At 72.7% G+C, this 49,442-nt stretch carries 39 protein-coding genes; 22 read left to right on the forward strand and 17 right to left on the reverse strand.

Annotated elements, in window-relative coordinates; translation table 11 throughout:
• Positions 1-47: 47 nt before the first annotated feature.
• Complete coding sequence (locus AB0M39_RS15160; RefSeq protein ID WP_365364214.1) at positions 48-3,143, forward strand: SAV_2336 N-terminal domain-related protein; 3,096 nt, start codon at positions 48-50, stop codon at positions 3,141-3,143.
• Between the two features lie 21 nt (positions 3,144-3,164).
• Here the strand turns inward: AB0M39_RS15160 and AB0M39_RS15165 are convergent, their stop codons facing one another.
• A complete protein-coding gene (locus tag AB0M39_RS15165; protein ID WP_365364216.1) occupies positions 3,165-4,394 on the reverse strand; it encodes a YihY/virulence factor BrkB family protein in 1,230 nt (409 codons plus the stop codon).
• A gap of 17 nt (positions 4,395-4,411) precedes the next feature.
• Here AB0M39_RS15165 and AB0M39_RS15170 point away from each other — a divergent pair, with 17 nt between their 5' ends.
• The 14 genes from AB0M39_RS15170 (at position 4,412) to AB0M39_RS15235 (ending at position 18,562) form a co-directional block, all read left to right on the forward strand.
• A complete protein-coding gene (locus tag AB0M39_RS15170; protein ID WP_365364218.1) occupies positions 4,412-6,046 on the forward strand; it encodes an acyl-CoA dehydrogenase family protein in 1,635 nt (544 codons plus the stop codon).
• A gap of 312 nt (positions 6,047-6,358) precedes the next feature.
• Positions 6,359-7,687, forward strand: coding sequence for a GAF domain-containing protein (locus AB0M39_RS15175; RefSeq protein ID WP_365364355.1), 1,329 nt, complete (start codon positions 6,359-6,361; stop codon positions 7,685-7,687).
• A gap of 694 nt (positions 7,688-8,381) precedes the next feature.
• The gene (locus tag AB0M39_RS15180) at positions 8,382-8,954 is read left to right on the forward strand and encodes a GNAT family N-acetyltransferase (protein WP_365364220.1); all 573 of its coding nucleotides are present in this window, start codon (positions 8,382-8,384) and stop codon (positions 8,952-8,954) included.
• A 106-nt stretch (positions 8,955-9,060) separates the two neighbouring features.
• Positions 9,061-9,144, forward strand: coding sequence for a putative leader peptide (locus tag AB0M39_RS15185; protein ID WP_365364357.1), 84 nt, complete (start codon positions 9,061-9,063; stop codon positions 9,142-9,144).
• A 114-nt stretch (positions 9,145-9,258) separates the two neighbouring features.
• The gene (locus AB0M39_RS15190; protein WP_365364222.1) at positions 9,259-10,956 is read left to right on the forward strand and encodes a nitrite/sulfite reductase; all 1,698 of its coding nucleotides are present in this window, start codon (positions 9,259-9,261) and stop codon (positions 10,954-10,956) included.
• Entirely contained in the window at positions 10,953-11,132 is a 180-nt protein-coding gene (locus AB0M39_RS15195; protein ID WP_313943447.1) for a hypothetical protein, read from the forward strand. The genes AB0M39_RS15190 and AB0M39_RS15195 overlap by 4 nt, the downstream gene beginning before the upstream one ends.
• Complete coding sequence (locus AB0M39_RS15200) at positions 11,129-11,866, forward strand: phosphoadenylyl-sulfate reductase (protein ID WP_365364224.1); 738 nt, start codon at positions 11,129-11,131, stop codon at positions 11,864-11,866. The genes AB0M39_RS15195 and AB0M39_RS15200 overlap by 4 nt, the downstream gene beginning before the upstream one ends.
• Entirely contained in the window at positions 11,848-12,432 is a 585-nt protein-coding gene (gene cysC / locus AB0M39_RS15205; protein ID WP_365364226.1) for an adenylyl-sulfate kinase, read from the forward strand. Before AB0M39_RS15200 ends, cysC begins: the two co-directional genes overlap by 19 nt.
• Positions 12,429-13,367 (forward strand): sulfate adenylyltransferase subunit CysD, encoded by a 939-nt coding sequence (gene cysD, locus AB0M39_RS15210; protein ID WP_365364228.1) that lies wholly within the window; start codon positions 12,429-12,431, stop codon positions 13,365-13,367. The genes cysC and cysD overlap by 4 nt, the downstream gene beginning before the upstream one ends.
• Positions 13,368-13,369: 2 nt before the next feature.
• The gene (locus AB0M39_RS15215) at positions 13,370-14,716 is read left to right on the forward strand and encodes a GTP-binding protein (protein WP_365364230.1); all 1,347 of its coding nucleotides are present in this window, start codon (positions 13,370-13,372) and stop codon (positions 14,714-14,716) included.
• Between the two features lie 243 nt (positions 14,717-14,959).
• On the forward strand, positions 14,960-16,072 hold the full coding sequence (locus AB0M39_RS15220; RefSeq protein WP_365364232.1) for an aliphatic sulfonate ABC transporter substrate-binding protein: 1,113 nt from the start codon (positions 14,960-14,962) through the stop codon (positions 16,070-16,072).
• Between the two features lie 33 nt (positions 16,073-16,105).
• Positions 16,106-16,906 carry an ABC transporter ATP-binding protein gene (locus AB0M39_RS15225; RefSeq protein ID WP_365364234.1) on the forward strand — a complete coding sequence of 267 codons (801 nt, stop codon included), beginning with the start codon at positions 16,106-16,108 and terminating at the stop codon, positions 16,904-16,906.
• The gene (locus AB0M39_RS15230; RefSeq protein ID WP_365364236.1) at positions 16,893-17,807 is read left to right on the forward strand and encodes an ABC transporter permease; all 915 of its coding nucleotides are present in this window, start codon (positions 16,893-16,895) and stop codon (positions 17,805-17,807) included. The genes AB0M39_RS15225 and AB0M39_RS15230 overlap by 14 nt, the downstream gene beginning before the upstream one ends.
• A gap of 8 nt (positions 17,808-17,815) precedes the next feature.
• Positions 17,816-18,562 (forward strand): sirohydrochlorin chelatase, encoded by a 747-nt coding sequence (locus tag AB0M39_RS15235; protein ID WP_365364238.1) that lies wholly within the window; start codon positions 17,816-17,818, stop codon positions 18,560-18,562.
• Here AB0M39_RS15235 and AB0M39_RS15240 read toward each other — a convergent pair.
• The 6 genes from AB0M39_RS15240 to AB0M39_RS15265 form a co-directional block, all read right to left on the reverse strand.
• Positions 18,552-20,075 carry a PQQ-binding-like beta-propeller repeat protein gene (locus AB0M39_RS15240; protein WP_365364240.1) on the reverse strand — a complete coding sequence of 508 codons (1,524 nt, stop codon included), beginning with the start codon at positions 20,073-20,075 and terminating at the stop codon, positions 18,552-18,554. The two genes, AB0M39_RS15235 and AB0M39_RS15240, sit on opposite strands and share 11 nt — an antisense overlap.
• Before the next feature lie 92 nt (positions 20,076-20,167).
• Positions 20,168-20,752, reverse strand: a complete 585-nt coding sequence (locus AB0M39_RS15245; protein ID WP_365364242.1) for a TIGR03086 family metal-binding protein — start codon at positions 20,750-20,752, stop codon at positions 20,168-20,170.
• 79 nt (positions 20,753-20,831) lie between these two features.
• Positions 20,832-21,563, reverse strand: a complete 732-nt coding sequence (locus AB0M39_RS15250; protein ID WP_365364244.1) for a DsbA family protein — start codon at positions 21,561-21,563, stop codon at positions 20,832-20,834.
• Positions 21,564-21,694: 131 nt separating this feature from the next.
• On the reverse strand, positions 21,695-22,084 hold the full coding sequence (locus tag AB0M39_RS15255) for a nuclear transport factor 2 family protein (protein ID WP_365364246.1): 390 nt from the start codon (positions 22,082-22,084) through the stop codon (positions 21,695-21,697).
• A complete protein-coding gene (locus AB0M39_RS15260; RefSeq protein WP_365364248.1) occupies positions 22,077-22,625 on the reverse strand; it encodes a DUF1697 domain-containing protein in 549 nt (182 codons plus the stop codon). The genes AB0M39_RS15255 and AB0M39_RS15260 overlap by 8 nt, the downstream gene beginning before the upstream one ends.
• A 77-nt stretch (positions 22,626-22,702) precedes the next feature.
• Entirely contained in the window at positions 22,703-23,902 is a 1,200-nt protein-coding gene (locus AB0M39_RS15265; RefSeq protein ID WP_365364250.1) for a S8 family peptidase, read from the reverse strand.
• 379 nt (positions 23,903-24,281) lie between these two features.
• Between AB0M39_RS15265 and AB0M39_RS15270 the strand changes: the two genes are divergently transcribed.
• Positions 24,282-26,549, forward strand: coding sequence for an MMPL family transporter (locus tag AB0M39_RS15270; protein WP_365364252.1), 2,268 nt, complete (start codon positions 24,282-24,284; stop codon positions 26,547-26,549).
• A 201-nt stretch (positions 26,550-26,750) separates the two neighbouring features.
• Here the strand turns inward: AB0M39_RS15270 and mgt are convergent, their stop codons facing one another.
• The 4 genes from mgt to AB0M39_RS15290 form a co-directional block, all read right to left on the reverse strand.
• Positions 26,751-27,974, reverse strand: a complete 1,224-nt coding sequence (gene mgt, locus AB0M39_RS15275) for a macrolide-inactivating glycosyltransferase (RefSeq protein WP_365364254.1) — start codon at positions 27,972-27,974, stop codon at positions 26,751-26,753.
• A gap of 66 nt (positions 27,975-28,040) precedes the next feature.
• A complete protein-coding gene (locus tag AB0M39_RS15280; RefSeq protein WP_365364256.1) occupies positions 28,041-29,330 on the reverse strand; it encodes an extracellular solute-binding protein in 1,290 nt (429 codons plus the stop codon).
• A complete protein-coding gene (locus AB0M39_RS15285) occupies positions 29,330-30,217 on the reverse strand; it encodes a carbohydrate ABC transporter permease (RefSeq protein ID WP_365364258.1) in 888 nt (295 codons plus the stop codon). The genes AB0M39_RS15280 and AB0M39_RS15285 overlap by 1 nt, the downstream gene beginning before the upstream one ends.
• Positions 30,218-30,222: 5 nt before the next feature.
• Complete coding sequence (locus AB0M39_RS15290; RefSeq protein WP_365364260.1) at positions 30,223-31,158, reverse strand: sugar ABC transporter permease; 936 nt, start codon at positions 31,156-31,158, stop codon at positions 30,223-30,225.
• Positions 31,159-31,274: 116 nt separating this feature from the next.
• Between AB0M39_RS15290 and AB0M39_RS15295 the strand changes: the two genes are divergently transcribed.
• On the forward strand, positions 31,275-32,126 hold the full coding sequence (locus AB0M39_RS15295) for an aminoglycoside phosphotransferase family protein (RefSeq protein WP_365364262.1): 852 nt from the start codon (positions 31,275-31,277) through the stop codon (positions 32,124-32,126).
• A 239-nt stretch (positions 32,127-32,365) separates the two neighbouring features.
• On the opposite strand, the gene AB0M39_RS15300 is transcribed toward AB0M39_RS15295, so the two are convergent.
• A complete protein-coding gene (locus tag AB0M39_RS15300) occupies positions 32,366-33,088 on the reverse strand; it encodes a 3'-5' exonuclease (protein ID WP_365364264.1) in 723 nt (240 codons plus the stop codon).
• 97 nt (positions 33,089-33,185) lie between these two features.
• The gene (locus AB0M39_RS15305) at positions 33,186-34,418 is read right to left on the reverse strand and encodes an SAV2148 family HEPN domain-containing protein (protein ID WP_365364266.1); all 1,233 of its coding nucleotides are present in this window, start codon (positions 34,416-34,418) and stop codon (positions 33,186-33,188) included.
• Positions 34,419-34,718: 300 nt separating this feature from the next.
• Here AB0M39_RS15305 and glgX point away from each other — a divergent pair, with 300 nt between their 5' ends.
• Positions 34,719-36,845, forward strand: coding sequence for a glycogen debranching protein GlgX (gene glgX, locus AB0M39_RS15310; protein WP_365364268.1), 2,127 nt, complete (start codon positions 34,719-34,721; stop codon positions 36,843-36,845).
• A gap of 544 nt (positions 36,846-37,389) precedes the next feature.
• Positions 37,390-39,747 carry a malto-oligosyltrehalose synthase gene (gene treY, locus AB0M39_RS15315; RefSeq protein ID WP_365364270.1) on the forward strand — a complete coding sequence of 786 codons (2,358 nt, stop codon included), beginning with the start codon at positions 37,390-37,392 and terminating at the stop codon, positions 39,745-39,747.
• Here the strand turns inward: treY and AB0M39_RS15320 are convergent.
• From AB0M39_RS15320 to AB0M39_RS15330, 3 genes are all read right to left on the reverse strand, one after another.
• On the reverse strand, positions 39,704-40,366 hold the full coding sequence (locus tag AB0M39_RS15320; RefSeq protein WP_365364272.1) for a cytochrome P450: 663 nt from the start codon (positions 40,364-40,366) through the stop codon (positions 39,704-39,706). The two genes, treY and AB0M39_RS15320, sit on opposite strands and share 44 nt — an antisense overlap.
• Positions 40,367-40,472: 106 nt before the next feature.
• Positions 40,473-42,689, reverse strand: coding sequence for an MMPL family transporter (locus AB0M39_RS15325; protein ID WP_365364274.1), 2,217 nt, complete (start codon positions 42,687-42,689; stop codon positions 40,473-40,475).
• Positions 42,690-42,905: 216 nt separating this feature from the next.
• A complete protein-coding gene (locus tag AB0M39_RS15330) occupies positions 42,906-43,457 on the reverse strand; it encodes a DUF1707 and FHA domain-containing protein (protein WP_365364276.1) in 552 nt (183 codons plus the stop codon).
• A 312-nt stretch (positions 43,458-43,769) separates the two neighbouring features.
• Here AB0M39_RS15330 and AB0M39_RS15335 point away from each other — a divergent pair, with 312 nt between their 5' ends.
• Together AB0M39_RS15335 and AB0M39_RS15340 are read left to right on the forward strand one after the other, a co-directional pair.
• Positions 43,770-44,678, forward strand: a complete 909-nt coding sequence (locus AB0M39_RS15335; RefSeq protein WP_365364278.1) for a GNAT family N-acetyltransferase — start codon at positions 43,770-43,772, stop codon at positions 44,676-44,678.
• Positions 44,679-44,754: 76 nt separating this feature from the next.
• On the forward strand, positions 44,755-45,990 hold the full coding sequence (locus AB0M39_RS15340) for an MFS transporter (protein ID WP_365364280.1): 1,236 nt from the start codon (positions 44,755-44,757) through the stop codon (positions 45,988-45,990).
• Here the strand turns inward: AB0M39_RS15340 and AB0M39_RS15345 are convergent.
• Positions 45,979-47,367, reverse strand: coding sequence for a GH1 family beta-glucosidase (locus AB0M39_RS15345; protein ID WP_365364282.1), 1,389 nt, complete (start codon positions 47,365-47,367; stop codon positions 45,979-45,981). The genes AB0M39_RS15340 and AB0M39_RS15345 overlap by 12 nt on opposite strands.
• 267 nt (positions 47,368-47,634) lie before the next feature.
• On the opposite strand from AB0M39_RS15345, the gene treZ reads away from it, so the two are divergent.
• Positions 47,635-49,311: a malto-oligosyltrehalose trehalohydrolase gene (gene treZ, locus AB0M39_RS15350; RefSeq protein WP_365364284.1), complete on the forward strand. Its 1,677-nt coding sequence runs from the start codon at positions 47,635-47,637 to the stop codon at positions 49,309-49,311.
• Positions 49,312-49,442 lie beyond the last annotated feature (131 nt).

Here is a 49,442-nt window from a genome sequence, read left to right on the forward strand (position 1 = left end):
CGCCCTGGCCGTCGCCGGAGCACTCGCTCTGACGGCCTGCTCAGGCAATGGACGCCAGACCGCTGGCGGTCCAGCGCGCGATGCGGCCGCTGCGCCGCACGGTCGCCGGCGCGCGGGGCTGGGAGCTGGACGAGGCCGAGACCGCGCACCGGATCGCCGCGCTGGGCGCACGGCGCGAGCTGTGGCTGCCGGTGCTCCGGCCGCGCCGGGAGCGCTGGCTGCATCTGCGCTTCGTCCTCGACGCGGGCCCCACCATGACGATGTGGCGGCCCCTGCTGCGCGATCTGCGGACCGCTCTCGCTCAGACGGGCGCGTTCCGCACGGTCGACACCGTGGCCCTCGGCCCGGACGGCGCGGTGCCGCACGGGCACTGGGAGCGGGGGCGTACCGCCGTGCTGGTGGTCAGCGACTGCATGGGCCCGCAGTGGCGCGCCGGTCCGGCAGGACGGCGCTGGTACGGCACGCTGCGCGCCTGGACGGACGAGCTGCCGGTCGCCGTCGTCCAGCCGCTGCCCGAACGGCTGTGGCAGCACACGGCGTTCCCGCCGAGGGCGGGCATGCTGGCCGCTCCGGGGCCCGGCGCGGCGAACGCGGCGCTCGACTTCGTCCCGTACGAGTGGAGCGAGGGCGAGCGCGGCGCCCCGGTCCCGGTGCTGGAGCCCTCGCCGTCCTGGCTCGGCAACTGGGCCTCGCTGCTGGCCTCCTCCGGCGGCACGCGGTACCCGGGCTCGGCGGCCCGCGCGCTCCCGCGCCCGCCGGAGGCGCCCGGCGAGGACGCGCTCGACCCGGACCGGGTCGAGCCGGAGGAACTGGTGCTGCGGTTCCGCTCGCTGGCCTCGCCCCAGGCGTTCCGGCTGGCGGCCCATCTGGCGGTCGGCACGGCGCACCTGCCGGTGATGCGGCTGGTGCAGGCGGCCATCGAGGAGCACCCGGAGCCACGGCATCTGGCGGAGGTGGTGCTGAGCGGCATGCTCCGTACGCTGCCGGACGCGCCGGCGGGGTCGTACGACTTCCGCCCGGGCGTGCGCGAGGTGCTGCTGGGCACCCTGCCGCGTACGTCGCTGGCGGCCACGACCCGGCTGCTGGGCCGGGTCAGCGCCCAGATCGAGTCCCGCGCGGGCGCGGTCCCGGGCGAGTTCCGCGCGCTCGTGGCGGGCCGGGGCGGCGGGTCGGCCGGGGCGCCGATGGGGGATCCGTTCGCACTGGTGAGCCCGGAGAGCGTACGGCTGCTGCGGGGGCCGGAGACCGTGCGCGGACAGCAGGCGGCGCCGACCGTGCTCGCCGACCGGTTCGAGCTGCGGCGGCGGATCAGCACCGGCGCCGTCGGCGAGGTCTGGGCCGGATACGACACCCATCGCGGGCACATGGTCTGCGTCAAGAGCTACCGCTTCCACGGGGACGTCTCGAACGAGACCCGGCGCACGACCGGGGCGGCGTTCGTGGCGCGGGCGTACCAGCTGGCGGACTCCCCGCTGCTGCGCTCCCCCCATCTGGCCGCCGTGTACGACGGGTTCATGGAGGGCGACTCCTGCTATCTGGTCATGGAGCTGGTGGAGGGCGACACGCTGCAGGACCTGCTGGCCCGCAGTCCCTCGGGCCTGCGCGCGGACCGCGTCACCGCGTGGGGCCGCGACCTGCTCGCCGGGCTCGACGCGCTGCACGCGGCGGGGTACGTGCACGGCGACGTCAAGCCCGCCAACATCCTGCTCTCTGCCGAGCGCGGCCCCGTCCTGTGCGACTACGGCGTCGAGTGGTCCGCCTGGTCGACGACCCAGAACCCCGACGCGACCGTCACCGACGTGGTGTGGGACCCGCAGCGCACCAGACTCGTCCTCGGCATGCCCGGCACTCCCCGCTATCTCGCTCCCGAGCGCATCAGGTCCGCCAGCACCGTCCCGGAGATCGACCTGTACTCGCTGGGGTGCGTGCTGTACGAGATGCTGACGGGGACGTACGCGTTCGCCGGCCAGGATGCTCCGAGGGTCTTCCTGGCCCATCTGGCCGCCGGGTACAAGGGCCTCAGCCCTCAGGAGGCCGGCCTGCCCGAGGTCCCCGGCCGGGCGGTCCTCGAACTGCTCGCCGGCAGCGGCGTCCAACGGCGTCTGGGGGCGGACCGACTGCGCGCGTCGACGGACCGCGCCGAGCCGCCGCGCGCGGTGGTCCGTCGCCGGCACTACCGCGTGCTGGGCTCGCCCCTGGTGGAGGCCGAGAAGAGCTATGGGACCGATACCGTCCGGCCCGAGCACCGCTCGGTGCTGGCCCGGCTGCTGCTGGCGCGCGGCGCCCCGGTCCCCGAGGCCGAGCTGCGCACCCTCGCGGAGGAGGCCAGGGTCGTGCTGGAGGACGCCGTCGGCGACCTCCAGGCGCAGGGGCATCTCGTCTACGCCCGGGACGACGGCTTCGCCCTGGACCTCGAGCGCGCCGAGCTGGACATCGTCGAGGCCGAGCAGTGCGTGCAGGCCGCCGAGGCGGCGCAGAAGCGCGCCGATCCCGCGCTCGCGGTGCTCTGGCTGGAGCGGGCGTTCGCGCTGTGGAACGACGTGCCGCTCGCGGAGGTCCCGGGCGACTGGGCGTGGGAGCGGCGGCAGGCGATGCTGGACTGGCGCGCGTCCCTGACGGCGCCCCGGGACGAGCTGCTGCGCACGCCCGCGTCGTATCCGGGCTCCGTCTGGATCGTCATGGAGCTCGCCCCGCCGCCCGGCGAGCTGCGGGTCCAGCGGTATGCGACGTCCCTCGAAGCCTCGGCGAGCCTGTTCTTCAAGGCGCGTCTGCTGGCACACCAGGGCAGGCTCGGCGACCGCGCGTCCTTCGTGATCCGGCTGGAGGTCCCGCGTACCCGCTCCGTGCCCGACGTGCTCGACTGGGCGCTTCAGACGCTGCCGCAGGAGGTGCCCCGGGGCGCGGGCTCGACGCTGCTGCGCGTCCTGGTCGCGGAGTGGAACAGCGAGATCGCCCAGTATCTGCCGCTCGTGCAGGAGTCTCCGTACGCGGCCCTGTGCGCGGCCGTCAACGTGTCCGAGGCCGTCGCCGCACAGCATCCGCCGGGGCGCGGCTTCCTGGCGGTGCGGGGGCGCATGCCGGGTCAGTCCTCGGGCCGCCAGAAGTCCTTCACCCTGGCCGCCGGCGGCCCCCCGCGCCCCTGACGCCCCTGCTCCGCTACTCCTCTACTCCTTGGTCTCCCGCTCCCGGCCGTTGTCCTTGCCGTTCTCGCGGGCGTCGTCCTTGCCCTGGTCCTTGCCGGTGTCCCTGCCGTTGTCGCGGCCGTTGTCGCGGCCCGTGTGCAGCCTCGACTTCACGTCGTCCGGCGGCAGGAAGCGCGACCACCGCTCCGGGAACTCCGAGGGCATGTCCCCGCCGCCGTCCTCGTCGTCATCGTCGTCGTCCTCGTCGCCGAAGACGTGCGCCGCCCTCGCCCGGGCCAGGATCTCCGCCGCCTGGGCGGCGCGCACCCGCTCGTTGGCCGCTCGGGCCGCGGCCGTGGCGACCGAGGGCCAGACGTGGTCGATCGCGGCGTTGACCGCCGCGCCCACCAGGACGGCGAAGGCGGTGAGTCCGATCCACAGCAGGACGGCGATGGGGGCCGCGAGCGAGCCGTAGATCGTCGGGCCCTCCACCGTGCTGGTGAGGTAGACCCGGAGCAGGAGGCTGCCGAGCACCCACATCGCCAGCGCCACCAGCGCGCCCGGGACGTCCTCGATCCAGGGCGAGCGCACCGGCACGGACACGTGGTACAGCGTGGTCAGGAAGGCGATGGAGAGCACGATGACCACGGGCCAGTACAGGACGCTGACGACTTCCGTGCCCCACGGCATCAGCTCCACCACCCGGTCGGGCCCGACCACCGCCAGCGGCAGCACCACCGCGCCGATCAGCAGCGCCACGATGTAGAGCAGGAAGGCCAGCAGCCGGGTGGCGACGATGCCGCGCTGGCCGTCGAGGCCGTACATCACGGTGATGGTGTCGATGAAGACGTTCACCGCCCGCGAGCCCGACCACAGGGCGAGGGCGAAGCCGATGGAGATGATGTCGGGCCGGCCGCCGTGGGTGACGTCCTCCAGCAGCGGCTTGGCGATCTCGTTGACGCCCCGGTCGGACAGGACCGTGCCGACCGCGGTCAGGATGTTCTGCTCGATGGAGGCGACGGTGGTGGTGTTGGTCCAGTCGTCGATGTAGCCGAGGAGGCCGATCAAGCCGAGGAGGAGCGGCGGCAGGGACAGCAGCGTGAAGAAGGCCGCCTCGGCCGCGAGGCCGAGGATGCGGTACTCGATGCACGAATTGACGGTGTCCTTCAGCAGCAGCCACGCCATCTTCCGCTTGGAGACGTTGCGGTAGAGGACTCGGGCCCGGTGGAGTCGGCCCCGCGGCCGCTCGGGTGTTTCGTTTGCTGCCTGCACCTCCTTACCGTATCGGCATGGCAGCCACCACCCACACAGTGACCAACCAGGCTCCGCCCCTGGTCGGGTACGACGTCTACGCCTGTGACCGTGCCCTGACCGAGGGCGTGGAACGGCATGTCGCGCCGGAACTCCTCGACGGCGTACAGGAAGAGCTCTCCACGCTCGGCGCCGCGGCGGGCTCCGCCCAGGCCCAGGAGTGGGGGGCGCTGGCCAACGAGAATCCGCCGAGACTGCGGACGCACGACCGGTACGGGCACCGGATCGACGAGGTGGAGTTCCACCCCGCCTGGCACCGGCTGCTCGGCAAGGCGGTCAGCTCGGGCCTCACCGGCGCCTGGGGACGGCCGGCCGGGCATGTGCGGCGGGCGGCCGGCTTCCTGGTCTGGTCGCAGGTCGAGGCCGGGCACGGCTGCCCGGTGTCGATGACGCACGCGGCCGTGCCCGCGCTGCGCACGGATCCTCGGCTCGCGGCGGAGTGGGAGCCGCGGCTGACCTCGCCGGTGTACGAGAGGGACCTGCGGCCCCCTCAGGAGATGTCCGGGGCGCTGTTCGGGATGGCGATGACGGAGAAGCAGGGCGGCAGCGACGTCCGGGCGAACACGACGCGCGCGGAGCCGGTGGGCGGCGACGGGGAGTATCTCCTCACCGGCCACAAGTGGTTCTGCTCCGCGCCGATGTCCGACGGCTTCCTGGTCCTCGCCCAGGCGCCCGGGGGCCTGACCTGCTTCCTGGTCCCGCGGGTGCTTCCGGACGCCGGCCGGAACGTGTTCCGGATCCAGCGGCTGAAGGACAAGCTGGGCAACCGTTCCAACGCCTCGAGCGAGGTCGAGTTCGACGGGACGTGGGCGCGCCGGGTCGGCGAGGAGGGGCGCGGGGTGCGCACCATCATCGAGATGGTGGCGGCGACCCGGCTGGACTGTGTGACCGGGTCGGCCGCGCTGATGCGGCAGTCCGTCACGCAGGCGGTCCACCACGCCGGGCGCCGCAGCGCGTTCGGCGGGCTGCTGGTCGACAAGCCGCTGATGCGCAACGTACTGGCCGATCTGGCGCTGGAGTCGGAGGCCGCGACGACGCTGGCGCTGCGGCTGGCCGCCGCGTACGACGCGGACACGGAGGAGGAGCGGGCTTTCCTGCGGCTCGCGGTGCCCGCCGCCAAGTACTGGGTGACCAAGCGCTGCACTCCCCTCGTCGTGGAGGCCCTGGAGTGTCTGGGCGGGAACGGGTACGTCGAGGAGTCGGGGATGCCCCGGCTGCTGCGCGAGTCGCCGCTCAACTCGATCTGGGAGGGCTCGGGCAATGTGCAGGCGCTCGACGCGCTGCGGGCGCTCCAGAGCCAGCCGCAGGCGCTGAACGCCTTCCTCCAGGAGGTCGGCAGGGCGCGCGGCGCGGACCACCGGCTGGACGCGGCGATCAAGGGCCTGCTGACCGAGCTGGCCGATCTGGACGGCATCGAGGCGCGGGCCCGCCGGGTCGTCGAGCGGATGGCCCTGGTGCTCCAGGGGTCGCTGCTGGCGCGGTTCGCGCCGCCCGAGGTCGCGGACGCGTTCTGCGCGTCCCGGCTCGGCGGGGACTGGGGCTCGGCGTTCGGCACCCTGCCGCACACGCTGGATCTGGCCTCGATCGTCGAGCGGGCGCGCCCCGAGGCCTGAGGGGCAGCCTGAGGGCCTGACCCGGGCTCTACGACGACGGATGCCCGGGGGGACGGATGCCCGGGGTGGTGCTGCGCCGACACGGCACCACCCCGCGCGCTGCCGTGCGCCCCACGCTCACTGGGCGGTGCGGGTGCGGCCACGGCTCACCGGCGAACCGGTACTCCGTCACTTTCGTACAGGCGCACACCCGTTCGCGAGAGTTGCAGAGGGTTGCAGCCTTGTGGCGCAAATCGGCCCGTGCGGCGGCGGGGAGGAGCACGATTGAGCCAGCCCCCCGCACCGGACGCTGGCGTCGCCCTGGAGGACCCAGTGCAGAACACATCGATCGACATGGCAGGGCTCGCCGCCATGGACGGCGCGGAGGCCGCCCGACTGCTGAAGGGCGTGCGCGAGGCCGCGCTGTCCGGCCGGGCCTCGCAGATCGAGCCCCGGGCGGACATCGGCGAGTCGTGGCAGCGGCTGCTGCGCGGCGGCCTGGACCCCGACCGGGACCGCAGAGCCGGGATCCTGCCGTTGGCGGAGATCGAGCGCCGCAGACGGGACTCGCCCCTGCGGGAGGTGCTGCCGGTGCTGCGCGAGGGTCTGGTGGCCAGCGCGGAGGCCGCGCAGCACATCATGGTCGTCGCGGACGCCGACGGGCGGCTGCTGTGGCGCGAGGGCAGCGCGGCCGTGCTGCGCAAGGGCGACGCGCACGGCTTCGTGCTGGGCGCGGACTGGAAGGAGGACCTCGTCGGCACGAACGGCGTGGGGACTCCCCTGGTCGCCCGCCGGCCGGTGCAGGTCCACTCGGCCGAGCACTTCGTCTCCACCCACCACAACTGGACCTGCGCGGGGGCGCCGATCACCGATCCCCGCGACGGGCGGCTGATCGGCGTCGTCGACGTCAGCGGACCGGTGTCGACCATGCACCCCTCGACGCTCTCCCTGGTCACCGCGGTCACCCGGCTCGCGGAGGCGGAGCTGCGCAACCGGCACTTCGCTGCGCTGGAGCAGCTGCGCAGCGTGGCGGCCCCGCTGCTGAGCAGGCTGGGCGGCCGGGCGCTGGCCGTGGACGCCAACGGCTGGCCGGCCGCCGTGATCGGCATGCCGCCGCCCGGGCGGCTCCAGCTGCCGAGGTCGCTCGCCGGCGGCGGCCGGCTCTGGCTGCCGGCGCTCGGCATGTGCGGGATCGAGCCGCTGCCCGGCGGCTGGCTGGTGCGGGTGGACGAGCGGGACGCGGCGGAGCCGGCGGCCAGGCGCGCGGTACTAGACCTGAGCCGGCCCCGCCGGGCCCGGGTGACCCTGTCGGGCGCGGCGGGCAGCTGGGCGCAGGAGCTGAGCCCGCGCCACGCGGAGCTCCTCTATGTCCTGGCGCTGCACCGGGACGGCCGGACCGCGGCCCAGCTGGCACAGGACGTCTTCGGGGACCCGACGCGCACGGTGACGGTCCGGGCGGAGATGTCGCGGCTGCGACGGAAGCTCGCCGGAGTCCTGGCCCACCGCCCGTACCGCTTCGCCGACGACGTCGAGGTCGAACTGCTGGGCCCACACCTGCCGGCCGACTTACTGCCCCACTCAACGGCCCCGGCGGTACTACGGGCAAGGGCGCGGGGAGCCGGGGCCGGCGAGGTCGGGGCACGGGCGCCGCGGGACGGCTGAGCGGGGGCGAGTGGGGGCGGGGGCCGGGGAGGGCGGAGCGCGGACGCCATGGGACGGCTGAGCGGGGCGACTGAGTCAGGGGCTGGGAAGCCCGGGGCCACGGGCCCGGAAGGCAGGAGGCCCGGAGGGCGGGAAGCCCGGAGGGCGGGAGGCCCGGAGGGCGGGAAGCCCGGAGGGCGGGAGGCCCGGAGGGCGGGAGGCCCGGAGGGGCGGGATGCCCGGGGCCACGGGCCGGGAGGCCCAGGAAGCCGGAGGCCCGGGCGCGGAGGCCGGAAGGCCGGGAGACCGGAGGCCCGGAAAGGCCAGGGCGCGTGGAGGCCTGTAGGCCAAAGCCGGAGGCCCAGACGCCGGAAGGCCCGGGGCACGGAGGGCCCGAGGCCACAGGCCGGTGGCCCGGACGGCGGGAGACGCGGGGGCCCGGACAGCCGGAAGCCACACGCCGTGCCCGAAGGGCCGGAAGCCACACGCCGTGCCCGAAGGCCGGAAGCCACACGCCGTGCCGAAGGCCGGAAGCCACACGCCGTGCCGAAGGGCCGGAAGCCGCACGCCGTGGCCGGAGGCCACAAACCAGGTGCCGTGGCACACCGAAGCCGGCCCGCACCCGACGCCGACCCTCCCGCGCCCCGCACCGCACCGCACCGCCCCGCCCCGAAGGCGTTTGGCCGGAAAACGCCGGCGTGGTTCCCTGGCGCTCATGAGCATCACTGTGACCACCTGGTCCCTCCACCAGACCTCGCCCGCCGATCTGCGGCCCGCCCGGGAGCCGGAGGGCGACGATGTGCGGATCGTCCGGGCCGAGACGCCCTCTCCCGAGTTCAGCCGCTTCCTCTATACGGCGGTCGGCGGCGACATCTTCTGGACCGACCGGCTGGCGGCGACGTACGCGCAGTGGGCGGAGGAGCTGGGCAGGCCGGGCACGGAGACCTGGGTGGCGTACGAGAAGGGCACGCCGGCCGGCTATGTGGAGCTTCAGGCGCAGGCCGAGGGCGCCGTCGAGATCCTCTACTTCGGGCTGATCCCTGCCTTCCGCGGGCGGCGGATAGGCGGCCATCTGCTCTCGTACGGCATCGCCAGGGCCTGGGACCTGGCCGAACGGCACCCGGAGCTGTCGCCGACGAAGCGCGTGTGGCTGCACACCTGCTCGCTGGACGGACCGCATGCCATGGACAACTATCTGCGCCGGGGCTTCACGCTCTTCGACACCAAGACCGAGGAGCTGCCCGAGGCGACGCAGACGCCCGGTCCCTGGCCGGGGGCGCACGGCTGAGCGTCGAGCGGTGACCCACACCACACTGTCTCGCGATGCGGGACAGTGTTGTCCACATCTTGGACGATGGTGGACTGGCCTCGGATCCACATGACACGCTTCCGTCATGTCTCGAGCTGGAACTGCCTTGGTGAGTCGGCGGCACGTCGACCTCGGCCGCATGTCCAGCGCCATCTGTCCGGCCTGCTGACAGCCCAGCACCGCCGCACGTTCCCCCTCATCGAAGTATCCCTGCGCACCGCTGCGCCCGTAGCGAGTGTGCAGCTCAGAGCCGCCCTCCTGCAGTCTCGAAGGACATACCGCCATGGCCGCCACCCCCGAAAAGCCCGCTCCCGCCGCGCCCCGCCGCAAGGCCGGGCGTCACCGTGGCGAGGGTCAGTGGGCAGTTGGCCACATGACGCCCCTGAACGCCAACGAGCAGACCAAGCGGGACGACGACGGTCTCAATGTGCGGACACGCATTGAGACGATCTACGCCCACCGCGGCTTCGACTCGATCGACGGCGCGGACCTGCGCGGCCGGATGCGCTGGTGGGGCCTGTACACCCAGCGCAAGCCCGGGATCGACGGCGGCAAGACCGCGATCCTGGAGCCGGAGGAGCTGGACGACGAGTACTTCATGCTCCGCGTCCGCATCGACGGCGGCCGGCTGACCACCGAGCAGCTGCGGGTCATCGGCGAGATCTCCCAGGAGTTCGCGCGCGGGACCGCCGACATCACCGACCGGCAGAACGTGCAGTACCACTGGATCCGCATCGAGGACGTCCCGGAGATCTGGCGACGGCTGGAGGCCGTCGGGCTCTCCACCACCGAGGCCTGCGGCGACACGCCCCGCACCATCCTCGGCTCGCCCGTGGCGGGCGTCGCCGAGAACGAGATCATCGACGGCTCGTCCGCCATCGACGAGATCCACCGCCGCTTCATCGGCAACCCCGCGTACTCCAACCTGCCGCGCAAGTTCAAGACGGCCATCTCCGGCTCCCCGCAGCTCGACGTCGCGCACGAGATCAACGACATCGCCTTCGTCGGCGTCGACCACCCCGAGCACGGGCCCGGCTTCGACCTGTGGGTCGGCGGCGGCCTGTCCACCAACCCCCGGCTCGGCGTCCGCCTCGGCGCCTGGGTGCCGCTGGACGAGGTGCCGGACGTGTACGGCGGCGTCATCGGCATCTTCCGCGACTACGGCTACCGGCGGCTGCGCACCCGCGCCCGTCTGAAGTTCCTGGTCGCCGACTGGGGCCCGGAGAAGTTCCGCCAGGTCCTGGAGGACGAGTACCTCAAGTACCAGCTCGTCGACGGCCCCGCGCCCGAGCAGCCCAGCGGGACGTGGCGCGACCACCTCGGCGTGCACCGGCAGAAGGACGGCCGCTTCTACGTCGGCTTCGCCCCGCGCGTCGGCCGCGTCGACGGCGCCACCCTGACGAAGATCGCCGAGCTCGCCGAGGCGCACGGCTCGGGCCGGCTGCGCACCACCACCGAGCAGAAGATGATCGTGCTCGACGTGGCCGAGGAGCAGGTCGCCTCGCTCGTCTCGGGCCTGGAGTCCCTGGACCTGCGGGTCGACGCCTCGCCGTTCCGCCGGGGCACGATGGCCTGCACCGGCATCGAGTTCTGCAAGCTGGCGATCGTGGAGACCAAGGCGCGCGGCGCGTCGCTGATCGACGAGCTGGAGCGCCGCGTCCCCGACTTCGACGAGCCGATCACGATCAACCTCAACGGCTGCCCCAACGCCTGCGCACGTATCCAGGTGGCGGACATCGGTCTCAAGGGCCAGCTGATGCTGGACAAGGACGGCAACCAGGTCGAGGGCTTCCAGGTGCACCTGGGCGGCGCGCTGGGCCTGGAGGCCGGCTTCGGTCGCAAGGTGCGCGGTCTGAAGGTCACCTCCGCCGAGCTGCCCGACTACGTCGAGCGGGTCCTCAAGCGCTTCCAGGCGGAGCGCGAGGACGGCGAGCGCTTCGCGACCTGGACGGCCCGCGCCTCCGAGGAGGCTCTGTCATGAGCGAGCGCGCCGCGCCCTTCTACTGCCCCTACTGCGGCGACGAGGACCTGCGTCCCAACGAGCAGGGCCACGGCGCCTGGGAATGCGCAGCCTGCAATCGAGCCTTCCAGCTGAAGTTCCTCGGGCTGCTGACCCGTGGACTTCAGCGCAACGACGGTGGAGGGGACGAGATATGACGACGACTCAGACGACTCAGACTGCTCAGAAGGCTCAGACCGCTCAGGCCACGACGGATCTGAAGGCGCTCGCCGAGCAGGCCGGGCACGACCTCGAGGAGGCCTCGCCCCTGGAGATCCTGAAGTGGGCGGCCGACGTCTTCGGGCCGCGCTTCTGCGTCACCTCCTCCATGGAGGACGCCGTGGTCGCGCACCTCGCCTCCCGCGTCCTGCCAGGCGTCGACGTCGTCTTCCTCGACACGGGCTACCACTTCCCGGAGACCATCGGGACCCGGGACGCCGTCGAGGCCGTGATGGACGTCAACCTCATCACGCTGACCCCGCGTCAGACGGTCGCCGAGCAGGACGCCGAGCACGGCCCCCGGCTGCACGACCGCGACCCGGACCTGTGCTGCGCGCTGCGCAAGGTCAAGCCGCTGGAGGAGGGCCTGACCGCGTACGACGCATGGGCGACGGGCCTGCGCCGCGACGAGTCCCCCACCCGGGCGAACACCCCGGTCGTCGGCTGGGACGAGAAGCGCCAGAAGGTCAAGGTCTCCCCGATCGCCCGCTGGACGCAGGAGGACGTGGACGCCTACGTCGCCGAGCACGGCGTCCTCACCAACCCCCTGCTGATGGACGGCTACGCCTCCGTGGGCTGCGCGCCCTGCACCCGCCGGGTGCTGGAGGGCGAGGACGCGCGCGCCGGCCGCTGGGCCGGCCGGGGCAAGACCGAATGCGGGCTGCACGGATGACCGACGATCGAAACAGTCAGGAGAGCGAGCACGTGACTGGGGCCACTGTCTGGCTGACCGGTCTGCCGAGCGCGGGCAAGACCACCATCGCCTACGAGCTGGCGGACCGGCTGCGCGCCGAGGGCCACCGTGTGGAGGTCCTCGACGGCGACGAGATCCGGGAGTTCCTCTCCGCCGGCCTCGGCTTCACCCGCGAGGACCGCCACACCAACGTCCAGCGGATCGGCTTCGTCGCCGAGCTGCTGGCCTCCAACGGCGTCAAGGCGCTCGTGCCGGTCATCGCGCCGTACCAGGACAGCCGCGAGGCCGTCCGGGGGCGCCACCAGAGCGAGGGCACCGCGTACCTCGAGGTGCATGTCGCCACTCCGGTGGAGGTCTGCTCCGAACGCGATGTGAAGGGTCTGTACGCCAAGCAGGCGGCGGGCGAGATCTCCGGGCTGACCGGGGTCGACGACCCGTACGAGGCGCCGCAGTCCCCGGACCTGCGTATCGAGTCGCACACGCAGTCCGTGCAGGAGTCGGCCTCCGCCCTGCACGCGCTGCTCACCGAGAGGGGTCTGGCATGACGACCACCGTCGCCCATCTGCACGAGGGAACGGACGCGCCGTACGCGCTGTCGCACCTCGACGCCCTCGAGTCCGAGGCCGTGCACATCTTCCGCGAGGTCGCGGGCGAGTTCGAGCGGCCGGTGATCCTCTTCTCCGGCGGCAAGGACTCGATCGTCATGCTGCACCTCGCGCTGAAGGCGTTCGCGCCGGCGGCGGTGCCGTTCTCGCTGCTGCACGTGGACACCGGGCACAACTTCCCCGAGGTCCTGGAATACCGCGACCGCACGGTCGCCGAGCACGGGCTGCGGCTCCACGTCGCGTCCGTGCAGGAGTACATCGACGCCGGGAAGCTGCGCGAGCGCCCCGACGGGACCCGCAACCCGCTGCAGACCGTGCCGCTGACCGAGGCCATCCAGGCGCACCGCTTCGACGCGGTGTTCGGCGGCGGGCGCCGGGACGAGGAGAAGGCCCGGGCCAAGGAGCGGGTGTTCTCGCTGCGCGACGAGTTCTCGCAGTGGGACCCGCGCCGGCAGCGGCCCGAGCTGTGGCAGCTCTACAACGGCCGCCACGCGCCCGGCGAGCACGTCCGCGTCTTCCCGCTGTCCAACTGGACCGAGCTCGACGTGTGGCAGTACATCCAGCGCGAGAAGATCGAGCTGCCCGCGATCTACTTCGCGCACGAGCGCGAGGTGTTCTCCCGCAGCGGCATGTGGCTGACCGCCGGCGAGTGGGGCGGCCCGAAGGACGCCGAGACCGTCGAGACGCGGCTGATCCGCTACCGCACGGTGGGCGACATGTCCTGCACCGGCGCCGTCGACTCCGACGCCACCACGCTGGACGCCGTGATCGCCGAGATCGCCGCCTCCCGCCTCACCGAGCGGGGCGCGACCCGCGCCGACGACAAGATGTCCGAGGCCGCGATGGAAGACCGCAAGCGCGAAGGGTACTTCTAACCATGACCAGCTCAACTGGGCAGCTGGCCGAGCAGCTGTCGGCCACCACGCTGCTGCGCTTCGCCACCGCGGGTTCCGTCGACGACGGCAAGTCCACCCTGGTGGGCCGGCTGCTGCACGACTCCAAGTCGGTCCTGACCGACCAGCTGGAGGCCGTGGAGCACGCCTCCCGCTCGCGCGGCCAGGAGGCGCCCGACCTCGCGCTGCTCACCGACGGCCTGCGCGCCGAGCGCGAGCAGGGCATCACCATCGACGTCGCGTACCGCTACTTCGCCACCCCGCGCAGGCGGTTCATCCTCGCCGACACCCCGGGCCATGTGCAGTACACCCGGAACATGGTCACCGGCGCCTCGACCGCCGAGCTGACCGTGGTCCTGGTCGACGCCCGCAACGGAGTCGTCGAGCAGACCCGCCGGCACGCGGCCATCGCGGCGCTGCTGCGCGTCCCGCACGTGGTGCTGGCCGTGAACAAGATGGACCTCGTCGAGTACGCGGAGCCCGTCTTCGCGGCCATCGCCGAGGAGTTCACGACGTACGCCGCCTCCCTGGGCGTCCCCGAGATCACCGCGATCCCGATCTCCGCGCTCGCCGGCGACAACGTGGTGGAGCCCTCCGCCAACATGGACTGGTACGGCGGCCCGACCGTGCTGGAGCACCTGGAGACGGTCCCGGTCAGCCACGATCTGACCGGCTGCCACGCCCGGCTGCCGGTGCAGTACGTGATCCGTCCGCAGACCGCCGAGCACCCCGACTACCGCGGCTACGCGGGCCAGATCGCCGCCGGCACGTTCCGGGTCGGCGAGGAGGTCACGGTCCTGCCGTCGGGCCGGACCTCGACGGTCGCCGGCATCGACCTGCTCGGCGAGTCGGTGGACGTGGCCTGGACGCCGCAGTCGGTGACCCTGCTGCTCGCGGACGACGTCGACGTCTCGCGCGGCGATCTGATCGTGCCGAGCGGCGACGCCCCGGCGACCACGCAGGACGTCGAGGCGACGGTCTGCCATGTCGCGGACCAGCCGCTCGCCGTCGGCCAGCGGGTGCTGCTCAAGCACACCACCCGCACGGTCAAGGCGATCGTCAAGGAGATCCCGTCCCGGCTGACCCTGGACGACCTGTCCCAGCACCCGAGCCCCGGGCAGCTGGTCGCCAACGACATCGGCCTCGTCAAGATCCGCACGGCCGAGCCGCTGGCGCTCGACTCGTACGCGGACTCCCGCCGCACCGGCTCGTTCCTGCTGATCGACCCGGCCGACGGCACCACGCTGGCCGCCGGCATGGCGGGCGACTCCTTCGCCACGGCCGCCGAGGCCGTGCGTCCCGTCGAGGACGAGGACGGCTGGGACTTCTGATGACGACGGACTTCTACGCGACCTTCGCCAAGGAGGGCGGCCGCGTCGGCAGCGGCGCCCTCGGCGCGGGCACGGGCGGGGTGGCGCGATGTGCGCGATGACGTACGCGCACCGCTCGCGCGCCCACACCCCCCGCAACCCGCACCGCCGAAGACCCTCCCCCAGACACCGTCCGGGGGCGCACCCAGCTCCCGGCCACGACCTGACGTCGTGACCGCCGGGCCAACGAGAGGAAAGCCTCCCGTGCCTGCCACCCGTACTGCCCTGCGCCGCAGCCTCGTCGCCGCCGCCGCACTGCCGCTGCTGGCCCTGGCGCTCAGCGCCTGCGGCTACGGCTCCGAGGCGAAGAAGGACGACAACGTCGCTCCCGCCGCCAAGGGCGAGAAAGTCGACGGTCTCGACACCGTCAAGGTCGGCTACTTCCCGAACCTCACCCACGCCACCGCTCTGGTCGGCGACCAGCAGGGCATCTTCCAGAAGGAGCTGGGCGGAACGAAGTTCTCCGCCACCACCTTCAACGCCGGACCCTCCGAGATCGAGGCCCTCAACGCGGGCTCCATCGACATCGGCTTCATCGGCCCCTCGCCGTCCATCAACGGCTACGTCAAGTCCAAGGGCAAGAACCTGCGCATCATCGGCGGCTCCGCCTCGGGCGGCGTGAAGCTGGTGGTCAACCCGGACAAGATCAAGACCCTGGACGACCTCAAGGGCAAGAAGATCGCCACTCCGCAGGTGGGCAACACCCAGGACGTGGCGTTCCTCAACTGGATCGCCGAGCGCGGCTGGAAGGTCGACGCCGACAGCGGCAAGGGCGACGTCTCCGTGGTCCGCACGGAGAACAAGGTCGCCCCGGACGCCTACAAGTCCGGTGCCATCGACGGCGCGTGGGCGCCTGAGCCGACCGCCTCCAAGCTGGTCAGCGAGGGTGCGAAGGTCCTGCTGGACGAGTCGACGCTGTGGCCCGACAAGAAGTTCGTGATCACGAACATCATCGTGTCGCAGAAGTTCCTGAACGAGCACCCGGACGTCGTCGAGGCGGTCCTGCGCGGCTCGGTGAAGTCCAACGAGTGGATCAACGCCAACGCGGACCAGGCGAAGAAGGCGGCCAACGACAAGCTGGCGGCCCTCACCGGCAAGCCGCTGGCCGGCGACGTGCTCGACGCGGCGTGGCCGTCCATCCAGTTCACCGACGACCCGCTGGCCGCCACCCTCCAGACGCAGGCCGAGCACGCGGTCAAGGCGGGGCTGCTGGAGGAGCCGGACCTGAAGGGCGTCTACGACCTCACCCTGCTCAACAAGGTGCTCAAGGCCGCGGGCAGGCCCGAGGTCTCCGACGCCTCGCTCGGCGTCAAGTAAGCCCGATCCGCTCAGAACCAGGAGGTGACGACCATGGCCCAGACCCTCACCAAGGACACGGCCCAGGCCGAGGACCGCACGTCGGCCCTGCACGCCGCCCGTCTCGAGCACGTCTCGAAGTCCTTCTCCGGACCGTCGGGACAGCAGCTGGTGCTGGACGACATCACCCTCGATGTCGCGCCGGGCGAGTTCGTCACCCTCCTGGGGGCGTCGGGCTGCGGAAAGTCGACGCTGCTCAACCTGGTCGCGGGGCTCGACCGTCCGACCGTGGGGTCCATCGAGACCCCCGGCGGGCGGCCCGCCCTGATGTTCCAGGAGCACGCGCTGTTCCCGTGGCTGACCGCGGGCAAGAACATCGAGCTGGCGCTGCGGCTGCGGGGCGTGCCCAAGGCCGAGCGGCGCGAGGAGGCGGAGCGCCTCCTGGAGCTCGTACGGCTGCAGGGCGCGTACCGCAAGCGGGTGCACGAGCTGTCCGGCGGCATGCGCCAGCGCGTCGCCATGGCGCGCGCGCTGGCGCAGGACAGCCAGCTGCTGCTGATGGACGAGCCGTTCGCGGCGCTGGACGCGATCACCCGGGACGTGCTGCACGACGAGCTGACCCGGATCTGGCGCGAGACGAACGTGTCGGTCCTCTTCGTCACGCACAACGTGCGCGAGGCGGTGCGCCTCGCCCAGCGCGTGGTGCTGCTCTCCTCGCGTCCGGGCCGCATCGCCCACGAGTGGACGGTGGACATCGAGCAGCCGCGTCGCATCGAGGACACCGCCGTGGCGGAGCTGTCCGTCGAGATCACCGAACAACTGCGTGGGGAGATCCGCCGCCATGGCCAGCACTGATACCGGCCCCAAGGTCGCCAAGGCCGGGGACGAGGCTGCCAAGACCGACGACATCGCCGGGCTGGAGGCCGGCCTGGACGCGCTCGACGCGGTGCAGACCACCCGGACGCCCGTGCGCGAGGTGCTGGTCAAGAAGGTCCTGCCGCCGCTGATCGCCGTCGCGCTGGTCATCGTGGTGTGGCAGGCGCTGGTGCTGGCGGAGGTCACCGAGGAGTACAAGCTGCCTGCGCCGTCCACGGTGTGGGACAGCGTGTCCGAGATGTGGTTGCAGGGCACGCTGCTCGAGGTCGTGTGGACCAGCGTCTCCCGCGGTCTGCTGGGCTTCTTGATGGCGCTCGCCATCGGCACGCCGCTGGGTCTGCTGGTCGCCCGGGTGAAGTTCGTCCGGGCGGCCCTCGGTCCCATCCTGTCGGGTCTGCAGTCGCTGCCGTCGGTGGCGTGGGTGCCGCCTGCCGTCATCTGGCTCGGCCTCGAGCCGTCGATGATGTACGCCGTGATCCTGCTGGGCGCCGTGCCGTCGATCGCCAACGGCCTGGTGTCCGGCGTCGACCAGGTGCCGCCGCTGTTCCTGCGGGCGGGCCGCACGCTCGGCGCGACCGGGCTGCGCGGGACCTGGCACATCGTGCTCCCGGCGGCGCTGCCCGGCTATGTGGCGGGGCTCAAGCAGGGCTGGGCCTTCTCCTGGCGCTCGCTGATGGCCGCCGAGATCATCGCCTCCTCGCCCGAGCTGGGCCTGGGGCTGGGCCAGTTGCTGGAGAACGGCCGCAACAACGCCGACATGCCCGGCGTGTTCCTCGCCATCATCCTGATCCTGATCGTCGGCATCGCGATCGACCTGCTGATCTTCAGTCCGCTGGAGCGGTGGGTGCTGCGCAGCCGCGGCCTCCTCGTCAAGAACTGAGTCACGCCATGCCCAGCCCGGTCCTCCTCGTCATCGCCCACGGCAGCCGCGATCCGCGGCACGCGGCGACCGTGCACGCCCTCACCGGGCGCGTGCGGTCGCTGCGGCCCGGGCTGCGCGTGGAGACCGGGTTCCTGGACTTCAACGCGCCCTCGGCGCCGAGGGTGCTGGAGCGGCTGGCGGCCGAGGGCGTGCGCGAGGTGATCGCGCTGCCGCTGCTGCTGACCCGCGCCTTCCACGCGAAGGCCGACATCCCGGCGGTGCTGCGCCAGGCGCCGCCGATGCTCCGCGTCCGGCAGGCCGAGGTGCTCGGCCCGTCCCCGCTGCTGCTCTCCGCCGTGCAGCAGCGGCTGTACGACGCGGGGCTCACGCCCGGCGACAAGCGCTCGACGGGGCTGGTCCTGGCCTCGGCGGGCTCGACAGACCCGGAGGCGATCGCAGTGATCGCTGACATAGCGCGGGAGCTGAGGCGCACCGGCTGGTGCGCCGTGCGGCCTGCGTTCGCCTCCGCCTCTCTGCCGCGCACCGAGGACGCGGTGCGCCGGCTGCGCGCCGAGGGCTGCGAGCGGGTCGCGGTCGCTCCGTACGTGATCGCCCCCGGCTTCCTCCCGGACCGCATCGCCCGCGGGGCCGAGGAGTCGGGCGCCGACGTGCTCGCCGACGTCCTCGGCCCGTCCCCGGAGCTGGCCCGGCTGCTGCTCCAGCGCTTCGACGAGGCGAGTGCGGCCGAGCACCGGCTGGCGATCAGCGCCTGACGGCGATCGCGGGCGGGACGCCGCCCGTGCCCACGGCGTTGACGAAGATCCAGCCGTCGGGCGTCCGGACCAGCTGCGGCCGGTCCGAGATCCGGTCGCCCGCCTCGCGTACGGGAACGCCGTCGTCCTTCGATCCCGTACGGACGTCGATCGTCACGACCCGCTGCTGCTCGGTGAACACCGCGGCCTTCTCCGCGCCGAGCACGGTCAACGCGTTGACCCGGCTGCCCATCGTGGTGTGCCAGAGCCTTCGGCCGTCGCTCAGCGAGTAGCCGGCGACCATGGTCGCCTCCGCGGCGCCCGGCTTCCTCGTCGTCGCGACGAGGGTGTCGCCGACGACCGCGGTCAGCAGCGCGGGGCGTACGGCGAAGGCATCCGTGTCGTCCCCGACGACGAGGTCCTCGTCGGGACGGGTCAGCCGCAGCGAGGTCCGCTCGGCGCCCTGGGCGTCGTAGGACGTCACCGCGTTGACGCCCCGCTCGTCCGCCTCCTTCAGCCAGAGGGTGAAGGGCTCGGCGGAGATCACCCGAGCTCCGGCGATCTCGCTCTCGACGGGCAGCTTCTTGCGGCTCTTGACCGCTCCGGTGGCGCTGTCGAGGGTCACGAGGTCGACGGATTGGAACGCGTAGTCCTTGACGCACTCGACCAGGACGCGGGTGACGCCGTCCGAGCTGGACGCGAGGCGCGGAGAGCACTCCTTGCCCATGGGCGTCCGCCACTTCGGCGTTCCCTCGCGCAGGGCGAGGCCGCGCACCGACGTGCTCTCCAGTGCGACGGCGGTCGCGCCGTCGGCGGCGAGCCGTCCGTCGGCCGTGCTGCCCGTCCGGTCGCCGGCGTCGATCTTCCGCTCCCACAGCTTGCGGCCGCTGTCGACGTCCACGCCCCAGACCGTGTCGCAGGGGGCCTCGTGGCGGCCGAAGCCGATCACGGCGACGCCCTGGGAGACGGTGTCGCTCATCGCGCAGACAGACGCCCGCACGGGGGCGTCGAGCGTCCAGCGCCCGGCGCCGTCGCGCGGGTCGTAGGCGATCAGGCCGTCGGTGCGGACGCGGACGACGGCGCCGTCCAGGACCCAGTTGCCCACGCCCGCCACCGTGTTCGGGCGGTCGACGGGGGTGTCCCATGCGACGTCGAGGACCGGGCCGCGCAGCCAGAGGTAGAACTGCTTGCCGGGCCACGCCGCCGATAGCGCGCCCAGCGCCAGCAGAACCATCGGCAGGGTCCTTCCGGGCCTGACGCGCTTCAGCGCGGCGACCATGGCGACCGCGAGCGGCAGCCCGGTGAAGGTGAGCACGAACGCCAGGATGAGCGTGGGCGTGGTGCCCTCGGGGCAGGGGCTGTACGCGCTGCCGCAGGAGCCGCCGGGTATCGACGACCAGCCCAGCCAGTGGAACGCGACCGCCAGTCCGACGACCGCCCCCGCCAGCGCCACGAAGAGCGCCCCGCGCACCAGTCTCAGCCGGTCGTCGTCCGGTCTGCCGTCTTCCACGTCCCCGCCCCCTCGAATCCCCATGCGCCGCTCCCTCCCCAGGGGCGACGCTCGGGGAGCATAGCTCCGCCGCCCCAGCCGAGTCGATCATCGAGCGGGAGGGCGTGGGGCGCCGGCTACGCCCTCCAGCGGGGGTCGCGCCCGGCGGCCGCGAGCGCCCGCTCGAAGACGGGGGCGGAGTCGGGCAGGGAGACGGGATCGGAGAAGCCGTCGTACTGCCGGTAGACCTCGGCGTGCGTCTCGACGACGGTCAGGACCAGGGCGGCCGCCTCGTCCGAGATCCGGTGCTCCTGCCCGCTCGCGCGGGCCAGGTCCCAGCCGTGGACGGCGAGCTCCTTGGCGATCAGCGAGGCGATCTCGACCGCGGGCATGGCGGTGAACCCCAGATCGATCTCGCCCTCCCAGGCGACCGGCTCGGACCAGGCGGCCAGGGCCCGGTCCAGCTGGAGGGCGTACTGCCGCGCCCAGTCCGGCTCGGCGGCGAAGTCGCGCGCGGTGAGCTCCTCGGGGAGCTGCCTGCGCTGGGCGCGATACTCGAGACCGTGGGCGGAGTACAGGACGAGGTGGTTGGCGAGCGCCCGGACGTCCCATCCCTTGCAGGGCGTCGGCGCGCCGAGCCGGTCGCCGCCGACTCCGCGGGCGATGCGGGCGGCCTCGGCGGCGAGTTCGGTCAGATGCGGGTACACGGTGTCCTTGTCCATACGGGCGACGGTAGGCAAGGGCAGGGGGCCGGGTCTTGAACAAACGCGACGCGTGGGGGCGGGGCGTCCGGGCGCCGTCTCAGTCGAAGCTCAGGCTGCCGGTGCGGGTGCGCTTGAGCTCGAAGAAGTCGGAGTGGCTGGCGAGGGTGCGGAAGCTGTCGAACAGCCGGGCCGCCTCCTCGCCGCGCGGGATCGAGTTGAGGACGGGGCCGAACCAGACGGAGCCGTCGACGTGGATCGTGGGCGTGCCGACGTAGGAGCCGGCCGCCGGGTCCTTGCCCGCGTCGTGGCTGGTGCGCACGGCCGGGTCGTACGCGGTGTCGTGCGCGGCCTCGGCGAGCGAGGCGGGCAGGCCCAGCTCGGCCAGCGACTGGGCCACGACGTCGTCGAAGTCCTTGGCGCCCTGCTCGTGGATGCGGGCGCCGAAGGCGGTGTAGAGGTCGCGCAGGACTCCGTCGCCGTGCTGCTCGGCGGCGGCGACGGCCACCCGCACCGGGCCGATCGACTTGTCGACCAACTCCCGGTACCAGTCGGGCAGTTCGTTGCCCTCGTTGTGCAGATACAGGCTCATCACCTTGAAGCGCAGCTCTATCTCGCGCTCCCGCTCGACCTCCAGGATCCAGCGGGAGGAGATCCAGGCGAAGGGGCAGGCCGGGTCGAAGAAGAAGTCGACGACCGTCGTGGCGGCGGCCGGCGTGTGCGTCGTGCGCTCGGTGCTCTCGGTGGCCGCGGCGGTCTCGGTGCTCTCGGTGAGCTCAGCGGTCTCTGTGCTCTCAGCGGTCTGGGTGCTCTCAATTCTCTCAATGCTCATGCAGCCGAGGCTAGCCAGGCAATGGCCCGTGATCCCGGGCCACTTGGCGGCCTGTTCACTGGGCCAGTTCCGGCCAGGCCCGTGACCGTGCACCTCGGTGACCGTCCACCCCCGTGACCGTCCCCACCGCGTCAGCCGGCAGCCGGCGCGGCGTCCTCCTCGCCGAAGTGCGTGCCCTGGTGGAAGTAGAGCAGCCAGTCGCCGTCGAGCAGCCGCCACAGCGAGCTGCGGTGCGCGCGGTGGGCGCCGGACTCGGTGTCGAAGGTCAGATGCACGAGGTCGGGGGCGAGCTGGACGCCCTTCATCCGCGAGGCGGTGATCGGCCGGACAGCGGAGGCGTGGCGGGCGGTGAGGGCGGCGACGATCGAGTCCCGGTCCCAGAGCCGGCCCGAGACGCCGAACTCCCGGAACTCCGGGTGGAGCAGCCTGGCCAGCCGGTCCGGCGAGGAGCGCACCGCCGGGTCGAGGAGGCTGAACTCCCCCTCCATGGCCGCGCCCACGGCGTCGGCGGGGTCAGTCACGGGTCAGCTCCACCAGCTTGACGACGGTGTTCCAGTTACGGGTGGTGGCCATGACGCCCTTGTAGAGCGCGGGCCGTCCGAGCGCCTCGGCGAGCTTGGAGCGGCCGAGCCCGTTCGGCGTGTACAGGTACATCACCCGCTCGCCGAGCCGGAACTCCTCCGGCAGATACGCCTGCGCGTCGACGGAGGCGAAGCGCCCGGCGTCGACCGGCTCGGACAGATAGGTGGCGTGCAGCTGCCTGCCCTCCAGCTCGGCGGCGGGGAAGGGGCAGTCCTCGGCCACCGCCCGCAGATACGCGTGGTCGCGGACCAGACACCCCACCGCGAAGCCGAACCGCTTCTCGACGGCCCGCTCCAGGGCCTCGGCGAGCGCCTGCTGGTCGGTCGAGTCGCTGGTGAAGACGGCGTTTCCGCTCTGCAGATACGTGGCGACGTCGGCGTGTCCCAGTCCCTCGAGCACCTCGCGCAGCTCGGCCATCGGGACCTTCTTGTGCCCGCCCACATTGATCCCGCGCAGGAGGGCCGCGTATCCGATGCTCATGGGCCCACCATAAAGCGGCCGCCGTGCCCCGGGGGGGAGGGCACGGCGGCCGCCGGTTCAGCGATGAGGGCCGACGACTACTCGACGACCTTCAGCAGCTTGTTGGGCGTGCCCTCGCTGGGGTTGGAGATCTTGTCGGGCGTGGCGCCGTCGGTCAGGGCGTTGGCGACCTGCTCCGGGGTGGCGTCCTTGTGCCCTGCGAGGTAGACCGCCGCGGCGCCGACGACGTGGGGCGTCGCCATGGAGGTGCCGGAGATGGTCTTGGTGCCCTCGTCGCTGTCGTTCCACGACGAGGTGATGTCCGAGCCGGGGGCGTAGAGGTCCACGACCTGGCCGAAGTTGGAGAAGTCCGACTGCGCGTCCTCCTTGGTGGAGGAGGCGACCGTGATGGCCTCCTTGACCCGCGAGGGGGAGCCCTGGCCCGCGTCCGAGGACTCGTTGCCGGCCGCGACGCCGAAGGTGACGCCGGCGGCGATGGCCTTGCGGACCGCCTCGTCCAGCGCCTCGTCGACGCCGCCGCCGAGGCTCAGGTTGGCGACGGACGGGCCCTGGTGGTTCTTGGTGACCCAGTCGATGCCCGCGACGACCTGCTCGGTGGTGCCCGAGCCGTTGTCGTCCAGCACGCGGACGGCGACGATCTTCGCCTTCTTGGCGACGCCGTGGGCGGAGCCCGCGATGGTGCCCGCGACGTGGGTGCCGTGGCCATTGCCGTCGTCGGCGGACTCGTCGTTGTCGATGGCGTCGAAGCCGCTGGTCGCGCGTCCCTCGAAGTCCTTGTGGGAGACGCGGACTCCGGTGTCGATGACGTACGCCGTCACACCGTCGCCGGCGCTGTCCGGGTAGGCGTACTTGCTGTCGCCGGCGGTGTCGGCCTGGTCGACGCGGTCCAGGCCCCACGACGGCGGGTTGTCCTGGGTCGCGGAGATCGAGAACTTCTTGTTCTGGACGACCTTCTCGACGGCCGGGTCGGCGGCCAGGCGCTTGGCCTCGGTCTCCGAAAGGCCGCTGGCGGAGAAGCCGTTGATGGCGGAGCTGTAGTTGCGCTGCAGCTTGCCGCCGTACTCCTTGGCCAGGTCCTGCTTGTCGGCCTTCTCGTCCAGCATGACGATGTAGCTTCCGGCGACGGCGCCTTCGGCGTCAGCGCCGTAGATCACGCCCTGCGGGGCGGGCGCGGCGCCGGCGAGAGAGGTGTTGAGTACGGTCACTCCGGCTGCGGCAGCCACGGCAGTAATCGCCGCGGTCAACTTGATCCTGCTCGCGCGCTTGTGAGTTGCCATGAAGAGGGGGCTCCTCGTCATCAATTTGTGGGGGGATTGGCCCTCGGACGGAAAATCTCCGGGGGCACGGCTCGAAACCCTGACCGATTGACGCGCCCAGATCAAGACCTTCATGCAGCTGTGACTTACTCAACAAGGTTTCGTAATAATGAATCGGCCAGGCCGGAACAAGTCGGACTTGGCGCGCGAACTCCCGTTACATGTAAGGGGCTTCGATCCTTCTTGTCGGGGATCCGACCAGTACGAAAGGAGGAGATCCCAGCCTCGCCAGGTCACCGTCCAGCAGGAGGAGACGGCCTGAATCTGCCCTTAGTTTCAATGCGGAGACGACGGCGAGAAGCCGGAGCGAAGCATGAGGGGGATGGCGGTCATGGGGAGAATGCGGAGAACTGAAGGAATACAAGGAGGTCCACGCGGTATCGCCGCTCGGGCCGGCGGCTGGAGCGCGCAGCACCGCTGGGCGGCGGTCGGCATCTGGGTGCTGTTCGTGATTCTGGCCATGGCGGCCGGATCCGCCGCGGGCCGGGTGGATCTCAAGGAGAGCGACCAGCTGAAGGGCGAGACCACCCAGGCCGCTCGGATCGCCGAGGACGCGGGCGTCGAGGAGCCGGCCGGCGAGACCGTGCTCGTCCAGGCGCGGGACGCGTCGGGCAAGGCGACCGACCCGGCCTTCCGCGAGGCCGTCGCCGCGGTGATGAAGGCCGTGGACGCCACCGGCGAAGTGACCGCCGTGAAGTCCCCGTACGACACGAAGTCCGTCTCCAAGGACGGCCGCAGCGCGCTCGTCCAGTTCGACGTGCGGGGCGACCCCGAGACGGCCGCCGAGCGGATCGAGCCGGTGCTCAAGGCGGTCGCCGGGGTCCAGGACGAGCACAAGGAGCTGCGGATCGAGGAGATCGGCGGCGCCAGCATGAACAAGACCTTCGAAGAGGCCTTCGGCGACGACTTCAAGCAGGCGGAGTACTCCGCGGTCCCGGTCGCGCTCGGCATTCTGCTGATCGCCTTCGGCGCGCTGGTCGCGGCGCTGCTCCCGGTGCTGCTGGCGATCACCGCGATCATGGCGACGATGGGTCTGATGGGCGTGGCCAGCCACGCCATGCCGATGGGCGACTCGGCCAACTCCGTGATGCTGCTGGTGGGTCTGGCCGTCGGCGTCGACTACTGCCTGTTCTACCTCCGTCGTGAGCGCGAGGAGCGGGCCGCCGGGCGCGACGGGCGCACGGCGATCCTGATCGCGGCGGCGACCAGCGGCCGGGCCGTGGTCGTCTCCGGTGTGACGGTCTGCGTGGCCATGGCGGGCATGCTCTTCACCGGGATCGGCGAGTTCGAGTCGATGGGCCTGGCCTCGCTGATCGTGGTGGCGGTCGCGATGGCCGGCTCGGTGACCGTGCTGCCCGCGCTGCTCTCCCTGCTGGGCGAGCGGGTCGAGAAGGGCAGGCTGCCGTTCCTCAACCGCGCCAAGCGCGGCGGCGGCAGCGGCGAGAGCCGGTTCTGGCACAAGGTCCTCGGCGGCGTGTTGAAGCGGCCGCTGGTCTCCCTGCTGGTGGCCGCAGGCGCGCTGGTCGCCATCGCCCTGCCGGCGGTCGGGATGAAGACCCAGAACTTCACGCTGGACCAGGAGTTCGGCGACTCGGTGCCGATCGTGGCGACGTACCAGCGGATCAACGAGGCGTTCCCGGGCGGGGCCGACCCGGCCGAGGTCGTCGTCAAGGCGGACGACATCAACGCGGCGAACGTGAAGCAGGCCATCGCCGACTTCCGCGAGAAGGCCGTCAGCTCGGGCGCCTCCGAGGGCCCGGTCGAGGTCGTCGTGCACGACGCGCAGGACCTGGCGTTCATCTACGTGCCCCTCGTCGGCGGCTCCGACCAGGACCGCGCGGGCAAGAGCCTGGACGTCCTGCGCGACGAGGTGCGGCCGGCGACGCTGGGCAAGGTCGACGGCCTCGAGGCCCCGATCAGCGGCCAGGTCGCGGGGTCGAAGGACTTCAACGACCAGCTCGCCGGGGCGGTCACACCGGTCTTCGCCTTCGTGGTCGTCTTCGCCTTCGTGCTGATGCTGCTGTCGTTCCGCTCGCTGACGATCGCGATCACCTCGATCGTGCTCAACCTGCTGTCGGTGGGAGCGGCGTACGGCATCCTCACGGCGGTCTTCCAGCACGGCTGGGGCGCGTCGCTGGTGGGCGCGGAGGGCGTGGGCGCGATCATCGCCTGGCTGCCGCTGTTCCTGTTCGTGATCCTCTTCGGGCTCTCGATGGACTACCACGTCTTCGTGGTCTCCCGGATCCGCGAGGCGAAGATACAGGGGCGCGAGACGCGGGACGCGATCACGCACGGCGTGGTGACGACGGCCGGCGTGGTGACGAGCGCGGCGGTCATCATGGTCGCGGTGTTCGCCATCTTCGGCACGCTGTCGATGCAGTCGATGAAGCAGATGGGCGTGGGCCTGGCGGCGGCTGTGCTGATCGACGCGACGATCATCCGCGGGGTGCTGCTGCCGGCCATCATGGCGCTGCTGGGCGACAAGAACTGGTACTTCCCCCGGTGGCTGCGGTGGCTGCCGGACATGACGCACGACGAGTCCGGTCCCGCGCCGGTCGCGGCGAAGAGCCACGACGACGACGGCGACCGCTCACCGGTCCGCGTCTAACCGCCACCGCTCCCTCCGCCGGGGCTCCACCCCAGACCCCGGCCGCCGATCGCCGGACGGGCTGCTCTCCAGCTCGTCCGGCGATCGGGCGTGGGCAACCGTCCCGCGCCGCGCCGCGCACGGAGTCGGCCCGATGAGCGCGCCCGGCGCGGGGAGGGCGTGGGAACGGTGTCCGTCCGGAGCGCCCGAGCACCGCACGTCCTACCGGCCCCTGAGCACCGCCCCCTCCCCGCTCGTGAGAGCCGCCTCCTCGATCAGGTCCGCCGCCCTCCCCGTGCCGCCCTCCTCCGCCATCTGGAGTGCGATGGCCTCCAGGCGCGCGGCGACCTCGGGGTCGTATACCAGGGTCAGGACCGCCTCTCGCAGTTCCTGGGCCGTCGCCGTGTCGGAGTCGAGGCGGCGGGCGACGCCGAGCGAGACCAGCATGTCCGCGTTGCCGAACTGGTCGACCGCCTGCGGGACCGCGACCATCGGCGTCGCCGTCGCCAGACCCTCCTGGCTGCCGCCCGCGCCCGCGTGGGTGATGAAGGCGTCCGCCTGCCTGAGGATCGCCAGCTGCGGCGCCCAGCGGAGCACCTCGACGTTGGCCGGGATCTCGCCGAGCTCCTCCTCGGCCACGAACGCGCCGATCTGGAGCACGACATGCCAGCCGGCCAGGTCGCCGAACGCCTTGACGCACTCGCGGTAGAAGGCGGGGTGCTTGGTGTACGCCGAGCCGAGCGAGACCAGCAGCACCTTCTCCGCGTCGGCCGGGCGGCGCCACTCCCCCTGGTCCGCGCGCGCTCCCTGGCACGCGCCGACGAACGTGAACACGGACTCGTCGACCCGGTCGGCGTGGGGCTGGAGCACCCTGGGGATCAGCACCAGCGACCGCTCGGGACGGGCGACCAGCGTGTCGGGATGCTGGTGGCTCATGTCGTTCTCCTCGAGCCAGGCGTGGAAGCGGGCGTAGTACGCCTGGCCCCGCTCCGACGCCCGCAGCTCGGCGAACGCGGGCTCGGCGACCTCCTCCTCGTACCCCTGCCAGGCGACGAGGTTGGGCGAGAGGGAGACGGCGGGCACGCCCCACCGGTGGGCGAGGACGACCGCCGGGTAGGAGGTGATGTCGTGGATGACGAGGTCCGGCTCGTCTCCCTCGAACGCCGCCGCCAGCTGCGGCAGCGCCTGGACGGCGTCGTCCAGGAAGGGCTCGAGGCTGTCGATCAGCTCGGCGCCCCAGTCCTCCGGGTCGGTGGGAAGCGTGGACGTGTAGATCACGGGCTCTGCGCCGGTCTCGGCGACCTTGTCCGCGAACGAGGCGGGGATCGCGTAGCTGACGCGGTGTCCGCGGGCGACGAGCTCTCGAATGACGTCGATGCTCGGGTTCACGTGCCCGGGGGCGGCGATGGAGAACATGGCGATGTGGACGGGGCGAGGCGTGGTCATGCCTCCACATTAACGAGACGATACGTCTCGTGCAACTACATCGACGCCGACCGAGGCGCCGACGGCTCAGCGCTGGTAGCGGGCCAGCACCAGGCCGCCGTCCTCGACGAGCCGTTCCGCCAGCTCCTCGGCGTCGATCGCGCCGCTGTAGTACTCCTGGTACGCGGGCGTCGCCACCTTGTCCTTCCACTCCGGATAGCCGCGCACGGACTGCGCGGGCGCGGAGCGCAGATCCCGCGCGAGCGCCGCGCCGGTCGCCCAGCCGTCCTTCTCGGTGTGCAGGGCCGGGTCCGCCAGCGCCTGCGTGCCGGTCGGCAGCATCCAGTCGCCCTTGGCCAGCCGCACCATGTTCCGCGGCTGGAGCATGAAGTCGATGAACCGCGCCGCCTCCTTCTTGTACGGGCTGTCCTGCGCGATCGACAGGGTCTGCGGGCTCACCCCCTGGGCCAGCCCCTCCCGTCCCGCGGGGGCCGGGAGCACCGTCCACTCGAAGCCCTCGGGCGCCTGCTGCACGATCTGCTGGCGGTAGGAGAAGCCCAGCGGGACCATCGCGTACTTGCCGCCGAACAGCCCGGGCAGCGTGTCCGATCCGCCCATGCCGAGCGTGGAGCGGGAGGCGCTCTCGTCGGTGTTGAACAGATCGTGGATCGTGCCGGGGACCACGCCGTCGCCCTCGGCGAACTTGAGGTCGACCTTGCCGTCGGCGCCGCGGTGGAAGAGCTGCCCGCCGGCCGAGAGGCCGAGGTTGAGAGTGACGGAGACCGGCTCCTTCAGCGGCCAGGCGACGGCGTGGCGCCCCTCGCCCATCGTCTCGGTGAGGTCCTTGGCGACCTGCCGGAACTCCTCCCAGCTCCATGGCCTCTCGACGGTCGGCATCCGCACGCCCGAGGCCGCGAGGACCTTCCTGTCGGCGATCAGCACGCGCGGCTCCTGGAGGAAGGGCACTCCGTAGACGCCGTCGCCGAACGTGGTGGTCTGCCAACTGCGCTCGGGGATGTCGGACTTGAGGCGCTGGGGCAGCAGGTCGGTGAGGTCGGCCAGATAGCCGCCGTACGCGAAGTCGGCGAGGTCGTCGGAGGCGTCGTGGACGACGTCGGGGGCCTCGCCGCCCTCGAACGAGGTCAGCAGCTGGTCGTGGACGCTGTCCCAGCTGCCCTGGACGTACTCGACCCGGACGTCGGGGTGCGCGGCGTTCCACTCCGCGACGAGCTCCTTGTTGGCGTCGACGGACTCCTTCTGCCAGGCGAGGGACTGGAAGCGCAGGGTGATCCGGCCGTCGTCGTCCCCGCCGTCGGAGGTGCAGCCGCCGAGCAGCACCACGGCAGCGGCGGCGGCCAGCAGGCGGCGCAGACGCATCAGCTCTTCACCGCCCCGGCCAGCATCCCGCCCGTGATCCGCCTCTGGATGAGCGCGAAGACGACGAGCGAGGGGATCGTCGCAAGGAACGCGGCCGCGGCGAGCGGGCCGAGGTCGGCGACGCCCTCCGCGCCGAGGAAGTGCGTCAGGACGACGGGCAAGGTCTGCTTCTCCGGGCTCTTGAGCAGGACGAGCGCGAAGAAGAACTCGTTCCATGCGGTGACGAAGGCGAACAGGGCCGTGGCGACGATGCCGGGCGCCAGCAGCGGAGCGGTGACCGAGACGAGCGTGCGCAGCCGGCCCGCGCCGTCGACGGCCGCGGCCTCCTCGAGCTCGCGCGGCACCGCCCGTACGTATCCGACCAGCATCCACAGCGCGAACGGCAGCGACCAGACGACGTAGACCATGACCAGCCCGGACAGCGCGTTGATCAGGTGCAGGCTCTTGAGGACCAGGAACAGCGGAATGATCACCAGGACGAAGGGGAACGCCTGGCTGACCACGACCCAGCCGGTGGCGGCGGCGGAGAGCCTGCTCCGGCTGCGGGCCATGACGTACGCCATGGGCGTCGCGACGACGACGGCGATCAGGGCGGCGGACAGGGCCGCGACCAGGCTGTTCCCGGCGGCCTGGAGGAGCGGCTGCTCGTCGAAGGCCTGACGGAAGTTGTCCAGCGTCGGGTTCTTCGGGATCCAGGTGGGGTGGAGCGAGGCGAGTTCGCGGGCCGGCTTGAAGGCGGTCGAGATCAGCCACAGGAAGGGGAAGGCGAGGAAGACGAGGTAGCAGAGCAGCGCCGCGTACTGCCCGGCGCGGGCGGGCCGGCCGGTGCGGAAGACGGTCGCCTCCGCGCGCCCGCGACGCGGGACCGCCGATGCGCGCCTGCGCATGAGCGTCACTTCTGCTCGCCTCCTCTGAGCCGTCCCACGAGGTACAGGGCGAGCAGCACCGAGACGACGGCGACCATGACGCAGCCCATGGCCGCCGCATAGCCGAACTGCCCGTAGCGGAAGGCCTCTTCGTAGGCGAAGAGCATCGGCAGCCGGGTGCGTCCGCCGGGGCCGCCGTTGGTGAGCACGTACACCAGGGCGAAGGAGTTGAAGTTCCAGATGAGGTTGAGTGCGGTGATGGCGAGCGCGACCGGCTTCAGCGCGGGCCAGGTGACGGTGCGGAACCGGCGCCACGCGCCCGCGCCGTCGAGGGCGGCGGCTTCGTGGAGCTCGTGCGGAGTGTTCTGGAGTCCGGCGAGGAGGGCGACGGTGGTCTGCGGCATGCCGGCCCAGACGCCGACGACGATCACGGCGGGCAGGGCGGTGGCGAGCCCGGTGAGCCAGTCCCGCCCGTCGCCGAGGCCCAGATCGCGGATGGTCTCGTTGAGGATGCCGGCGTCCGGGTTGTATACGAGCCGCCACATGATGCCGACGACGACCTCGGGCATCGCCCAGGGAATGATCGCCAGCGCGCGGGCCAGCCAGCGGAAGCGAAGGTTCTGGTTGAGCAGGAGGGCGAGGCCGAGGGCGAGGAAGAACTGCGGCACGGTCACGCCGACCGCCCACAGCAGGCCGATCGTGAACGAGTCCCAGAAGAGGCTGTCATGGGCCAGGTCCTGGAAGTTGAGCGTCCCGATCCACTCGGTGGGCTCGGTGCGGCCGGCCTGGGAGTCGGTGAAGGCGAGCGCGATGCCGTAGAGCAGCGGGCCGACGCTGAGCACGAGGATCGGGATCAGGGCCGGCAGGACGAGGAACCAGGCGCCGTGGTCCAGCGGCTTCGAGGAGGCCGGCTTGGTGGGCGGCGGCTTCGTGGAAGGTGGCGCGGCGGTCGTCGACGTCACGGAACCGGCTCCTTTGGGCGGCTCTTCCTGGTCGGCCGCCCAGGCGGCCCCCGTCATCGTGCTGACGGCCCGTCGGTTCGTCAAGGCGGCCTGCACGGATGCGAGAATTTGTTCCCATGGACGAGACACGCGCCCGCGAGGTGCTGAGGGCGGCTGGACTCCCCGCGGACGGGGCGCTGCTGGCGCTCGGCGAGAACGCGGTGTTCGCGGCGGGCGACTTGGTTGTGAAGGTGGGCCGGGACGCGGAGCTGCTCGCCCGGGCGGAGCGCGAGGTGTCGGTCGCCGGCTGGCTGGCGGAGGCCGGCGTGCCGGCGGTGCGGGCCGCCGAGCCCTCGGCGCGACTGGCCGAGGGGCATCCGGTGACGGTGTGGCACAGGCTGCCGGACGCGGTGCGCCTGGCGGAGCCGGCCGATCTGGCCGTACTGCTGCGCCGGGTCCACGCCCTGCCCGCGCCGGACTTCGTGCTGCCGGGGCGGGAGCTGCTGGGCGGGGTGGAGCGGTGGCTCCGGCTGGCCGGAGACGCCGTCGACGCGGCGGACGCGGCGTATCTGCGGGCCCGCCGCGACGGCTTCGCGGAGGCGGCGGCCGCGCTGACTCCGCAGCTGCCCCCGGGCCCGATCCACGGCGACGCGCTCCCCCGCAACGTCCATGTGGGCCCGGACGGCCCGGTCCTGGTCGACCTGGAGACCTTCTCCTCGGACCTGCGCGAGCACGACCTGGTGGTCATGGCCCTCTCGCGCGACCGCTACGGGCTCGGTCCGCAGGCGTACGACGATTTCACCGTGGCGTACGGCTGGGACGTGCGCGACTGGTCCGGCTGCGAGGTGCTGCGCGGCGCGCGGGAGACGGCGAGCTGCGCCTGGGTGGCCCAGCACGCGCCGACGAACCCGAAGGCGCGGGCGGAGTTCGACCGCCGGGTCAGGTCGCTGCGCGAGCAGGACCCCGAGGTCCGCTGGCATCCGTTCTGACGGACCGGCGGCCCGGCGTCGACCACCTGGGCGCGGCCGGTCAGCTGCGCGGAGCCTGCCCGACGCCCTTCGCACAGGGGATACCGCAGCCTGCGTCCACAGCCACAAGGGCGCGAGGCGGCCCGGCGGCCGTCGAGAGCGGCCCGCACCCGCGGATCATCGGCACGTCGCCGCAGCCCGCCGGTCACCCGCCCGCGCTTGAGCCCGTCACTGCGCCCGCCCGCCCCGCTCTCCGCCCGTCAGCTCGCCGTGGCCGCGAGCTCCCGCAGCGGCCAGGAGCCGTCCACGACCGCGTCGGCCGTTCCCTTCTTGCGCAGGAAGCGCTGGAAGTCGGTCGCCCACTCGGCGTACCACTGGATCTGACGCTCATGCAGTTCTCCGGGCGTCAGCGCTGCCACCGACGGGTGGCGGACCGCCAGCGCGGCGGCCACGCGGACCGCGGCGAGGGCGTCGGCCGAGGCGTCGTGCGCCTCCCCCAGCCGGACGCCGTACTCCGTGCAGACCGCCTCCAGCGTGCGCTTGCCCTTGCGGTAGCGGTCGACCGCGCGGTCGATGGTGTACGGGTCGATCACCGGGCCGATCTCCGCGCCGCCCAGCCGGTCGCTCAGCGAGGGCAGGTCGTGCCGCCGCAGCTCGGCGGTGAGCAGCGTCAGATCGAACGCCGCGTTGTACGCCACGACCGGGACGCCCTCGCGCCAGTAGCCGCACAGCGTCTGCGCGACCTCGTCGGCCACCTCGCGGGCCGGGCGGCCCTCCGCCGCCGCGCGCTCGCTGGATATGCCGTGGATCGCCGACGCCTGGGCGGGGATGCGGATGCCCGGGTCCGCCAGCCATACGGCCCGGCTGACCGGCTCCCCCGCCGTCACGCCGATGACCGCCGCCGTCACGATGCGCGCCTCGCGCGGCTCCGTGCCCGTCGTCTCCAGATCGAAGCCGACCAGCGGTTCCCCGTGCCAAGCCATAGTGGTCCCCTCCTCGTGGTGCGGTGGTGCAGTGGTGCGCTCCCCCATCGGCTGTCACCCTCCCACGCGCCACTGACAACTCAGGAGACGGGACACCTCAGGAGACGGGACGCGAGTCCGCCCATACAGACTCGAACTCTTCGCGGTATGTCTGGAAAAGTCCGTTCTCGCTGTCCTGGCCCGCGCGGACCACCGACCGGCCGCCGCCGCGCAGGACCAGCACCGGCGCCTCCATGCCCCTGGCCCGGCGCAGATACGACTGGACGACGGCCAGCCCGTCGGGGCCGTCGCCGTCGACGAGATAGGCGGTGAAGCGGGGCGTCTCGTCGAAGACCTGGATCTCGAAGGCCCCCGGATCGCGCAGCCGGGAGCGGACCCGGCGCATATGGAGGATGTTCATCTCCACCGTGCGGCTCAGCTCGCCCTTCTTCAGGCCGAGTTCGCGCTCGCGTCGCTTGACCGCGCTGCTCGCCGGGTTCAGGAAGACCAGCCGCACCCGGCAGCCCGACTCCGCGAGCCGGACGAGCCTGCGGCCCGAGAAGTTCTGGACCAGGAGGTTCAGGCCTATGCCGATCGCGTCGAGCCGGCGCGCCCCGCCGAACAGGTCCTCCGCCGGAAGCTGACGCTGCAGCCGCACCCGGTCCGGGTGGACCGAGACCACATCGGCGTACCGGTCCCCGACCAGGTCCTCGACCGCGTCGACCGGGAGGCGGTCCGAGGACGGCACCCCCGCGCCGCTGCCCAGTATCTCCAGCAGCCGCGCCGACGCCCGCTCCGCCTGCGCCAGCACGGCCTCGTTGAGCGCGCGGTTGCGCGAGACCACGTTCCGCGCGACCTCCAGCTCGTCCAGCGCGAGCTCCACGTCCCGGCGGTCGTCGAAGTAGGGCTCGAAGCAGGGCCAGTGCTGGACCATCAGCTCCCGCAGCTGCGGGAGGGTGAGGAAGGACAGCACGTTGTCGTCCGCGGGATCGAGCAGATAGCCCTTCCTGCGGGACACCTCGCGCACCGCGACCGCCCGCTGGACCCACTCGTGCCCCGCGGGTCCCGCGGCGGCCACCACCCAGTCGTCGCCGTGGACCGGCTCGTAGATGGGCCGCAGCACCGCGGCCACGACCGCGCGCAGCCGCTGCTCCACGAGGTTCAGCCAAATGTAGGCGCGCCCGGCGCGTTGAGCGCGCGTGCGCACCTCGCTCCAGGCGTCCGCTCCCCAGTCCAGCTCGGCCCCGATCTCCATCGGCCGTGCGAGGGAGACCGCGCCTGGCGGGACCTCGGCGGAGCCCCCCTCGTGACCAGGGTCACCTGGGGGCAGCTCCAGCCCTCCCGAGCTCACCCGCGCACCGCCTTCCCTTCCCCCTTCGAACGATCAAGGAAGAGTACTCCGCGAGCGGGACGCGGTGCAGCCGGATCGACAGGGTCCTTCCTCAACTCCCTTGACCGGTCGACGCCTTCCCGCAGGCGAGATCTGCCGTAGTGAGCCGATTCATAGCGGTTGCGCCCCCGGGCTAGGCCCAGAACCCCATGTTGACCGCGTCGTCCCGCCCTGCCGGACCCCCTCACCCGCGATACTTTCGGGGAGGATCTGGGCCAAGTGCCCCCCAGCACCCGGATCAGAAGTGGAAGAGTCATATCTATGCAGGTCTGGCCGGGACAGGCGTATCCACTCGGCGCCACGTACGACGGCGCCGGGACGAACTTCGCGGTGTACTCCGAAGCCGCCCGACGAATCGAGCTGTGCTTACTCCACGACGACGGCTCGGAGACCGCGGTGGAGCTGCGGGAGACCGACGCCTTCGTACGACACGCGTATCTGCCGGGCGTGATGCCGGGCCAGCGGTACGGATTCAGGGTCCACGGTCCGTACGCGCCGGAGCGCGGGCAGCGCTGCAACTCCGCCAAGCTGCTCCTCGATCCGTACGCGCGTGCGATCAGCGGCGCGGTCGACTGGGGCGAGTCGGTCTACGGGTACCACTTCGGCAGGCCCGACTCGCGCAACGATCTCGACTCCGCGCCGCACACCATGTCGTCCGTCGTGGTCAATCCCTACTTCGACTGGGGAGACGACCGGCCGCCGCGGACCGACTACCACCGGACGGTGATCTACGAGGCCCATGTGAAGGGCCTGACCATGCTCCATCCGGAGCTGCCCCCGGAGCTGCGGGGCACCTACGCCGGGCTCGCTCATCCGGCCGTCCTGTCCCACCTCACCGAACTGGGCGTCACGACGCTCGAGTTGATGCCGGTGCACCAGTTCGTCAACGACCACCGGCTGGTGGACCAGGGGCTGAACAACTACTGGGGCTACAACACCATCGGCTTCTTCGCCCCGCACAACGCCTACGCCTCCTGGGGCGACCGCGGAGAGCAGGTGCTGGAGTTCAAGCAGGCCGTGCGGGCGCTGCACCAGGCGGGCATCGAGGTCATCCTCGACGTGGTCTACAACCACACCGCGGAGGGCAGCCATCTGGGGCCGACGCTCTCCTTCCGGGGGCTGGACAACGCCTCGTACTACCGGCTGGCCGAGGACCGGCGGTACTACACGGACACCACCGGCACCGGGAACTCGCTGCTGATGCGCAGCCCGCACGTCCTTCAGCTGATCATGGACTCGCTGCGGTACTGGGTGACCGAGATGCACGTCGACGGCTTCCGCTTCGACCTGGCGGCCACGCTCGCCCGGCAGTTCCACGAGGTGGACCGGCTCTCCTCGTTCTTCGACCTGGTGCAGCAGGACCCGGTGGTCAGCCAGGTGAAGCTGATCGCCGAGCCGTGGGACGTGGGCGAGGGCGGCTACCAGGTGGGGAACTTCCCGCCGCTGTGGACCGAGTGGAACGGCAAGTACCGCGACTGCGTGCGCGACCTGTGGCGGGGCGAGCCCCGCACGCTCGCCGAGTTCGCCTCGCGGCTGACCGGCTCGTCCGACCTCTACCAGGACGACGGGCGCCGGCCGCTCGCCTCCATCAACTTCGCCACCTGCCACGACGGCTTCACCCTGGCCGACCTGGTCTCGTACAACGACAAGCACAACGAGGACAACGGCGAGGGCAACCGCGACGGCGAGAGCCACAACCGGTCCTGGAACTGCGGCGCCGAGGGCGAGACGAGCGATGCCGAGGTGCGTGACCTGCGGGATCGTCAGATGCGGAACTTCATCGCGACGCTGATGCTCTCGCAGGGCGTGCCGATGCTCAGCCACGGCGACGAGTTCGCGCGGACGCAGGGCGGCAACAACAACGCGTACTGCCAGGACAACGAGATCTCCTGGGTGCGGTGGCCGGATCCCGGCGAGGGCAAGGACGACGACAGCACGCTGCTGGCCTTCACCCGGGCGATGGTGTGGCTGCGCCGCGACCACCCGGTGTTCCGGCGCAGACGCTTCTTCCACGGCCGGCCGGTGGAGGGGACGCACGACGACCTCTCCGACATCGCCTGGTTCACTCCGGAGGGCGAGGAGATGACCCAGCGGGACTGGCAGGCGGCGCACGCGAAGGCGCTCTCCGTCTTCCTGAACGGCAACGCGATCTCGGAGCCCGGGCCGCGCGGCGAGCGGATCTCGGACGACTCCTTCCTGCTGATGTTCAACGCGAGCGCGGAGGATCTGGAGTTCGCGGTTCCGGTGAACCACGGCCGCCAGTGGCAGGTGGTCGTGGACACGGCCCGCAAGGAGGGCATCCCCCCGGGCACGGGCCCGAAGGCGGCGGCCGGGGAACGGGTACGGCTGGTGGGCCGGAGCCTGACGGTACTGCGGCGCCCGGCGTAGGCGGGGGGGCGGGGCGGGATCTTGGCGGGGCGCGGGAGGCGGGTGCGGGGGGCGTCGCCGGGGCGCGGGTGCGGGCGGCGTGGCCGGACGGCGTCACCGGGCGCGGGTCCGGACGGCGTCACCGCGCTGGGGCGAGGCTCGGGGCTGCACGGGCGGGACCTCGGCGAGGCGCGGGAGACGGGTGCGGGCAGCGTCGCCGGGACGCAGGTCCGGACGGCGGCGCCGCACCAGCGCGAGGGCCGCACGGGCGGCACCTCGGCCAGGCGCGGGACGCGGGTGCGGGAAGCGTCCCGGGACGCAAGTCCGGACAGCAGCACCGCACCGGGGCTCCGGGCCGCACGGGCGGCACCTCGGCCAGGCGCGGGACGCAGGGCCGGGCAGTGTCACCGGGCGCAGGTCCGGACGGCGGCGCCGCGCCGGGGTGCGCCCGCGTATCGGCGGCACTCCGCGCGCCCGCGCCACCCGCCGCTCTCCGCGCGCCGGACCGGCTGAATTTCGAGCCCGGCCGGCGCTTGAGGACGCAATCGCGGGTACGTACGTTCGCATGACGCCCACCGCCACCTACCGGCTCCAGCTCCAGCCGGACTTCCCGTTCTCGGCCGCCGCGGAAGCCGCGCCGTACCTCGCCTCGCTCGGCGTCTCGCATCTGCATCTGTCGCCGGTGCTGGAGGCGGTGCCCGGCTCGACGCACGGCTACGACGTCGTCGACCCCACCCGCGTACGGGAGGAGCTGGGCGGCGAGGAGGGTCTGCGGGCACTCGCCCGCACCGCGCGCGAGCACGGTCTCGGCCTCGTCGTGGACATCGTCCCGAACCACATGGCCGCCGTGCCGCGCCATAACCGCGCCCTGTGGGACGTCCTCCGCGAGGGCCCCGGCTCCCGGTACGCCCGCTGGTTCGACATCGACTGGGAGGCGGGCGGCGGCAAGGTCCTGCTGCCGGTGCTCGCGGGCCGGGTGGGGGACGCGCTGAGCACGATGCGCGTCGAGGGGGACGTGCTGCACTACGAGGAGCAGCGCTTCCCGCTGCGCCCCGCCACCGCGCGGCTGCCGCTGCCCGAGCTGCTCGACGCGCAGCACTACCGGCTGGCCTGGTGGCGGCTGGCCCGCACCGAGCTCAACTACCGCCGGTTCTTCACCGTCTCGGATCTGATCGGGGTCCGGGTGGAGGACCCCGAGGTCTTCGCCGCGACCCACGGGAAGATCCTGGAGCTGGTGCGGGACGGGGTGGTGGAGGGTCTGCGGGTGGACCATCCGGACGGGCTCGCCGACCCGGAGGAGTATCTGCGCCGGCTGGAGCAGGAGACGGGGGCCGGGTGCTGGACCGTCGTCGAGAAGATCCTCACCGGGGACGAGCGGCTGCCGGCCGGCTGGCCGGTGGCCGGCACGACGGGGTACGACGCGCTGCGCCGCCTCGACGGCCTGTTCACCGATCCGGCGGGGGCGGCCGAACTGCTGGACCACTACCGGGAGTTCGCCGGTCCTTCGGGGGACCGCGGGGGCTACTGGGAGTCGACGGTGCGCCGCGCCGCGTACAAGGTGGTCACGCATGAGCTGGCCGCCGAGACCGCCGCGCTCGCCCGCCTCGCGCAGCGGGTCTGCGCCGCGGACCCCGCGCTGCGCGACCACGCGCCGTGGGCGCTGCGGGCGGCGGTGCGGGAGCTGCTGGTGCGGGTCCCGGTGTACCGCCCCTACCGCGTCGGCGGCGAGGCCGCGCTGCCCGAGGAGGCGGCGACGGCGGCGAAGCGGACCTTCGCGGTCGCGGAGGAGGCGAGGGCCGTCGACGTGGTGCGGGACCTGGCGCTCGGGCGGCTCGGGGACGGGCCGGAGCAGCGGGGCTTCCGGGCGCGCTTCGCCCAGACATCGTCCGCGCTGCGCGCGAAGTCCGTCGAGGACACGGCGTTCTACCGGTACGCGCCGCTGATCTCGGCGAACGAGGTGGGCGGGGACCCGGGCAGCCCGGCGGTGGCGCCCGAGGAGTTCCACGCGTACTGCGCCCGGCTGGCCCGCGACTGGCCGGCCACCGGCACGGTGCTGTCCACGCACGACACCAAGCGGAGCGCGGACGTGCGGGCCAGGATCGCGGTGCTGTCGGAATGCCCGCGGTGGTGGGCGGAGTTCCTGGACCGCGTCACCGAGGAGGCGGGACGGCTGGAGGGCGGGCGCGCCCCCGATCCGCATCTGGCGTGGACGGCGTGGCAGACGGCCGTCGGCTTCGGGCTCCCGAACGCCGACAGGCTGGCGGGCGCGCTGCTGAAGGGCGCGCGGGAGGCCGGGCTGCACACGACCTGGACGGAGCCGGATCCGGCGTACGAGGGGGCGCTGGCGGCGTTCGTGGAGGCGGGCCCGGCGGGGCCGCCGCTGTACTCGGTGGCGGTCTTCGCCCGGAAGCTCGATCCCTATGTGCGGGCCAATGCGCTGGGCGCGGCGCTGGCCCAGCTGACGATGCCGGGGGTGCCGGACGTGTACCAGGGCGCGGAGCGCGAGTACGCGGCTCTGGTGGACCCGGACAACCGGGGGCCGTTCCGGCGGCCGGCGCCCGACGAGAAGACGGCGGTGACGCAGGCGGCGCTGCGGCTGCGCCGGGAGCGCCCGGAGGTCTTCGGCGAGTCGGGGACGTACGAGCCGCTCGCCGCGGACGGCCCGGCGGCGGAGCACTGCGTGGCCTTCTGCCGCTCGGGCGAGGTCGTCACGGCCGTCACCCGGCTCTCGCTGCGGCTGGAGCAGGCGGGCGGCTGGGCGGGGACGGAGCTGACGCTGCCGCAGGGGCGGTGGACGGATCTGCTCGCTCCGGAGCGGGAGTTCGCGTCGGGGCCGGTGGCGCTGGCGGAGCTGTTCGCCGAGCGGCCGGTGGCGCTGCTCAGCCGCGCGGACGTACGAGAAGTGTCTGCGGGGAGCGCGTGAGCAGCCCGGTCGCGACCGGGCGGAAGCCGGGGGCCCAGCGCAGCCGCGGCATCGCGTCGAGCAGCGCCCGCAGCCCGAGCTCGGCCTCCAGCGCGGCCAACTGCACCGCGGGGCAGTCGCCGGGCCCGAAGGCGAGCTGACCGGTGTCCACGCGCAGCGGGTCGAACCGGTCCGGCTCCCTGAACCGATCGGGGTCGTGCCCGGCCGCGCCGATCAGACAGGCCACGGCCGCGCCCGCGGGTATGGTCCCGCCGCTGACGGGCGCCTCGGCGGCGGGAGCGGGTACGACTCGCGCAGCCGCTGGTACAGGGGGTATGGGTCCCGCACGGCGAGCAGGCGCGGGGGGGGGCGGCGGCGAAGGGGTGGTGCGGGCGCGTGGACGGCAGGCCGGGCGTGAGGTCGGGCTCGGAGCCGGACCCGGCGGCGGGCTCGGGCTCGGGGTCCGGGTGCGCGAGCAGCGGCTCGGGGGCGGCGGCCGGGAGGCGGTGCGGGGGCGTGGACAGCACGCCGGGCGTCGAGGACGGGCGGTCGGGCCCGGCGGCAGACTCGGGGTCGGGGTCGGGGTGCGCGGGCATCGGGGGTCCGGCTTCTTGGGGTGCTGGTTCCCTCGGCGGATCACCGCCCCGCTCGCCGCGCAGTCCCCCGTGCGCCGTACGGTGACACGACGTCAGCGGAGCCGACCACGCCTTGGGCGCGGCCGGCTCCGCTGCGGCGGCCCGGCGGTGTCAGCCGGCGTCGGCCATCCGGTGGTCGGCCCCGGTCGCGAGCGCGCCGGGGGCCTGCCGGCCCGCCGTGCCCGGTCCGTCAGGACCGCCGGGCTTCACCGGCCACCACGCCCGCTCGCCGAGCAGCGCCAGCGCCGCGGGCAGGATCAGGGCCCGCAGCACCACGGCGTCGAAGAGCACCGCCACCGTCAGTCCCACCGCGATCTGCTTCATCTCGATACGGTCGATGAACAGGAAGCTGGCGAAGACCGACACCATGATCACTGCCGCGCTGGTGACGACGCTCGCGGAGCCCGCGATCCCGTCCACCACCGCCTGCCGGGTCGACGTGCCGCGACGCACGGCTTCTCTGATCCGGCTGACCACGAAGATCTGGTAGTCGGTGGAGAGTCCGACGAGGATCGCGAAGACCATCAGGGGCGTGCGCGAGCCGACGAAGCCGAGCGATTCGAACCCGAGCAGCCCCTCCGCCCAGGTCCTCTGGAAGACCAGGGTGAGCACGCCCCAGGAGACCAGCGCCGCGGCCAGGTTGAGCAGGACGCCGAGCCCCGCGAGGACCAGCGAGCGGAAGGCCGCGTACATGATGACGAGAGTCGCCAGCGAACCGAAGCCGATCACCCAGAGCAGCCTGCTCTCCTGGTGCGCGGCGTAGTCCGCCCCCGCGGCGATCTCGCCGCTGACGGCGACCTCCGCGCCGGCTGTCCGCCCGACCGAGGCGGGGATCGCCTCGTCGCGCAGCTTGGCGAGGGAGCGGGCGGCCTCGTCGGAGTTCTGTGCGTACGGGACGGCCAGCCGCAGCAGCCCGGTCGTGCCGTCCTGGGAGACGCTGATCCGCGGCGGACGGTCCTGTGCGAAGAGCGGGTCGCCCTTGGTGCGTTCGGCGAGCCGGCCCAGTGCGGCCGCGGGGTCGTCGGCCTTCAGCAGGACCAGGTGCGCGGGGCCCTCCGACGGGTACGCCTCGGTCAGCCGGTCGTACGCGGCGACGGCGGCCACGCTGTCGGGGAACGTCTCCTTGCCCTCCGTCCCCAGGGTCATCTCGACGGCGGGCAGCGCGAGCGCGGCGGTCGCGGCGACGCCCAGGACGAGGGTGGCGAGCGGGCGGCGCATGACGGGCCGGAGCATGGCGCTCCACATCCGGCTCTGCGCCGGGCCCGGGCCCTGGTGGCCAGCCCTGCGGCGAGACGCTCTGCGGCCGTCCATCCGGGGGCCCAGCTTGGCGAGCAGCGCGGGCAGCACGGTCAGCGATCCCACCACCGCGACCAGCGTGACCAGGATCGCGCCGGTGGCGATGGAGGAGAAGATCACGTCCTCCATGAGGTAGAGACCGCCGAGGGCGAGCGCCACGGCGAGCCCGGAGTCGACGATCGCCCGGCCGGAGGTGGCCGCGGCGACCTCGACGGCGGCGGCGTGGCTGAGCGTTCCCCCGCTGCGCTCGCGCTCCTCGCGGGCGCGCTTGAGGTAGAAGAGCGAGTAGTCGACGCCGACGGCCATGCCCAGCATGAAGATCGCGCTGAGCGCGGCGCCGCCCGCGTCGGGGAAGACCCAGGACGCCAGCCCGTACAGCCCGACCGCGCCGGCGAACGCGGAGAGCGCGAGGAGCACCGGGATGCCCGCGGCGAGCACCGCGCCGAACACGACGAAGAGGATGACGAAGGTGACCGGGAGGCTGATCAGCTCGGTCCGCTGGAGGTCTTGGCCCTGTTTGTCGTTGACTCCGTTGGAGATGGACGCGCTGCCGGTCTGCTCGATCCGCAGATCCTGGTGCGCGCCGCGGACGGCCTCGGTCTGCTGGAGCAGCGCGTCGACGTCCTTCTTGGCGGTCTCCCGGTCGCCGCGCAGGGTGACGGCGACCATGACCGCCTGCCCGTCGCCCGACCGCCGCGGGCTCGCGACGTCGACGACGGAGGGCAGTCGCTCCATGCGCCGGCCGACCTCGCGCGCCGCGGCGTCGGCGGCCGAGGTGTCGAGCCTGCCGCGGGGCGCGGTGATGAGGATCTGCTCGACGGGGGCGGGGGTGAGCCCGCTGTGAGCGGCCATGGCCTCGGCGCGGCCCGCCTCGCCGACCCAGAAGTCCTCGAACTTCCCCTTGTTGGTGCCGGCGGCGGCGCCGGCGCCGATGCAGAGGGCGAGGAACACGAGCCAGCCCGCCACCGCCCGCCATGGATGACGGGCGCACCAACGCGCCGTGCGGACGGTGATCGGAACTCTGCCCGGCATGCGGGCACCTCCCCCTGGGAAAACTGATCGTCTCGATGTGCGATCAGCGTCGCGTCAGGGGTGTGCCCAGGTCACTGGTGAGGGCAGGCGTATGGCACGGGGGCTATCCCCACCCCGCTCGAAGAGCGGTCGGCAGGGCGGCCGACGGCTGAGGCGGGTCGGCCGACGGCGGGACGGACGCTCGACGCCGGGCGGTCAGCGGTCAGCGGTCAGCGGTCAGCGGGCGGTGAGGCGGAAGCTCATATGGCCGAAGCCCACCATGTCCCCGTCGTGCACGACGACCGAGCCGGTGACGCGCCGGCCGTTGACCGTGGTGCCGTTGGTCGAGCCGAGGTCGCGCAGTATCCACAGGCTGCCCTGCCGGCTCAGCTCGGCGTGCAGACGCGAGACCGTGTCATGGCTGAGCCGCAGCCCGTTCGCGGGGTCGCGGCCGATCCGCAGGGGGTAGGGAGAGGCGGGCTCGGGGAGCAGCAGCGGCGGCAGCCGCTCGGCCTGCCAGGCCCTGCGCAGCCGTACGGAGAACGCGGAGATCCTGCCCACCGCCGCGTACAGCCGCTGCGACCAGCGGCTCTCCGTCTCGAGGTCCGCGGTGAGCGCCTTCAGCTCCTCGGACTTGCGGGCGTGCAGGGCCAGTTCCATCCGGTGCACGAAGGTGTCGTGCGAGAGCTTGCCCTGGGCCACGCCTTCCCTGAGCACACCGAGGACACGGTCGCGCTCGGCATCGGAGAGCCGGGCGGGATACGTGTTGAACTCGAAGGACGACGTCACATTCGAGATTGTCGGGCCGAAGGGGTCGGGTGTCCAGACGAGCGGGCTCGGGGCCGCTCGGAACGAGGGGTGCTGACCTGCACGGAAGAGCAGATTCCGGCTGGCTGGGGGCGAGTTGGGCGAGCGGTCCGAGAATAACCGCTGGACTTCCCCGCACCCCCTCGTCTAGCTTGATCACGACGCCGAACAACGACGGAAGGAGGCGAGTGCCGTGCAGATCACGCCGTTCCCGCGCTCCCGCCCCGTCCACCGCGTCGCCGTCTGACCGGGAGCGCTTCGCCAGCACATCTCTTTCCCGGAGGACTCCCTCTCATGACCGAACTGGTCATTCGCGCGCTCACCGAGAGCGACGCCCATCTCTTCGACACCCTGCCCGACCCCCTCGGCCTCGGCCGCGCGCTGGCAGACGCCGCGCACCGGCCCGACTGGAAGCGGGTCGCGCTGCGCGACGGCAAGGTCGTCGCACGGGCCGCCTGGTGGGGCGGGCCCGACGACGAGTCGCCCATCAACGTCAACTGGTTCGACATCGCCGAAGGCGAGGAGGAGGCGGGCGCCGAGCTGCTGCGCACCTCCCCGTTCCAGGTCGAGTACGTCCTGATCCTGCCCGCCGACTGGCGTGCGGACCCGCTCGCCCTCGCCGCCGGCGAGGCAAGGATCCGGGCCGCCTCCGCGGCCGGGATGTCGGTGCTGGTGGAGCGCTACCAGTACCGGTGGACGCCCGAGTGCGGGCTGCCCGAGCGGCCCGGACGGCTGGAGTTCAGGCCGGAGCCCGACGACGCGGTCGTCCTGGACGTGCTGCGCCGCGTCCACTCGGCCACCCTCGACGCGCACGCGCTGCGCGCCATCGCCGAAGGCGGCCTGGACCAGGCCGCCCAGGAGGAGCTGGACTTCTTCCACTGGTGCCCCTCGCCGCGCGAGTGGTGGCAGCTGGCGTACGACCGCGAGGGCGAGCTGGTCGGCATCCAGGTCCCGGCGCGCAATCCGGCGGGGCCGTGCGTCGGCTTCATCGGCGTCGTGCCGGAGCAGCGCGGCAAGGGCTACGCCTACGACCTGCTGGTCGAGTGCACCCGTTTCCTGGCCGAGCAGGGCGCCGAGTTCATCGCGGGCGCGACCGACCAGAGCAATCTGCCGATGGCCGCGCACTTCGCCAAAGCGGGCCATCCCATCGTCCAGGAGCGGATCAACTTCCTCCCGGACTCCGCCTCCGCTCCCGGGCATTGAGTGAGCGCGGGGGTGTCCGTAGGCTCCGGACACCCCCGCGCCCCCCGCGCTGACCGAGCCGACGGCGAGCCGCCCCATGACGACGGAAGAGCCGCACGCCGAGCCGCGGGAGCGCGTCGGCGCCGCCTGGATATCGGGTCTCGTCCTGGTCGACCTCGGCCTGTACATGGCCTTCCTCACCCCCATCCAGGTGCTCCTCGCCCAGCAGATCGAGGCGATCGACCCCGCGGGCAAGGACGTCGCGCTCGGCTGGGCGACCGGCGTCGGGGCGCTGATCGCCGTCGTCGCCAATCCGCTGGCGGGTGCGCTGTCGGACCGTACGGGCAGCCGCTTCGGCCGCCGTCGCCCCTGGATCGCGGGCGGGGCGGCGGTCGGAGCGGCCGGGCTCGCCGTGACGGCCGCGCAGACCACGGTGGTGGGGGTGGCCCTCGGCTGGTGTCTGGCGCAGCTCGGGCTGAACGCGATGCTCGCGGGGGCCAACGCCGTCGTCCCCGACCGGGTTCCGGTGGAGCAGCGCGCCGCGGTCTCCGGGTTCGTCGGGATACCGCAGACGCTGGGGCTGGTGGTCGGGGCGCTGCTGGTGACCATGGTGGCGACCGGGACGTCGGCGGGCTATCTGCTGCTTGCCGCGGCGACCGTGCTCTGCGCGCTGCCGTTCGTCCTGCTGACACGCGAGCCCCACGTGCCCCAGGCGCCGCGCGCGGCGCGGGCGCCGGTGCGGGCGAAGGACTTCTGGGTGAGCCCGAGGGCGTATCCGGACTTCGGCTGGGCGTGGCTGACCCGCTTCCTGGTGATGCTCGGCAACGCGATGGGGACGCTGTATCTCCTGTACTTCCTCAAGGACGCGGTGCACTACGCCGATCCGGACGAGGGCGTGCTGATCCTGACCCTGCTCTACACGGCGGGCGTGGTGGTCACGGCGGTCGCGGGCGGGATGGTCTCCGACCGGTGGGGGCGGCGCAGGGCGCTGGTGTCGGTGAGCTCTGCGGTGATGGCGGCGGCGTCGCTGCTGCTGACGTTCTGGCACACCTGGGCGGTGGCGATGGGCGCGGCCGCGCTGCTCGGGCTCGGCTTCGGCGTGTACATCGCCGTCGACCAGGCGCTGATCACCCAGGTGCTGCCGCGCGCGGGCGACCGGGCCAAGGACCTCGGCGTGATCAACATCGCCAACTCGGCCCCGCAGGTGCTCGGACCGGCGCTGGCCGCGCCGGTCGTCGCGTACGCGGGGGGATACGCCGGGCTGTATCTGACCGCGACGGCCGTCACCCTGCTGGGCGGCGTGCTGGTGTGGAGGATCCGCTCAGTTCCGTGACCGCCGGTAGGACGTGTGGGCGGACTTCTGGGCGGCGATCGCGTCCCGGTACCAGCCGTACGACGCCTTCGGCGTGCGCTCCAGCGTCGCGTAGTCGACGTGGACCAGCCCGAACCGCTGGGCGGCGCCCTCGACCCACTCGATGTTGTCGGTCAGCGACCAGGTGAAGTAGCCGCGCACGTCGACCCCCGCCTGGATCGCCTGGTGCAGCGAGCGCAGATGGGCGTCGAGGAAGGCGATCCGGCGCCGGTCGTCGAGGCCGTCGTACGAGCAGCCGTTCTCGGTGATGTAGACGGGCGGCAGCCGCTCCCCGAACCGGTCCTTCAGCAGTATCAGCATCTCGCGCAGCCCGTCGGGCGCCACCGGCCAGCCGAAGTCGGTGCGGTCCTCGCTCTCGATCTCCCGCAGGCCGAAGGGGAGTTCGGCGGGCATGCCGACGCCCGCGAAGGATCCGAGGGCGTCCTGGGCGGGCGCGCCGACGAGCATCGGGTGGTAGTAGTTCACGCCGTACCAGTCGATCGGCTCGCTGATCACGGCGAGGTCCTCGGCGACCGGCCCGGGCATCAGGGCGGCGAAGTTCTCGTCGGGGTAGCGGCCGGCGAGGATCGGGTCGGCGAACATCCAGTTGGTGACCGTGTCGTAGAGCTCCGCGCCGAAGCGGTCCTCCTCGCTCGTTCCGGCGGTCCGCACCGGCGAGTGCGAGACGGCGAGCCCGATGTTCCCCGCGCCCGCGGCGCGCAGCGCCTGGACGGCGAGGCCGTGGGCGAGCAGCTGGTGGTGGGCGGCGGGCAGCGCGTCGAACAGGAGCTGCTTCCCCGGCGCGTGCTCGCCCAGCGCGTAGCCGAGCAGGGTGACCTCGGCGGGCTCGTTGACGGTGATCCACATCGGGACGCGGTCGGCGAGCCGCCCGGCGACCAGCGAGGCGTACTCGGCGAAGCGGGCCGCCGTGTCCCGGTTGAGCCAGCCGCCCGCCTCCTCCAGCGGGAGCGGGGTGTCCCAGTGGTAGAGGGTGGGGGCGGGCGTGACGCCGTGGGCGCACAGCTCGTCGACGAGCCGGTCGTAGAAGTCGAGGCCGGCGGGGTTGACGGGGCCGCTGCCGCCGGGGACGACGCGCGGCCAGCTGACGGAGAACCGGAAGGCGTCCGCTCCGAGGCCGGCGAGTAGGGCGACGTCCTCACGGTAGCGGGCGTAAAAGCCCGTGCCGCGCGAGGCGTCCGCGCCGTCCTTGATCCGGCCCTGGGCCGCGAAGGCGTCCCAGCCCGAGGGCCCCTTGCCCTCGGCGTCGGCGGCGCCCTCGGTCTGGAAGGCGGAGGCGGAGGCGCCCCACAGGAATCCGGGCGGGAAGGCGGGCAGCGGCGACAGCGGCGGCTTCGTCATGGCCCGTGACCTTAATGGCGGCAAGGAGGCCGCCTCTAGACCCGGATCTTGCCAGGATGGAACCCGGCACCGAGCAACGAGGAACGCGTCAGGGTTTCAGGGACGACGGCATCGAGGACGAGGGGACCGCCAGTGCTGTTCGAGGTGTGGGCGCCGAATGCAGGAACCGCATATGACACAGGGACCCCAGAGAGCACCGAGACCGCAGAGAACATCGAGACCGTACAGAACGCAGTCACGCTCTGGCTCGACGGTTCGGAGCTCGCCATGGAGCCCGCGGAGGGGCGTCCGGGCTGGTGGAGCGTGGCGGCGGAGGCAGGCGACGGCGCGCGGTACGGCTTCCGGCTGAACGGCGGCCCCCTGCGGCCCGATCCGCGCTCGCGCCGCCAGCCGGACGGACCGGACGGCCCCAGCGCGGTGGTCGACGCGCAGGCGTACGCGTGGCGGCACGACTGGGCGGGCCGGGGGCTGGGCGGCTCAGCGGTCCTGTACGAGCTGCACATCGGTACGTATACCCCCGAGGGCACGCTCGACGCGGCGGTCGAACACCTCGGCGAGCTGGCCGAGTTGGGGATCACGCACATCGAGCTGATGCCGCTCTGCCCCTTCCCCGGGGTGCACGGATGGGGCTACGAAGGCGTGTCGCTCTGGGCGGTGCACGAGCCGTACGGCGGCCCCGCGGCACTGCGGCGGTTCGTCGACGCGGCGCACGGCCATGGGCTCGGCGTGGTGCTGGACGTGGTCCACAACCACCTCGGCCCGTCCGGAAACCATCTGCCCGCCTTCGGCCCGTACTTCACCGACGCCCACCACACGCCCTGGGGCTCGGCCGTCAACCTCGACGCGGCGGGCTCGGACGAGGTCCGCGCGTATCTGCTCGGCAGCGCGCTGGCCTGGCTGCACGACTTCCGGCTGGACGGCTTGCGCCTGGACGCGGTGCACGCGCTCGCGGACACCCGGGCGCTGACGTTCCTTGAGGAGCTCGCGACCGCCGTCGACGAGCTCTCCGGGGAGGTCGGCCGGCCGCTGTTCCTGATCGCCGAGTCGGATCTGGGCGACCCGCGGACCACCCGGCCGCGCGCGGAGGGCGGCCTCGGTCTGCACGCCCAGTGGAACGACGACTTCCACCACGCGCTGCACACCGCGCTGACCGGCGAGTCGCAGGGGTACTACGCCGACTTCGCCGCCGCTCCCCTGGCGGCCGTCGCCAAGACCGTCACGCACGGGTTCTTCCACGACGGCACGTACTCCAGCTTCCGCGGCCGTACGCACGGCCGCCCCGTCGACGTGACCGCCACGCCCGCGCACCGCTTCCTCGGCTACGCCCAGACCCACGACCAGATCGGCAACCGGGCGCTCGGCGACCGGCTCTCGGCGACCGGCTCCCCCGGCCTGCTGGCGTGCGCGGCGGCGCTGGTGCTGACCGGGCCGTTCACGCCGATGCTCTTCATGGGCGAGGAGTGGGGCGCGCGGACGCCCTGGCAGTTCTTCACCGACCACACCGACCCCGAGCTCGCCGAGGCGGTGCGCAACGGCAGACGGCGGGAGTTCGCGGCGCACGGCTGGGCGGAGGAGGAGATCCCCGACCCGCAGGACCCCCAGACCCGGCGACGCTCCTGTCTGGACCGGTCCGAGCGGGAGCGGGAGCCGCACGCCCGGCTGCTGGCCTGGTACCGCGAGCTGATCGCCCTGCGCCGTACGCAGCCCGACCTGTCCGACCCGGATCTGGCGTCGGTGAAGGTCGCGTACGACGAGCAGGCGCGCTGGCTGGCCTACCGCAGGGGCGACCTGCGGATCGCGGTCAACCTCGCGAAGGAGGACGCGGAGATCCCGCTGGGCGGCGGGGGGCGGGTGCTGGCGTCGTGGGCGGGGGTGGAGGCGCCGGGGGCGGACGGGGTGCTGAGGCTGGGGGCGGAGGGGGTGGTGATCTTGACAGATGCGTGAGGTGAGGGGGTGGGGTGGGGCGTGGGTGCGGGTTTCCCGGGGGGGGCGGGCCCCGCCCCCCCGGGCCCGCACCCCCCGCGGGGGGGGGGGGGGGGGGCGGCGCCCGCCCCCCCCCCCCCCACCACCCCCCC

It is taken from the genome of Streptomyces sp. NPDC051907 (genome assembly GCF_040681075.1).
In the GTDB taxonomy this organism is placed as follows: Bacteria; Actinomycetota; Actinomycetes; order Streptomycetales; family Streptomycetaceae; genus Streptomyces.

What these genes read in the sequence shown, in the direction of transcription:
- AB0M39_RS15340 (WP_365364280.1), top strand. Translation starts at nt 44,755, where the DNA reads ATGACGACGGAAGAGCCGCACGCCGAGCCGCGGGAGCGCGTCGGCGCC.
- AB0M39_RS15325 (WP_365364274.1), bottom strand. Translation starts at nt 42,689, where the DNA reads ATGCCGGGCAGAGTTCCGATCACCGTCCGCACGGCGCGTTGGTGCGCC.
- AB0M39_RS15180 (WP_365364220.1), top strand. Translation starts at nt 8,382, where the DNA reads ATGAGCATCACTGTGACCACCTGGTCCCTCCACCAGACCTCGCCCGCC.
- AB0M39_RS15240 (WP_365364240.1), bottom strand. Translation starts at nt 20,075, where the DNA reads ATGGGGATTCGAGGGGGCGGGGACGTGGAAGACGGCAGACCGGACGAC.
- AB0M39_RS15345 (WP_365364282.1), bottom strand. Translation starts at nt 47,367, where the DNA reads ATGACGAAGCCGCCGCTGTCGCCGCTGCCCGCCTTCCCGCCCGGATTC.
- AB0M39_RS15270 (WP_365364252.1), top strand. Translation starts at nt 24,282, where the DNA reads ATGCGGAGAACTGAAGGAATACAAGGAGGTCCACGCGGTATCGCCGCT.
- AB0M39_RS15280 (WP_365364256.1), bottom strand. Translation starts at nt 29,330, where the DNA reads ATGCGTCTGCGCCGCCTGCTGGCCGCCGCCGCTGCCGTGGTGCTGCTC.
- AB0M39_RS15185 (WP_365364357.1), top strand. Translation starts at nt 9,061, where the DNA reads ATGTCTCGAGCTGGAACTGCCTTGGTGAGTCGGCGGCACGTCGACCTC.
- AB0M39_RS15230 (WP_365364236.1), top strand. Translation starts at nt 16,893, where the DNA reads ATGGCCAGCACTGATACCGGCCCCAAGGTCGCCAAGGCCGGGGACGAG.
- AB0M39_RS15265 (WP_365364250.1), bottom strand. Translation starts at nt 23,902, where the DNA reads ATGGCAACTCACAAGCGCGCGAGCAGGATCAAGTTGACCGCGGCGATT.
- AB0M39_RS15245 (WP_365364242.1), bottom strand. Translation starts at nt 20,752, where the DNA reads ATGGACAAGGACACCGTGTACCCGCATCTGACCGAACTCGCCGCCGAG.
- AB0M39_RS15195 (WP_313943447.1), top strand. Translation starts at nt 10,953, where the DNA reads ATGAGCGAGCGCGCCGCGCCCTTCTACTGCCCCTACTGCGGCGACGAG.
- AB0M39_RS15170 (WP_365364218.1), top strand. Translation starts at nt 4,412, where the DNA reads ATGGCAGCCACCACCCACACAGTGACCAACCAGGCTCCGCCCCTGGTC.
- AB0M39_RS15190 (WP_365364222.1), top strand. Translation starts at nt 9,259, where the DNA reads ATGGCCGCCACCCCCGAAAAGCCCGCTCCCGCCGCGCCCCGCCGCAAG.
- AB0M39_RS15295 (WP_365364262.1), top strand. Translation starts at nt 31,275, where the DNA reads ATGGACGAGACACGCGCCCGCGAGGTGCTGAGGGCGGCTGGACTCCCC.
- treY (WP_365364270.1), top strand. Translation starts at nt 37,390, where the DNA reads ATGACGCCCACCGCCACCTACCGGCTCCAGCTCCAGCCGGACTTCCCG.
- AB0M39_RS15225 (WP_365364234.1), top strand. Translation starts at nt 16,106, where the DNA reads ATGGCCCAGACCCTCACCAAGGACACGGCCCAGGCCGAGGACCGCACG.
- mgt (WP_365364254.1), bottom strand. Translation starts at nt 27,974, where the DNA reads ATGACCACGCCTCGCCCCGTCCACATCGCCATGTTCTCCATCGCCGCC.
- AB0M39_RS15235 (WP_365364238.1), top strand. Translation starts at nt 17,816, where the DNA reads ATGCCCAGCCCGGTCCTCCTCGTCATCGCCCACGGCAGCCGCGATCCG.
- AB0M39_RS15215 (WP_365364230.1), top strand. Translation starts at nt 13,370, where the DNA reads ATGACCAGCTCAACTGGGCAGCTGGCCGAGCAGCTGTCGGCCACCACG.
- AB0M39_RS15285 (WP_365364258.1), bottom strand. Translation starts at nt 30,217, where the DNA reads ATGCGCAGGCGCGCATCGGCGGTCCCGCGTCGCGGGCGCGCGGAGGCG.
- glgX (WP_365364268.1), top strand. Translation starts at nt 34,719, where the DNA reads ATGCAGGTCTGGCCGGGACAGGCGTATCCACTCGGCGCCACGTACGAC.
- cysC (WP_365364226.1), top strand. Translation starts at nt 11,848, where the DNA reads ATGCGGGCTGCACGGATGACCGACGATCGAAACAGTCAGGAGAGCGAG.
- AB0M39_RS15335 (WP_365364278.1), top strand. Translation starts at nt 43,770, where the DNA reads ATGACCGAACTGGTCATTCGCGCGCTCACCGAGAGCGACGCCCATCTC.
- AB0M39_RS15300 (WP_365364264.1), bottom strand. Translation starts at nt 33,088, where the DNA reads ATGGCTTGGCACGGGGAACCGCTGGTCGGCTTCGATCTGGAGACGACG.
- AB0M39_RS15160 (WP_365364214.1), top strand. Translation starts at nt 48, where the DNA reads ATGGACGCCAGACCGCTGGCGGTCCAGCGCGCGATGCGGCCGCTGCGC.
- AB0M39_RS15200 (WP_365364224.1), top strand. Translation starts at nt 11,129, where the DNA reads ATGACGACGACTCAGACGACTCAGACTGCTCAGAAGGCTCAGACCGCT.
- treZ (WP_365364284.1), top strand. Translation starts at nt 47,635, where the DNA reads ATGGAGCCCGCGGAGGGGCGTCCGGGCTGGTGGAGCGTGGCGGCGGAG.
- AB0M39_RS15250 (WP_365364244.1), bottom strand. Translation starts at nt 21,563, where the DNA reads ATGAGCATTGAGAGAATTGAGAGCACCCAGACCGCTGAGAGCACAGAG.
- AB0M39_RS15260 (WP_365364248.1), bottom strand. Translation starts at nt 22,625, where the DNA reads ATGAGCATCGGATACGCGGCCCTCCTGCGCGGGATCAATGTGGGCGGG.
- cysD (WP_365364228.1), top strand. Translation starts at nt 12,429, where the DNA reads ATGACGACCACCGTCGCCCATCTGCACGAGGGAACGGACGCGCCGTAC.